The sequence below is a fragment of the Pseudomonas sp. MRSN 12121 genome (assembly GCF_000931465.1).
In the GTDB taxonomy this organism is placed as follows: domain Bacteria; phylum Pseudomonadota; class Gammaproteobacteria; order Pseudomonadales; family Pseudomonadaceae; genus Aquipseudomonas.
Map to the genome: position 1 here is coordinate 3901813 of NZ_CP010892.1, position 52300 is coordinate 3954112.

Here is a 52300-nt window from a genome sequence, read left to right on the forward strand (position 1 = left end):
GCTGAATGGCCAAAGGAGCACTTGCATAGGCCACAGGTTAGTACTGCATCAGCAGCTCATGTTCTACTTTGCAGGCGGACAGCCGGGCTGCGCCTCGACCCGGCCAGCCGCCGTGGCCCCCAGTTGCTCAATCTTCTTGGCGGTTTCCGCCACCAAGGCCGCCTCAGCCTTGTCGCGCATAGCGGCGATTCGCTCGATTGAACGGTCGCTCCCGCTCTCGGCCCATACGGTGGATGACAGCAGAGTCGCACCAACTATCAGCAGTAGTCTTAGGTATTTCATAACAGCCTCCTCTCGGGTTTTCTACCCACGAGCCGACTCTATCTCCGTAGTTAAGTACGGAATCAAGGAGAGATGGAGATGAAGGTCCTGGATTATGGCGCTGAGAGGAAATGGCAGGGCTTAAGTGCACTTTCTGTTCCGTTGCTCCCCAAACCCCAAAAACGCGACTTCCCCGAAGCCGAATTCAGCCTGTATTTCCTGGCCCTGGTCGACAAGGCGCAGATCCCGGCCGACGCCGCGGCCCGTCATGAATGGATGAAGTCGATCCCCGGCATCCTCGAACTGACCCACAACCACGGCACCGAGCACGACACGGACTTCGCCTACCACAACGGCAACAGCGATCCACGCGGCTTTGGCCACATCTGCATCTCGGTGCCGGATATCGTCGCCGCCTGCGAGCGCTTCGAAGCCCTGGGCTGCGATTTCCAGAAACGCCTGAACGACGGCCGCATGAAGAGCCTGGCCTTCATCAAGGACCCGGATGGCTACTGGGTCGAGATCATCCAGCCGACGCCGCTGTAAACCGCGATTTTCTGTAGGAGCGAGCTTGCTCGCGATGAGTGCAAGAACAACGCGTTCATTCTGCTGATACGCGTCCTCGTTGACGTTCATCGCGAGCAAGCTTCGCTCCTACGGAAGCCGCGCAAATAAAAACCCCATGGGCCCTGGCCCATGGGGTTTTGTTTTTTCAGCGCTCGGCTCAGGCCGGCGCGGAAGTGCGGATCAGGTGGTCGAAGGCACTGAGCGAAGCCTTGGCGCCCTCGCCTACCGCGATCACGATCTGCTTGTACGGCACGGTGGTCACGTCACCGGCGGCAAACACACCAGGCAGCGAGGTCTCGCCGCGGGCATCGACAATGATCTCGCCACGGGGCGACAGCTCGACGGTGCCCTTGAGCCAGTCGGTGTTCGGCAACAGGCCGATCTGCACGAAGATGCCTTCCAGGTCGACCGTGTTGAACTCACCCGAATCGCGGTCCTTGTACACCAGGCCGGTGACCTTCTGGCCGTCGCCCTTCACTTCGCTGGTCAGCGCGCTGGTGATGACGTCGACGTTCGGCAGGCTGTGCAGCTTGCGTTGCAATACCGCGTCGGCGCGCAGCTTGCTGTCGAACTCCAGCAAGGTCACGTGGCTGACGATACCCGCCAGGTCGATGGCCGCCTCGACGCCGGAGTTACCGCCGCCAATCACCGCCACGCGCTTGCCCTTGAACAGCGGGCCGTCGCAATGCGGGCAGAAGCACACGCCCTTGGCCTTGTATTCCTGCTCGCCTGGCACGCCCATCTCGCGCCAGCGGGCACCGGTAGCCAGGATCAGCGACTTGGCCTTGAGGGTCGCGCCGCTTTCGAAACGCACCTCGTGCAGGCCGCCGGCTTCCTTGGCCGGCACCAGCGCGCTGGCGCGCTGCAGGTTCATGATGTCGACGTCGTACTGACGCACGTGGGCTTCCAGGGCACCGGCCAGCTTCGGCCCTTCGGTTTCCTGGACCGAAACGAAGTTCTCGATCGCCATGGTGTCCAGCACCTGGCCGCCGAAGCGCTCGGCCGCGACACCGGTACGGATGCCCTTGCGAGCCGCGTAGATCGCTGCCGAAGCACCCGCCGGACCACCGCCGACCACCAGCACGTCGAAGGCGTCCTTGGCACTGATGGCTTGCGCCTGCTTCTCGGCTGCGCCGGTGTCGAGCTTGCCGAGAATTTCCTCCAGGCCCATGCGGCCCTGGCCAAAATTCACGCCGTTGAGGTAGATGCTCGGAACGGCCATGATCTGGCGGTCGTTGACCTCATCCTGGAACAGCGCGCCATCGATGGCGACATGCCGGATGTTCGGGTTCAGCACCGCCATCAGGTTCAGCGCCTGGACCACGTCCGGGCAGTTCTGGCAGGACAGCGAGAAGTAGGTCTCGAAGTTGAACTCGCCCTTGAGGGCGCGGATCTGTTCGATCACTTCGACACTGGCTTTCGATGGGTGGCCGCCGACTTGCAGCAGGGCCAGCACCAGCGAAGTGAATTCGTGGCCCATGGGAATGCCGGCGAAACGCAGGCTGATGTCGGCTCCCGGGCGATTGATCGAGAACGATGGCTTGCGCTCATCGTTACCGTTGTCGAGCAAGGTGATCAGGCTGGAAAGACTGGCAACGTCTTTCAACAGCGCAAGCATTTCCTGGGATTTCGCACCGTCGTCGAGAGAGGCAACGATCTCGATCGGCTGGGTGACCCGTTCCAGGTATGACTTCAACTGGGCTTTAAGATTGGCGTCCAACATACGGGCGATTTCCTTTATTCAGATCGAAAAAAAACGCCCGAGCGAATCTCGCCCGGGCGTTCTTGGGGGGCGGTGCAGCTTGCTAGGAGCGGCGGCCCGCCCAGATGTAGCGATTCACAGGACTCAGATCTTGCCGACCAGGTCCAGGGAAGGAGCCAGGGTGGCCTCGCCTTCTTTCCACTTGGCTGGGCAGACTTCGCCTGGGTGGGCAGCGACGTATTGAGCAGCCTTGATCTTGCGCAGCAGCTCGCTGGCGTCACGGCCTACACCACCGTCGTTGATTTCGACGATCTTGATCTGGCCTTCAGGGTTGATCACGAAGGTGCCGCGATCCGCCAGACCGGCTTCTTCGATCAGCACGTCGAAGTTGCGGGAGATGGCCAGGGTCGGGTCGCCGATCATGGTGTAGCGGATCTTGCCGATGGCTGGCGAAGTGTTGTGCCAGGCAGCGTGGGCGAAGTGGGTGTCGGTCGAAACGCTGTAGATTTCCACGCCCAGCTTCTGGAATTCGGCGTAGTTGTCTGCCAGGTCTTCCAGTTCGGTTGGGCAAACGAAGGTGAAGTCGGCCGGGTAGAAGAATACGACGGACCACTTGCCTTTCAGGTCGGCGTCCGATACTTCGATGAACTCGCCGTTCTTGAAAGCAGTGGCTTTGAACGGTTTGACTTGGCTGTTGATGATAGGCATCGGTGATTCTCCATCAGTGGGTAAAAACTTGGGTGGGAAACTTGATGGAGAGAATCCTAACCAATGGACTGGCAGTTGGCTCATTGGCAAAGCTGATGCTGCCGATTAGGTTTGGCTATTAGCGAGCAGTATAAATAGAAGAATTCTTTATCTACTGCGCCAGCGGTTTTTCCTGGACCAGGGCCATGCCCTGAAACGGACTGGCCTCGACGTAACGCATGGCTGACTTAAGGTCTTTCCAGCCGACATAACTCATCAGCGACTTGAGGTCCCAGCCACTGCGATGGGCCCAGGTGGCAAAACCCCGGCGCAGGGAATGGCTGGTGTAGTGATCGCCGGCGACACCCGCACGCTCCAGCGCCTGGCGCAGCAGGGGAATGACGCTGTTGGCGTGTAGCCCTTCTTCGCGCAGATGGCCCCAGCGGTCGATACCGCGAAACACCGGCCCGCGCACCAGGGCGGCAGCGCTGATCCACTCGATATATGCCTGGACCGGGCACAGGCGGCGCAACGCCGGCGTATGCCAGGTCCGGCCGAGGTTGTCGCGATCGCCCTTGCTGCGCGGCAGATACAGGCTGATGCCCGAACCCGCCACCGCCTGCACGTGTTCCACTTGAAGCCGGCACAACTCGTCGCTGCGAAAGCCACGCCAGAATCCCAGGAGAATCAGCGCGCTGTCGCGTCGCGCCCGCAGCAAGGCCGGTTGATTGCCCGCAAGGCGCGCCTGACCGGCCTCTTGCTCGAGCCAGGCAATCACCTGCTCCAGATCCCGCAACTGCAAAGGTTCGGCCTGTTTTTCCCGCGCCGGATGCAATGCCCGAATGCCCTTGAACACCTGGCGCACCACCGGGGCCTTGGTCGGATCGGCAAATCCCTGGCTGTTGTGCCACTGCGCCAGGGCCGAAAGCCGCAACTTCAGGGTGTTGATCGACAGCTCCCCGGCATAAGCCGCCAGATAACGCGCCACGCTGTCGCTGGTGGCCGGCAGGAACCCGCCCCACACCACTTCGAAATGCTCGATGGCCGCGCGATAACTGCGCCGGGTGTTGTCACGCGTCGCCGCGTGCAGGTAACGATCCAGCTCACTCATGAATGTTCGACTCGCTGCGCCAGACGGAAATACCGGCCAGACACGGGACGTTGAACGCCTGACACGGGGTAATACCAGTATATCCCAGGTCAATAATTCGAATATTTTTCTTTGTTTTTACTGTACAATTACTCTTTATACATACCACGTAAAAAAGTACGTAATCGTAGGAGATCCCATGGCTCGTGGCGGCGTAAACAAGGCGGTGGTGCAAATCGCCCGTTCGGCGATCCTCGCCCGGGGCGAACACCCCAGCATCGATGCCGTGCGTATCGAAATGGGCAATACCGGCTCGAAAACCACTATCCATCGCTACCTGAAGGAGCTGGAACAGAGCGAGGCCCGCCGCGCTGCGCCGCAAGAAGCCCTGGAAGAGGAACTGACCGAGCTGGTGCAGAGCCTGGCCAAGCGCCTGCGGGAAAACGCCCAGCTCCCCGTGGAGCAGGCGCAGGCGCTACTGGAAGAGAAACATCAGGAACTGGCGGCCCAGCAAGCCGCTGCCGAACAGGCCCAGGCCCAACTGCAACAGCAACTGCAGACCCAGATATCAGCCCTCGCCAGCGAAAGCGCCCTGCTCCAGGACACCCGCTCGATGCTGCAGAGCGAACAAACCCGCAATGCCGGGTTGAACCAGGCCCTGGCCGACTTCGAACTGCGCCTGCAAGACAAGGACGAGCAGATCCGTTCGCTGGAAGAAAAACACCTGCATGCCCGCGACGCCCTGGAGCACTACCGGAATGCGGTCAAGGAGCAGCGCGAACAGGATCAGCGACGCCATGAAGGCCAGCTGCAGCAGGTGCAGCAGGAACTGCGCCAGGCCCAGCAAAGCGCACTGGTGCGCCAGGACGAGATCACCCAGCTGCACCGCGACAACGAACGCCTGACCAGCGAACAGCGCGCCACCCAGAAGGAACTGCGCCAGGCGCAGGAACAGGCACAGAAGGCGGAAAGCAAGCTGGGGCAGTTGGCCGAGCAGTCCACACGCCTGGGCAGCGAGCACACCCTCCTCCAGGAACGCCTGCGTGTCGCCCTGCTGGAAAGCCACGCACTCAAGCAGAGCCTGGAGCAACAGCTGCAGGACAATCGCCAACTGGAATTGCGCGCCACCAAGGCCGAGGCCAGCCTTGAGGCCTTGCAGCTGGCTGCCGCCGCGAAGGCCGCGGCGGAGCCAGCATCACAGGAACAGCGGCCGGAGCCGCCAGAGAAGGCTTAACCGGCGACCGGCGTGCGCATGGTGACGAACTCTTCGGCGGCCGTCGGGTGCACGCCGATGGTTTCGTCAAAGTCACGCTTGGTAGCGCCCGCCTTCAAGGCAATCGCCAGGCCCTGGACGATCTCGCCGGCATCCGGGCCGACCATGTGGCAACCCAGCACCTTGTCGGTCTCGGCGTCCACCACCAGCTTCATCAGCGTACGTTCCTGGCACTCGGTGAGGGTCAGCTTCATCGGCCGGAAGCGGCTTTCGAAAATCTGCACCTTGTGCCCCGCCTCTCGCGCCTGTTCTTCCGACAGGCCAACGGTGCCGATGCTCGGCTGGCTGAACACCGCGGTCGGAATCAGGTTGTAGTCCACGGAACGATACTGTTCCGGCTTGAACAGGCGCCGCGCCACGGCCATGCCTTCGGCCAGCGCCACCGGGGTCAACTGCACGCGCCCGATCACGTCGCCAATCGCCAGGATGGATGGCTCGGCCGTCTGATACTGCTCGTCGACCTCGATAAAACCACGCTTGTCGAGCTTAACCCCAGTGTTTTCCAGGCCCAGGTTGTCGAGCATCGGCCGCCGCCCGGTGGCATAGAACACGCAATCGGTGACCAGCTCGCGACCGTCCTTGAGGGTCGCCTTCAGGCTGCCATCCGCCTGCTTGTCGATACGTTCGATGTCGGCGTTGAACTGCAGGTCGAGCCCACGCTTGGTCAACTCTTCCTGCAAGTGCTTGCGCACCGCGCCATCGAAACCGCGCAGGAACAGATCGCCGCGATAGAGCAATTGGGTCTGCGCGCCCAGGCCATGGAAAATCCCGGCGAATTCCACCGCGATATAGCCACCGCCCACCACCAGGATGCGCTTGGGCAGTTCCTTGAGGAAAAACGCCTCGTTGGAGCCGATGGCATGTTCGTGCCCCGGAATCTGCGGAATCTGCGGCCAACCGCCCGTGGCGATCAGGATGTGCCTGGCGCTGTAGCGCTGGCCATTGATCTCCACCTCGTGCGGACCGACGAGCTTGGCGTGACCTTCATGCAGGGTCACGCCGCTGTTGACCAGCAGGTTGCGATAGATGCCGTTCAGGCGATTGATCTCGCGATCCTTGTTGGCGATCAGCGTGGCCCAATCGAAGTTGGCCTCTTCCAGGCTCCAGCCGAAACCGGCCGCCTGCTCGAAGTCCTCGGCGAAGTGCGCGCCGTACACCAGGAGTTTTTTCGGCACGCAACCGACATTGACGCAGGTGCCTCCCAGATAACGGCTCTCGGCGACCGCGACTTTCGCGCCAAAGCCCGCGGCGAACCGCGCCGAACGCACACCGCCGGAACCGGCGCCAATTACATAAAGATCAAAATCGTAGGCCATTTCACTCTCCCAGGCAGGCAGACAGCATAACCGCAGATAGGCATCCGGTCAGCGCCAGTGGCTTTACATAAGGGCATAAAACGAAAAAGCCACCCGAAGGTGGCTTTCGCTACAAGGACGAGCTGGCTATCAGTAAGCCTTGCCGGTCTTGTAGAAGTTCTCGAAGCAGAAGTTGGTCGCGTCGATGTAGCCTTCGGCGCCACCGCAGTCGAAACGCTTGCCCTTGAACTTGTAGGCCATCACGCAGCCATTCTGGGCCTGCTTCATCAGCGCGTCGGTGATCTGGATTTCACCGCCCTTGCCTGGCTCGGTCTGCTCGATCAGGTCGAAGATGTCCGGCGTCAGGATGTAGCGACCGATGATCGCCAGGTTCGACGGCGCGTCTTCTGGTTTTGGCTTCTCGACCATGCTGTGTACGCGGTAGATGTCGTCGCGGATCATCTCGCCGGCGATCACGCCGTACTTGTTGGTTTCCTGCGGGTCGACTTCCTGGATCGCCACGATCGAGCAGCGGAACTGCTTGTACAGCTTGACCATCTGGGTCAGTACGCCGTCGCCTTCCAGGTTCACGCACAGGTCGTCCGCCAGGACCACGGCGAAGGGTTCGTCGCCGATCAGCGGGCGGCCGGTCAGGATCGCGTGGCCCAGGCCGCGCATCTCGGTCTGGCGGGTGTAGGAGAACGAGCACTCGTCCAGCAGCTTGCGGATGCCGACCAGGTATTTCTCCTTATCGGTGCCCTTGATCTGGTTTTCCAGCTCGTAGCTGATGTCGAAATGGTCTTCCAGGGCGCGCTTGCCGCGGCCGGTGACGATGGAGATTTCATTCAGGCCAGCGTCCAGTGCTTCTTCAACGCCGTACTGGATCAGTGGCTTGTTCACCACCGGCAGCATTTCTTTGGGCATGGCTTTAGTCGCTGGCAGGAAGCGAGTACCGTAACCGGCTGCTGGGAACAAGCATTTCTTGATCATATGAGTCCTTAAAAGGGCTGTACGTACGAATTTCGGCGCAGTCTAATCAGGCCGCGTGCACCTTACAATGGGCCGCGCTGGCTAACCGCTGCCATCTAAGAGAAATATTGCCGCGGATAGTTCCGCACAGGCGCCACACATCGCTCAGCAGCATCGTACAGATGGGCCGTGGCGTAAACCGCCAGCCGACCGCAGACCCCGCTTTTTTTTAATCCCGACGCCGTGTCCGGGCTCTTGCAATGGGCCGTTTACCGCTATCATGGCGCCCTTGAACCCGCCAACGAGGCAAATAGATGTCGGCAACAAAAAGCGTCAACGGTTACCAGATCAAGAAGTTGCAGGACGGCCAGTGGTGGCTGGTCAGCGCCCAGGGCGAGAGCGTCGCCGGCCCCTTCCCCAGCGAAGCGATGGCCGTCGAAGTGGCCTCGGTATTCGAGGACTCGGCCGGACACGCATCGTCCCGTCGCGGCCCCAAGTCCTGAGACCGCCCTGGCATCGACGAGCCCTGCCCTGCGCAGGGCTTTTTCATGGTGCTCTGTACCGCAATGGCCGTTAGCTATAGCATTTCGCCCCGGGCGCTCGCACAGCGCGCCCAGCCCTGCCCCAGGGCTCAACTTCTCGAGACGGCCCCGCCCATGCACAAACTTCTGGCACTGACCGCAGTACTGGCCCTGACGGGGTGCGCCACCGTCTCCGATACCTATCTGGCAAACGGCGAGCAAGGCTTGAGCATCGACTGTTCCGGCGAGGCCAGCTCGTGGGCCAGCTGTTATGAAAAGGCCGACGCCTCCTGCGCCGGCACCGGTTACCGGATCATCGGCACCGAAGGCACGCCCGCTCTCAAGGACAGCGACAAAACCCTGGGCCAGGATGTCGGCAACTACAAAAGCCGCAGCGTGGTGGTGGTCTGCAAGTGACAGGCAGACTCTGCCTGCCTACATATGGATTTCGGCGAACTTGATGCCCAGGCCGCGCAGGGTGCCAATCAGGTCGTCCAACCGTTCGAATGACTCGACCTCATCGTTGTCATCCACCAGAAAGTAACTGCGCCCGGCGCTTTTCTTGAAGAACACGATCCATTCCCCGGAGTTCGCCGGATTCTGAATCACATGGGTCGCAGAGATATGACCCTCTGCATGCCTCTCCCGGACTTGCGCGCGTTTCATGCTTTCTCCCAAAAAACGATGCCGCCGAAACCAGGGTCTCGACGGCATCTTTGACAATGGCCGACAGTTTATCGGATGCCTTGCCCGATCAGCACGCCCTCCACCGTCTGGCCGTACAGGTTGACCCCGTCATTGGCGTGGAACTTGAGCCGGGTCTTCTCGATGGAACCCTCCACCAGGCGCGGATCCTGCGGCCGCTCATGGCGGTTGACGAACGCCGCCACGTCCCAGGCCTGCTGATCGCTCAGGCTGCCGGACTTGCCCAGCGGCATGTTGTATTTGATGAAGGACGCCGCCGTATTGATCCGATGCATGCCCGCGCCCCAGTTGTACGAATCCTTGCCCCACAGCGGCGGCATGACATAGTCCGCGCCGACCTTCTGGCCCTGGCCGTTATCGCCATGACAGACCGCGCACTGCTGCCGATAGACTTGCTCGCCACGCGCCAGATCGTAGCCCTGGGCCGGCTGGGCGACGTCCGGATAGCCGCGCCCGGGCAACTCGACGCCGATCGGCGCCTTGCTCGCCAGCCAATAGGAATACACCGACAGCGCGGTGATTTCGTAGCTGTCGGCGGCCGGTGGCGTGCCGCCGTTCATGCTGAACTGGAAACAGCCCTGCAAGCGTTCGGCGTAGGTGTTCACCTTGTTGTTCTTCTTGCGGTAGGCCGGATACATCGGATAGGCGCCCCACAACGGCGACGAGTTGGCCAGGCGGCCCTGGTCCAGGTGACAGTTACTGCAGTTGAGGCCGTTACCGACGAACTTCGGCGCCAGGCGCTTGGTATCGACGAACAGCGCGTAGCCGTCGCGGACCATCTTGCCGTAGGCGTTGTCCGGCAATTCGCTCTCCGCCGGCGGCTGGAAATATGGCGGATGGACAGCCGCTACCGCCGGCACCGACACCTGCGACTGATCCTCCATGACCACGTCGGCGCCCTGCGCCTGAAGCGCCAGCAAAGCCAGGAACACACCCACTATCGGATCGGGCTTCATGGCTTGGGCTCCTGGTTGGCGGTCTTGGCGAGCGGGCTCTGCGGCTTGGCGAAGTAGTCGGCCACAGCCACGATTTCCTCGGGGGTCAAGGCCTTGGCGATGTGCCCCATCAGATCGTTCGGGTCGTTGCGGCGCGTACCGTCGCGCCAGGCATTCAGTTGCCCGGCCAGGTAAGCCGCCGGCTGGCCGGCCAACGGCGGGAAGGCGTCCCCGACACCCACCCCGCCGGGCCCGTGACAGGTCACGCATTCCGGCACCTGACGCTCCCAGGCGCCACGCAAGGCCAACCGCGCGCCCACGCCCGGGGCCTCGGCACTGCGGGTGACCGGCGCGACTGTCGGGGCGGGCATCGCGGCCAGCGTCTGGCTGACCGCACTGATTTCCTCTTCGCTCAAGGCCTTGGCCAGCGGCTGCATCACCGGATTGCTACGCGCGCCGCTGCGAAAATCCTCCAGCTGCTTGCGTAGATAGCCCGCGGACAAACCCGCCAGGCGCGGGAAACCGGCCGCCGCCAGGCCCAGCCCATCCCCGCCATGACAAGCCAGGCAGGCCGTGGCACCGGGCTGCGCCCCACCCTGGGTAAAGACTTTCTGCCCATCCGCGGCATGGGCATGGGCAACGAGAAACAGCATCAGGCTGCTGAGCAGTATTCGATCCACGGGGATCATCGTGCACTCCATTGTTCTAGTTATATTCTTAGGTCTATTTCATATAAGACCTACAAAGAGTAGGCCAATAGACCTTCGGCTACAACGCGAACCCATCCCCTTTGCCCTGCCCAGCACGGAAAAAGCCGCACCTCCAAGCCGCGCGCCGCGCATCGATCGGCCCAGCGTAAACCTCCAGGTTGCTGCGCCGTGATGCCGAACGGCTAAGCCCCCAGCGCCTGGTTCAAGCGAGCCAGTACCTGCTCGGCGCTGAACGCCCCCACCGCCAGCGGCGCACGCAGGCCGTCACGCTCGAACAGCAGCGTGGGAAAGGAGCGCACACCCCATTGTCGGCAGCGGGCAAACTCCTGCTGGACCAGTTGCCGGGCTTCGGGCGATTCGAACAAGGCGCGGAATTCGGCGAAATCCAGCGACACACCCGCGCAGATATCCGTGTAGAAATCCACCTGTTTGGGATCTTCCCCCTCGACATAAAACTTGCGCTGAACCGCACTGAAGAAGCTCAGCACCGCCAAGTCAGCCAAGCCGTGGCGGGCCAGCAGCGACTTGACGACCGCCACCGCCCGGCAAGCCGGCTCGGTGTCATAGTCGAAGTGCGCAGCGGCCAGCAAGGAGAAATCGAAGGGTTGGCCGGTGACCTGGGCAATGTGTTTCCACTCGTTGTCCAGAAAGCGCTTGAAGTGCGCGTCCCACGGATCGCCACCGCCCGCTCGCAGCCCACCCGCAGTGATCGAGAATTCGATGCCTTGCGCTTCGCAAAAAGCCGCGACCTGGTGGACGACGGGCGAAATGCCCCAACACCAGGAGCACATGGGATCACCGATGTAATGCACGGCCAGCCCTGCACGCCGGCGAGGCGCAGGGGTGTCGGCCGGCTGGTCCGGCCCGGAGAGCAGGCAGGCGCCGGAAAGGGGATCGCAGTGGTTCATGCTCGAATGACTCCTTCGGATAGAGGGCCGGCGCAACGGCCCGTGGCTTGCCGCGCGCGGGGCTAGCGAGCGGGCTGCGCAACGCCGAACGGGTTGTCGATGGCGTAGATCCAGGTGCCATCGGCTTGCCGCTTCATGACGTCGGCGCCGGTACCCGCCATATCCACCGGCTTGCCATCGGCCCCGGTGCCCCTGATCGTCCAATCCAGGACCACCAGGGCGATGTCGTCCGCCTGGTAGACCTGACGCAGGGAAAACCGGATCGGCAGCCCGGCCGCCATGAACTGCGCCAGGGCGGCACGAATCTGCGCCGGTTCCTGCAAGGGCATGCCCGGTGCGGGAACGAACAGGCTGTCCTTGCCATACAGCTTGCCCAGGCCTTCGAGGTCAGCGGCGTTGAAATGGCGTTCGAAGGCCTGGGCCAGTTCGCTGGGGGAACGCGGCGGCTCTTGGGCCTGGGCGCTGTTCAGGGCAACCAGGGACAGTACGGCAGCAGCCGTCAGGGACTTGAACATGTCTTCACCTCGGTGGGATCAAGAAAGGAGGTGAAGCTTAATTAGCGTTGAAAAGTTGATATATACGATTAAAACTTAATCTTTGTTCAACTTTACTTAACAACATCATGGACAAACTGACGGCAATGGCCACCTTTGCCAGGGTGGTAGAGACCGGCAGCTTCACTGCCGCGGCAGAGGTGCTGACGCTGCCCAAGGCCAGGGTTTCCCAACGGGTTTCCGACCTGGAGCGGCACCTCGGAGTGAGGCTGCTCAACCGCACCACCCGGACCTTGAACCTGACCGAGGATGGCCGGGCCTATTTCGCCAAGTGCCAGGTGATTCTCCAGGACATCGACGAACTGGAAGGCGCCCTCAAGGGCGGCACGCTGGAGCCACGGGGAAAACTGAGGGTCGAGGCCCTGGTATCGGTCGCCCGCTGGCTGATCGCCCCACGCCTGCATGAATTCCAGGCCCGTTACCCTGAAATCGCCATACGCCTGGGGGCCAGCGACCGCATCAGCCATCTGCTGGAGGAAGGCATCGACTGCGCCATTCGTGGTGGGCATCTGGAAGACTCCAGCCAGATTGCCCGCCACGTCTGCGACGTGCGCCTGGGCCTGTATGCCGCCCCCGCCTACCTGGACCGCGCGGGCACCCCGGACCATCCCCGCGACCTGGCGCGCCATCGGCGGATCTCCTGGTTCGCCGGGCAGCGTAACCCCCTGGTCTGGCAGCTGGAGACCGTCGACGAGGCCTTCGAGTTGCCCGGCGAAGACGGCCTGCAATTTGATGATCCCGATGTCGCCATCGCTTCCTGCATGGCCGCAAGCGGCATTTGCCCGGGGGCGCCTTTCGCGGTGCAGGGCTGGGTTCGCGCCGGAGCCCTGGTGCCGGTACTGGCGCAGTGGAGCTTCCCGGCGCGGCCGATCCACATGCTCTACCCGAGCAGCAGGCACCTGTCCGCCCGGGTCCGCTGTTTCGTGGACTGGGCGCTGGAGTTGATGCAGCACAGCCCCGACCTGCGCCTGAGCCCGCGAGAACTCGCCGAAAGCCTTTAATCCAGGGCAAAAGCAAGGCACCGCGCAATAAAAAGCCCGCCCTGCGCGGAGGTCCGGGCAAGGGCGGGCTGTTGATAAATCCTCTGGCCGTCAGCCGGAAATGCAGTCCTCCGCCGCCTTGCGGATATCGCCCGGACGCATGGGCACGTTGGACATGCTCTCGTGCAGCTTGATGCTGCTGCCGCCGGAGCGCTCCTCGATATCGAACACCGCCGTCGGCCCCGAGGAGAGTTTCTGCGGAACGATCACGCGCATGCCATCCTTGTGCGGTTCGATCTGCAACTGGCCACGGCTGTCGGCCAGCTTGTCGCTGACGCACTTGGCATAGGCTTGTGGTTTTTTCCCTGAAATCACATTCAGGGTGGGCAGCGTCTGGTTAATGTCCGAGACCGTCGCACAGCCACTGATCGCCAAGGCCAGAATCAACACACCCCACTTCATAGATTTCCTCCGATAAAAACCGTCCGACCGCAGAAATAGAATTTTTCTCCGGGACGTCCAGATTTATCTTAAATAAACGGCAAATAACTGTTTTAAATTGTCAAAGCCGCTCGCCGCGGCCTGATAAACTGCGCCATCGTTTTGATTTTGTAGCAAAAGCCCTTCTGGAGGCGCCCATGAAATTTATCCACCAGCGCGAGCACCTCAACGAAGACGACATCGTCGTCATCGAGTGCTCCCAGGTCTGCAACATCCGCCTGATGAACGACGCTAACTTCCGAAGCTTCAAGAACGGCGGACGTCACACCTATCATGGCGGCGCGTTCGACAAGTTCCCGGCGAAGATCACCGCGCCGAGCACCGGCTTCTGGAACATCACCATCGACACCGTCAACCGGCGCCCCATCAGCGTCACGCGCAAGCCGAACTTCACCCACTCGATCAAGATCATCCGTCGGTCCAGCTCGAAACTGCGCTGAATTCCATCCCAAGCTCGCGACCAACAGGTATCACCGTGGCCCAGACAACCAAGTACGTCATCAAATACAAACTCAACGGCGAACGTCGCTTCGAGTTCGCCCAACTGCAAAACGGCACCCCGGAAGAAGCCCGCGCCGCGCTGGAAGCCCTACATGGCCAGAGTGGCGATGTCATCAGCGAGGTCAGCGTGAGCAAGGCGCTGTAGAGCGCTCGAGTTCCAACGCAAGCAGCGGAGTGTGGACGGCCCGGATCTTTTCCAGACTGGCGGGCATCAGCCGCTACCCCCGGGAATCCCGCACATGTCCGCCCTCTCCCTTGAACAACGCCTCGCCACGCTGGACTGGTCCTCGATCGAGCAACAGCTCGACCAGGACGGCAGTGCGCTGATCGCCGGCCTGCTCCGCCCCGACGAATGCCAGGCCCTGGGCAGCCTGTATCCTCGCGGCGAGCTGTTCCGCTCGCGGGTGGTCATGGCCCGCCACGGTTTCGGGCGGGGCGAGTATCAGTATTTCGCCTACCCGTTGCCGACGCTGGTCGCCGAACTGCGCGAGCGGGTCTATCCGCGGCTGGTGCCACTGGCCAATCGCTGGAACCGCAGCCTGGGCATTGCCGTGGACTACCCGCCGCGGCACGCGGATTTCCTCCAGCGCTGCCACGCCGCCGGCCAGCAGCGCCCGACGCCGCTGTTGCTGCAGTACGGTGCCCAGGACTACAACTGCCTGCATCAGGACCTGTACGGCGAAAACGTCTTTCCGCTGCAGGTCGCCATTCTGTTGTCACGCCCCGGCCAGGATTTCACCGGCGGCGAATTCGTCATCACCGAGCAGCGCCCGCGCATGCAGTCGCGCCCGCAGGTCATTGGTCTGAAGCAAGGTGATGCGCTGATCTTCGCCGTGCATCATCGGCCGGTACCCGGCGTGCGCGGCCATTACCGGGTGACATTGCGCCATGGCGTCAGCCGCCTGCACAGCGGCCGCCGGCATACGCTAGGAGTGATCTTCCACGATGCCCAATAATTTCACCGCCGAGCTGTTCGCCGAAGCCGAATTGCAACAGGCGCCCCGCACCGAACAGGTCGGCCCGCAAGCCTTCGTGCTGCGCGGCTTTGCCCTGCCCTGGGTCGAGCGCCTGTTGCCGGCCCTGCGTAGCGTGCTGCGCGCCGCGCCCTTCCGGCAGATGGTCACGCCAGGGGGCTTCACCATGTCGGTGGGCCTGAGCAGCTGCGGTCAGTTGGGCTGGACCACCGACCGCAGCGGCTACCGCTATACCGGCATCGACCCACAGAGCGGCCAGCCCTGGCCGGCCATGCCCGAGGCGTTCCGCGAGCTGGCGCAAACCGCCGCGACCGAGGCCGGCTTCCCCGACTTCGCGCCGGACGCCTGCCTGATCAACCACTATGTGCCCGGGGCGCGGATGTCGCTGCACCAGGACAAGAACGAACGCGACTTCAGCGCGCCGATCGTTTCCGTCTCCCTGGGGCTGCCGGCGGTTTTCCAGCTGGGCGGCGAGCAACGTGGCGACCGCCCGCTGCGGGTGCCGCTGCAGCATGGCGACGTGCTGGTCTGGGGCGGGGTCGACCGCCTGCGTTATCACGGCGTGCTGCCGCTCAAGGACGGCACGCACCCGCTGCTCGGTCCACGGCGCATCAACCTCACCTTTCGCCACGCCGGTTGAGCCCGGAAAATTCCAGCGCAAGACACCGAGTGCCAGGCGAACCGCCCGCGGTTAACCTGAGCGGCATCCGTCACCGAGCCAAGCCCATGACCCACATTCCGTCCAAGCCCACCACCGAAAGCGACCCGCGCTGGCTCGCGGTGCTCGCCCGCGATGCCAGCGCCGATGGCCAGTTCGTCTATGCGGTGAAGACCACCGGGGTCTATTGCCGCCCCAGCAGCCTGTCGCGCCTGCCGCGCCCGGAGAACGTCGAGTTCTTCGACACCGCGCAACAGGCCGAGGCCGCCGGCTACCGGCCCAGCAAACGCAGTGCCAGCGATCAGACCCAGGTGGCCACGCAGCATGCCCGCCTGGTCGCCGCCGCCTGCCGGCAGATCGAATCGGCGCCCGAATTGCCCAGCCTGAATCAACTGGCCGAGCAGGCCGGCATGAGCAGCTTCCACTTTCACCGGGTGTTCAAGGCGGCCACCGGACTGACCCCGAAAGGCTACGCCAGCGCCCACCGCTCGCGCCGCGTGCGCCACCAGCTCGAACATGGGCAGTCGGTGACGGACGCGCTGTATGACGCCGGCTTCAACTCCAACAGCCGCTTCTACGAAACCGCCGACCAGTTGCTCGGGATGAAACCCAGCGACTACCGCGCCGGCGGCCTGAATACCGATATCCGCTTCGCTGTCGGCCAGTGCTCGCTGGGAGCCATCCTGGTGGCCCGGAGCGAACGCGGGGTCTGCGCGATCCTGCTGGGTGACGACCCCAACGCCCTGGTGCAGGAGCTGCAGGACAAATTCCCGCGGGCCAACCTGATCGGCGCCGACCGCGATTTCGAGCAGTTGGTGGCGCAGGTGGTGGGGTTCATCGAGGCGCCGGCCATTGGCCTGGACCTGCCGCTGGACCTGCAAGGCACGGCCTTCCAGGAGCGGGTCTGGCTGGCCCTCAGGGAGATTCCGCCGGGCAGCACCGCCAGCTACGCCGAGATCGCCCGGCGTATCGGCGCACCGAAATCGTTCCGCGCCGTGGCCCAGGCGTGCGGGGCCAACAGCCTGGCGGTGGCGATTCCCTGCCACCGCGTGGTACGCAGCGACGGCGAGTTGTCCGGCTACCGCTGGGGGGTGGAACGCAAGCGTCAGTTGCTCGAACGCGAAAGTTCGTCGGACGCCTGAACGCCGATGTACACCGATACCGAGTCAGCGCCGGTGTACACCTCGAAGTCGGTGGCATAGCGCCGGCGGATCGCCGGGTTGTCCTCGAAGTAGGCCCAGATCAGGCTCCAGGTCTGGATCACCACCTCGGGCATCGGCCCCTTGGCGGAGAACGCCAGGTATTCGCCGCCCTCGATCCGCACCAGCGGATAGTCGGCATGGCCCTCGCCCACCGCGACCCCGACGGTCACGTCGAAATGCCCCGAGGCATCGGATTCGTAATTGGAATACACGCCGTAGACGAACGCGTCCGACTGCCGCTGAGCGATGCTGTCGAACAGGCCCTCGACAAAAAACCGCTCCCACATCGGCCCGATCCGCGCGCTGTCGGCCTGCTGCTCGTCGGCGTTGCAGGTCCGCACCTGCAGGCCGCAAACGCTGAAAGGCTCAACCTCTCGCCATTTGACCTCCATGCTTCACCCTCCTTCTGGCGTTAGTCTGTTTGGCCGGCAGGCACGGTATCAGCGATTCACATCCACCACCACACGCCCGCGCAACTCGCCAGCCAGCAGGCACGACGCCGCGGCGATGGCCTCGCCGAGCCCGATCTCCTGGCTGATCAGCGCCAGCAGCGCCGGGTCCAGGTCGCGGGCCAGGCGCTGCCAGGCCTCGATCCGCCGCGCCTTGGGCTGGGTCACGCTATTGATGCCGGCCAGGGTCACGCCGCGCAGAATGAAGGGCGCCACCGTCGCCGGGAAGTCCATGCCCTGGGCCAGCCCGCAAGCCGCCACGGTGCCGTTGGCCCGGGTGCTGGCGCAGGCGTTGGCCAGGGTATGGCTGCCCACCGAGTCGATCACCGCCGCCCAGCGCTCCCGGGCCAGCGGCTTGCCCGGCGCGGACAGGCTGGCACGGTCGATGATTTCGTGCGCACCCAGGCGCTCAAGGTAATCCCGCTCCTCGACACGGCCAGTGGAGGCCACCACCCGGTAGCCGAGCCGGGCCAGCAGGGCGATGGCAAAGCTGCCGACCCCACCGTTGGCGCCGGTGACCAGCACCTCGCCCTGCGCCGGGGTCACGCCGTTGCGCTCCAGCGCCAGGATGCAGAGCATCGCCGTGTAGCCGGCCGTGCCGATGGCCATGGTCTGGGCCGCGCTGAACGCCTCGGGCAGGGGAATCAGCCAGTCGCCATCGAGCCGGGCTTTCTGCGCCAGCCCACCCCAGTGCCCTTCGCCCACGCCCCAGCCATTGAGCAGCACCTGATCGCCCGCGCGGTAATCCGGGTGGCTGCTGGACTCCACCGTCCCCGCCAGATCGATCCCCGGCACCATGGGGAACTGGCGCACCACCGGGCTGCTGCCGGTGATGGCCAGGCCGTCCTTGAAGTTCAGGGTGCTGTAGGCCACCCGCACCGTCACATTGCCCGCGGGCAGTTGCGTGTCGTCGAGCTGGCGCAGCGCCGCGCGATAACCGGTGTCGTCTTTGTCGATCAGGATAGCGTTGAACATGACTGCCTCCGATAGGCCCGCATGAGCGGGCGGTGAGCGTGAGCTTCAGGTTGCAAAGGTGCCCACCTTCCCAGCCCGGGCGGGAAAAATCCACGTTCTTTTCGTTGTAGCCCCCTACCCAACACGGCCTGTAGGAGCGAGGCTTGCCCGCGATAGCGCTATCGCAGGCAAAAAGGGAATGCCCACGTCACCGCCAAAGTCGACTGGCCTTGAGCGGCGCACTCCTGCTACAAACCCCGGGTTGCCATCCTTGTTCTTTTGCTGCCGGAGAATCATTCAACATGAGCCAATGGCCTGACACCCGCATTCTCGACCTGCTGGGCATTCAACTGCCGATCATTCAAGGCCCCCTGGCCGGCGCGACCACCACGGACATGGTGATTGCCGTCGCCAGGGCCGGCGGTCTAGGATCCCTGCCCTGCGCCATGCTCACGCCCGAGCAGATCCGCCAGGACGTGCAAACCATCCGCCAGGCCACTGGCGCGCCGCTGAACCTGAACTTCTTCTGCCACCAGATTCCGGCCCCCGACGCCGAACGCGCCGCGCGCTGGAAAGCCGTGCTGGAACCCTACTACCGCGAGCTGGGCGCCGACTTCGATGCGCCCACGCCGGTCAGCAGCCGGGCGCCGTTCGACCTGGTCAGTTGCGAGCTGGTGGAAGAACTGCGCCCGGAAATCGTCAGCTTCCACTTCGGCCTGCCCGAGCCGGCGCTGCTGGCGCGAGTCAAGGCCACCGGGGCGAAGATTCTGTCCTCGGCCAGTACCGTGGATGAAGCGGTGTGGCTGGAGCGACACGGCTGCGACGCGATCATCGCCATGGGCTACGAGGCCGGCGGCCATCGCCCGATCTTCCTCAGCGACGACCTGAATACCCAGGTCGGCACCCTGGCCCTGGTGCCGCAGATCGTCGATGCGGTGCAGGTGCCGGTGATCGCCGCCGGCGGCATCGGCGATGCCCGCGGCATTGTCGCCGCCTTCGCCCTCGGCGCCTCGGCGGTGCAACTGGGCACCGCCTACCTGTTCACCCCGGAAGCCAAGGTCAGCGCCGCCCACCACCGGGCCCTGCGGACCGCCAAGGACAGCCAGACCGCCGTGACCAACCTGTTCACCGGGCGTCCGGCGCGAGGCATCGTCAACCGGGTGATGCGCGAGATCGGACCGATCAGCCCGCTGGCCCCGGCCTTCCCCCTGGCGGGTGGCGCGTTGATGCCGCTGCGCGCCAAGGACGAAGCCGACTTCGCCAACCTGTGGGCCGGCCAGGCCCTGCGCCTGGGCCGCGAACTGCCGGCCTTCGAGCTGACCCGCACACTGGCCGAGCAGGCCCTGGCCAGGTTGCATAAGGCCTGACCCCCAGCGGGCCGCGACCCTGCTCGCGGCCCGCCTCCTTCTTTCGCATTCGCTCCAGTTCCGTTCGCTGGCGATTCGCTATATATTTCCGTATACAGCGCAGTGCCTACCCCCGGCACAGTCCGCTGCCGCTACCCCCCAACCGCCCGCCGCACTTTCGCCAATGGAGCTGTTCATGAGCCTTCGCCTCACAGGTTTTGCCCCGACGTGCCTTGCCGCCCTGCTTGCCGCCTGCGCCTTGGGTTCGGCCCAGGCCGATGAAGTCCAGGTGGCGGTCGCCGCCAACTTCACCGCGCCGATCCAGGCCATCGCCGCCGACTTCGAGAAAGACACCGGGCACAAACTGGTGGCCGCCTATGGCGCCACCGGGCAGTTCTATACCCAGATCAAGAACGGCGCGCCGTTCGAGGTGTTCCTCGCCGCCGACGACAGCACCCCGGAAAAACTCGAAAGCGAAGGCGCCACCGTCAAGGGCTCGCGCTTCACCTACGCCATCGGCACCCTGGCGCTGTGGTCGGCCAGGGACGGTTATGTCGACAACCAGGGCCAGGTACTCAAGGCCAACCAGTATCAACACCTGTCGATTGCCAACCCCAAAGCCGCGCCTTACGGACTGGCCGCTACGCAGGTCCTGGCCAGGCTGGGCCTGGCCGAGCAGGTCAAGGCCAAGATCGTTGAGGGCCAGAACATCACCCAGGCTTATCAATTCGTGTCCACCGGCAACGCCGAGCTGGGCTTCGTCGCCTTGTCGCAGATCTACAAAGACGGCAAAGTCAGCAGCGGCTCGGCCTGGATAGTCCCGGCCGACATGCACGATCCGATCAAGCAAGACGCGGTGATCCTCGACAAGGGCAAGGACAACCCGGCGGCCAAGGCGCTGGTTGACTACCTCAAGGGGGCGAAAGCCGCGGCCATCATCAAGTCCTACGGTTACCAGATCTAAATGCCGCTATCGAGTGCCGACTTCTCCGCCATCTGGCTGACGCTGCAACTGGCGTCGCTGACGACCCTGATCCTGTTGATCATCGGCACGCCGATCGCCTTGTGGCTGTCGCGCACTCGCTCCTGGCTACGCGGGCCGATCGGCGCCATCGTCGCCCTGCCCCTGGTCCTGCCGCCGACGGTGATCGGTTTCTACCTGCTGCTCGCCCTCGGCCCCAACGGCTCCGTCGGCCAACTCACCCAGGCCCTGGGCCTGGGTACCCTGACCTTCAGTTTCAGCGGCCTGGTGATCGGCTCGGTGATCTATTCCATGCCCTTCGTCGTGCAGCCGCTGCAAAACGCCTTTACCGCGATCGGTACGCGCCCGCTGGAAGTGGCGGCGACCCTGCGTGCCAATCCCTGGGACAGTTTCTTCAGCGTGACCCTGCCCCTGGCCCGGCCGGGCTTCATCACCGCGGCGATCCTCGGTTTCGCCCACACTGTCGGCGAGTTCGGCGTGGTACTGATGATCGGCGGCAACATTCCCGAGAAGACCCGGGTGGTCTCGGTGCAGATCTACGACCATGTCGAGGCCCTGGAATACGCCCAGGCCCACTGGCTGGCGGCCGCCATGCTGGTGTTCTCGTTCCTCGTGCTGCTGGCGCTCTACTCCAGCCGCAAGACCCACGCTGGCTGGAGCTGAGCCGTGAGTGCATCGATCCACGTGCGCCTAAAGCGCCACTACCGCGATTTCGACCTGGACCTCGACCTGGAACTGCCCGGCCGCGGCGTCACCGCGCTGTACGGCCATTCCGGCTCCGGCAAGACCACCTGCCTGCGCTGCATCGCCGGCCTCGAACAGGCCGAACAGGGGCTGGTGCGGATCAACGACGAGACCTGGCAGGACAGCCAGCGCCAGCTGTTCCTGGCCCCGCACAAGCGCTCCCTGGGCTATGTGTTCCAGGAAGCCAGCCTGTTCAGCCACCTGTCGGTGCAGGCCAACCTGGAGTTCGGCCTCAAGCGCATCCCGCGGGCGCAGCGACGGGTCGACATGGCCCAGGCCACCGAGCTGCTCGGCATCGGCCAGCTGTTGCAACGCCACCCACACAACCTGTCCGGCGGCGAACGCCAGCGCATCGGCATTGCCCGCGCGCTGCTGACCAGTCCGCGGCTGCTGCTGATGGACGAGCCCCTGGCCGCCCTGGACAGCAAGCGCAAGAACGAGATCCTGCCGTACCTGGAACGCCTGCATGACGAACTGGAAATCCCGGTGCTGTATGTCAGTCACTCGCAGGATGAAGTGGCGCGCCTGGCCGACCATATCGTCCTCCTGGAAAACGGCCGCGCCCTGGCCAGCGGGCCGATCGGCGAGACCCTGGCGCGCCTCGACCTGCCCCTGGCGCTGGGCGACGATGCCGGGGTGGTGATCGAAGGCCGGGTCAGCCATTACGACGCCGGCTACCAGTTGCTCGCCGTGCAACTGCCGGGCAGCCAACTGCGGATCCGGGTGGCCCATGCCCCGATGGCCATCGGCAAGCACCTGCGCTGCAAGGTCCAGGCGCGAGACGTCAGCCTCAGCCTGCAGGCGGGCGAGCACAGCAGCATCCTCAATCGCCTGCCGGTGACGGTCAGCGGCGAAATTCCCGCGGACAACGCCGCCCATGTGCTGGTGCGCCTGGACGCGGCCGGCAGCCCGTTGCTGGCGCGGATCACCCGCTACTCCCGCGACCAGCTGGCGCTGCACCCGGGCCAGCAACTGTGGGCGCAGATCAAGGCGGTGGCCGTGCTCGCCTGAGCCGCGGATCACGCCGTCGGCACCCTGGCGCGCCGCTGCGGTCAATCAGCAGACAGGCCGATTGCCAAGGATTCCGCCATGCCCGACAGCCCATTGCGCCCAGACCTCGAGCTGCCACCGGAGTTGCACTATGTCGACGATAGCCAGCCCGGGATCAGCCGCCGGAAACGCCGCGGCACTTTCGTCTACTTCGACCCGCAGGGCCAGCGCATCGACGACCGCGAGCAGATCCAGCGCATCAACGCCCTGGCCGTGCCCCCGGCCTATACCGACGTGTGGATCTGCGCCGACCCGCAAGGCCACCTGCAAGCCACCGGCCGCGACGCCCGCGGGCGCAAGCAGTACCGCTATCACCCACGCTGGCGCGAGGTGCGCGACGCCGACAAGTATTCGCGCCTGCTGCAGTTCGGCACCGCCCTGCCGTCCTTGCGCCGGCGCCTGGAAGCCCTGCTCGCGGCCCCCGGCTTCAGCCGCGACAAAGTCATGGCCACGGTCATCAGCCTGCTCGACGCCACGCTGATTCGCGTCGGCAACAGCCAGTACGCCCGCGACAACCGCTCCTACGGCCTGACCACCCTGCGCAACCGGCACGTGGCGATCAAAGGCAGCTCGATCCTGTTCCAGTTCCGCGGCAAGAGCGGCATCGAACACCAAATCACCGTCAAGGACCCGCGCCTGGCGCGCATCCTCAAGCGCTGCCTGGAACTGCCCGGGCAGAACCTGTTCCAGTACCTCGACGAAAACGGCGAGCGCCACAGCGTCAGCTCCTCCGACGTCAACGCCTACCTGCGCGAGCTGACCGGCGCCGACTTCACCGCCAAGGACTACCGCACCTGGGCCGGCAGTGCCCTGGCCCTGGCGGTGCTGCGCGAGCTGCACTGGGAGCCCGAGGCCGAGGCGAAAAGACAGGTGGTGGAAATGGTCAAGGTGGTCTCTCGGCAACTGGGCAATACCCCCGCCGTGTGCCGCAAGTGCTATATCCACCCGGCGGTGCTCGAAGGCTTCGTACAGGGCCGCCTGGCGACGCTGCCCAGGCCACGCAAACGCAAGCACCTGAAGGCCGAGGAAGTCGGCCTGAGGGTGTTTCTCGAACATCTGGAGCAACAAGCCTGAGAAGCACTCATGGCGGCGCTGGCGATGGCCCGGTGGCGCACCGCGCCGGCCAGGCTGCTGTTCCACGAGCCGACCGCCCCCCTGGACCTGGAATCGGCTGGCGCGCGAATTCCGGCGGTGCTTCTATAGTTGCTCTGAGCAGCCATCAGCCAGGGACGTACCATGGAAGATATTTTTGTCGTAAAGCGCTGCAACAAAATCATCATTCAAGGGCGCCGCGCCGGGGAAGCCGCGCACGGCGCACCGGTCGCCGCTCACTGGTACCGCATCGCCGACACCCGCACCGACGGTTTCATCGGCGACGGCTACGACCTGGAGGCGGACGCTATCCGTGAATGCGAGCGGCTCAACGCCGCCAGCCGCCATAGCTGAAAGCCCAGGCACGGGGCGCAGAGAACCGACCCGGCGAACATGAAATTTGTTTCACGGTAAAACCGGCCCGCTCTCGCTACAGTGGACCGTGCTTATTGAAGACTCCCGACTGGCCCACCGCTCCCCCGGTGGGTCTTTTTTATGGGTGCGAAAAAAAGCCCCGCGCATCGGCGGGGCTTTTTATTCATGGGCCTGGCTGGCCGTCGTCACTTGAGCCTGACAGCGGTGCCGGTGACAAAGACCACCACCATGCCGCCACGGCCGCTGGGCATGCTGATCTCGTAGTCCAGGCCGACCACCGCGTCGGCGCGCAGGTCGCGCGCCCGCTCCTTGATCTCGTCGGTGGCCTGGACCCGGGCTTCCTTCAGCGCTCGCTCCAGGGTCTGGGAGCGACCGCCGAAAAAGTCGCGCATGCCGGCGAAGACATCGCGTACCACGTTGATCCCCTGCACGGACTCGGCGCTGACGATATCCAGGTACTGGGCAATCTCGCGCCCCTCGATCGCCTGGGTGGTGGTGATGATCACGGCATTCTCCTTTCGACACGACGCGGCGCCACCGCCCTGAAGCCGACGGCACCGCAAAAAAACGCGATGGTAGCAGACCCTGCCGCGCCCGCCGCAAGGCCAGGCCCTGGCAGCATCGGCCTACAGCCCCCGTCGGCAGCCTGCCGGCGGGCAAAAGAAAACCCGCCAGCCTGTTCCTGATCAGGCTGGCGGGTCAGACATCGAAGGGTTATCGGCTATTGGTGCGCGCCGACCTGCTCTTGTAGCCCGGCAAGGCGGCCGCATAGGCCAGGGCTTCTTCCCGGGTACCGAAGGAACCGAGACGGTCGCCCTTGGTGCAGACCCGCCAGGGGCCGCTGTTGACGCTGACCACGTCGTAGCCGTTCATGTGCATCTTGTTCAGCATGGGAACGCTCATAGATCACCTCCCTTTCGTCAGAGGACGCCCGAGGTTGCCGAAACACCTTACACCCGGTCGGCGCAACCGGGGGCTCCATCCATCGCCCTCTGGCCGGGTGCCCAGACGACCGCCGGCTACCTGCGTTTCAGATCGCCCAGGGGGTCATACGCCCTGGACCTCGGCTCCTGCGCGGTTTTGTCCCGGGGTGCCTTCGCCGGCCCGACAGGGTCCACCTGCGGATCGGCGAGGTCCGGGGAGTCGGGGTCGAATCCGAGTTCGTCCTTGCCAGAGGCATGCTCGGATGAAGCAGGCCCCGTAGGTCTGTTCGCCTTCATGGTTACCTCCTCACAGCGATGGCGCTTCCTTATCAGAGGAGCGTTTGCCCCCAGGGTGCAACGCAACTGACGAATGGCAATCTGAGCCGCAAAGGTCCTCACCAGGCGCCGACAGCGAGTTCCATGACCCTGCTTATGGCGTTTTGAAAGGTCCGTCCGGCCTCGATCGCCGCTGCTGTTATCAACCCGGAACGCGCCCTGCGTTTCGTCGCTCCGTCGTTGCCTGGGCCCTGGCGCAAGCGCACACTGCCTGCAGCTGACGGATCAGCTCCCCCTCTGCAAAAAGCCCGCCCGTGCGGGCTTTTTGTTTGTCTGTCGCCCCCTCGTCACCTCGTTGCCCACGACTGCCCGCGACCTTCGGAACTGGCCTTTACTTCAACCGAGGCCCGCTGCAATCCGTGCGTGCCGCCGCTTCGGGAGCCAGTCATGCACACGCCCTCTGTCCTCATCATCGTCCTGCTGTCGGTGCTCGTCGGCTGTACCAGCGACTCCCACGTCTATCGCCGGCAGCCGCTGGTGGCGAAGGTCGAGACCGGCATGACCCAGGAACAGGTCCGACAGATCGGTGGCGATCCCCTGACCATCAGCCCTCGCACCGTAGAACCCGGCAGTTGCTTCGACTATGTGTTCATCCAGGGCGGTCGCCGGCAGCCGTTCAACGTCAGTTTCGATGGCGCCGGCAAGGTCGATCACACCAGTTTCATCACCTGTGCCGAATGGAGCCATGCCCAGCAGAAAGCCAGGGCACCCGGCAGTGGCTCGGGAGGAATGGGAGGAATGGGAGGTGGCTACTGAAGAGCGCCGCCAGCCGCCGATTGGCTGCGGCAGGCTCGGTCAGTGGCGCAAACGCTGGATGAAATTTCTTTCACTGTGCGGCGAATGCCGATCGGGTAGTTTTAACCCTGCTCATTCAACTATTGGCCCGCTCCCCGCGGGCTTTTTTTTGCCTGGGCGGCGGCAGTGATGAGGTTGGCAGAGGGCAGTCGCCGAGCAGCCGGGACTGGCGCAAAGGCAAATTTCAGGCAAAAAAAAGCCCAAGCAGCTGATGGACACTTGGGACTAAAAATGCATAAACCGTGGTAGGTGAACGCGGGGCTATCTTAGCGCCAACCAGAACTTGTAACAATATATTTTGAGGTTATTTTTACCATAAATTTTTTCTAACCCATTAAATAACCACATGTTTTTTCTGGGGATGGCAGAATCGTCACCTTGTTGACGTCAGTAAAAAATCGCTCTGCGTAGCCTGGGAGCCGAAACGGGCAACTGCTGCGATCAGGGACAGGCGTCAGGCATAGGTAATCACGCATTCGGCAAACGCGGAAAATTCACCCGCCGCCACCGGCCCACAGGTACTGACCAGGCGTGCCGTGAAAGACAAGCGCAGGTCCGGCTCGAACAACGGATACTCAAGACGCCCGGCGCTCCCCAGGCGCATCACTTTGCCCGCGCTGTCCAGCAATTGGACACCGACATTGCGCGCGGAACGGGCCCCTTCATGGTCGTTCATCAGGGTCACGCCATCACTGGTGATGCCATCGAAGTAGACCTGCACCCGGGAGGCGCCCTTGAGCCGGTCCGGGTCGAGTTCGACATCGAAGGACTGCGGCACGCTACCGCCCGCCTGGATCGACTCCACGCTCAGGGTGCCCATCTCGACCACCTGCTCCAGGCCACGACTGCGTCGTCGTGAGGTACTCAGGACGACAGCCTCGAGCGCCCCCTGATCGGGATCTATCGCCCAGGCGGAAGCACTGACCCGGGCGCGAAAATCGAAGAACTTACCAACATTTTGTGGAGGCATCGTTTATTCCTTTAATTGAATGCAAACCTGGGGTCAACGCAGCGATGCGGGCCGTCGCCCCTTCCCTGTCGCCCTGTCTGCTCCGAGCCGTGAACCGGTATCGGCCCGGCAAGCACCGGCAGAGAACACGGACCAGGCGAACGCAGGAACCTTAGAACGGCATGGGAACCAGTGTCCCTAAGAGACGTCCGAAACGCCCCACTGAACAATCAGATGACGCCAGGCGCGATGGCCGACGGTGAATCGGTACGAGGAATGAGGAAGGGCAGCGCGAGCGGTGCTCACGGCTTAGGAAAAAGCCCGGCCTTGCACCGGGCTTTGCTGCGCAGGCAGGATCAGTCCAGGACGTCGTGCAGGACTTCGTAGATCAGCCCGGTCGCGAGGGCCACCAGGATCAGGTCGGTACCGGCCTGCTGCCATTCGTAACCGTCGTAGTGTGGCAGCCTGCCTAGCATGCGGCTGTCCAGTTTCTTGGCGATACCCGGCGGGAGAGGCTTGCCGCGGGCGAGGTTTTTCTGGATCCCGGGCGGCAGCGCGGGCCCTGGCGACCAGTAGTCACGACTGTCGCCGATGATGACCCGGACACCGCCGACGTCGATTTGCGGGCCGTCGTAGCGCCCGCCTTGCCGGTAGTCCTGGGATTTATTGCCTTTATTGCCATGCCCGCCCTGATTGCCGTGCGGGTTGCCCTTGCCATTCCCAGGGTCCGCATGGAGCGCGGTCGAACCGAACAAAAGCGCGGCACTGGTTAGAACAGCTATCAGCGAACGAGTCGTCATCTATGCAAATCCTCTGCGGGGATCCAGGCGGGGTGCCATTCGTCATGACACTCGAACTATAGACAGCCCTTCGCGTCTTAGTTCATGCAAGACCCTCCCCCCTCATCCGTGGAAGCAATCATGCTTTTGAAGAAAACGAATCTCGTGGCTGTCGTGACCTGCGTAATGATGTTGGCCGTGGCTCCCTTGGCCGCTTATGCCAAGGACGGTGGTGGTCATGGTGGCGGCAATGGCGGTGGTGGTGGCAACGGCGGCAGTCATGGCGGCGGTGGCAACAGTGCCGGCAATGGTGGCAGTCATGGCGGCGCGGGTAGTCACTCAGGCGGCATCAGCGGCAAGGGCCACAATGGCGGCCTGAAAAACGACAACGCGGGCAAGGCCGTCCGCAACCTCGGAGAAAACGGCAACCATTACGGTAGCCTGCGTAATGACAGCAACGGCCATGGTTCGACGACCTCCGGCGTAGCCCACTCCAAGGATACCCGCGGCCTGTCCAAGGCCACCGCGATCTCGGCGACCACGCCAGGCGAGCACAACAGCAAAGGCTTGAGCAACGCGGCAGTCTCCACGACCAAGAACGATCGCTAGCCTCCTCCCCGCTGCTCGCCCGTTGACTGGTGTTTAACACCAGCAGCGGGTCAGCAAGGCGTTGGATGAAAAGCCCGGCCCAGTGCCGGGCTTTTTCGTTTGCGCCCGTACAAGCAGGATCAACCGTTCCGGCCACTGGCCTGACCGGCCCCAGGCGGCGCACTGACCGCGCTATCGCCCTGGTGCCGGGCATCGTAAAGCTCGCGGGCAGCGTCCAGTTGCGGGAAGTTGTGTTCGGCCCAGCGGTCCAGGGCGGCCAGGGTATCGACCAGCGAGCGCGCCACGGGCGTGAGTCGGTATTCGACCCGTGCCGGCTTCTCGGCGAAGTCCAGCCGCTCGATCAGTCCATGGCGTTCCAGGCGGCGCAGGGTCTGGGTCAAGACTTTCTGCGAGATGCCTTCGATGCGCCTTAGCAACTCGCCGTTACGCATGGGTTGCCGGGCGATCGCCGGCAGAATCAGCAGCACCCATTTGCCGGAGATCAGCTCCAGCGCATCGCGCGCTGAACAATTGCTGGCGTAGACATCGCCCGGAAACGCCATGGTGGTTACCTCAAGGTACGTAATTGTCAGGCGGCCAGCGCCGGTACAGCATCGCGGAACAGTTTAAGGAGGTCCCCATGCATGTACTAATCGTCCTGGCCCATCCCGAGAAAAAATCCTTCAATGCCCACCTGGCGCAACAGGCGCAAGACACCTGGCGTGCCCAGGGGCACCAGGCCACGGTGCTGGACCTGTATGCCGAGCAGTTCGAGCCACGCGAAGGCGACTGGCACTATTCCAGCCGGCTGGACGCCGGGCACTTCGACACCATGCAAGAGCAGCGGCATCACTGGCATCAGCAAGCCCTGCCCCGCGACGTCGAACGGCATATCGAGCTGCTGCTGCGCGCCGATGCCCTGATCCTGCAATTTCCCTTCTGGTGGTTTGGCGCGCCGGCCATTCTCAAGGGCTGGATGGACCGGGTATTCGTCTATGGCGGGTTGTACCAGAGCCAGCGGCGCCACGAGCGGGGCATCATGCGCGGCAAGAAAGCCCTGGTGGTCTCCACTGCCGGCGCCTCGGCGCAAGCCTGCGCGGCCAATGGCCGCGATGGCGACATGCGCCTGTTGCTCTGGCCAATCCTGCATTCGTTGCACTACATCGGCTTCGAGGTGCTCGAGCCCTATCTTTTCCACGGCGTCCGTAGTGGGCTGGCCGGCGAGGCGCAGGCGCAACAACGAAGCGCTCTCGAGCAGCGAACCCTCGATTACCGGGCCAGGCTCTTGGGCTGGGAGCAATGGCCGGCCATCCCGTTCAACCGGCAGCAGGACTTTACCGAGGAGCTGAGCCTGAAGCCCGGCGCACCGAGCTACAGCCCGTTTGTCCGCCACCTCCCCTGACGCGAACGTGAATTTCCGCCCTCGGCGGCCATGCCATTCGTCCAGCCCCGAACGCCAGGGAGCGTTCCTCATCTACACCTAGAACATGGGACCTCTGGCCCTTTGCCTGCACCGGAGAAACCTGGGATCGGGGCCGGGCATTCGATTCGATGGCACACGAAGCGCCATGCGAAACCGCAGTACCTCAAGCTTCGGGCAGCATTTCTCAAGGAACGGAAAAATGACCACTCACAGCACCCACTGGCATGCCTGGCTGGACACCATGCCCCCCAAACCCGATGAGCTGCATGTTGTAGGCGATGTAGAAGTCGCCAACCCGGGCATCACGGCCTATCTGACGATACGCGTCCCGCAAGGGATCAACCCGGCCATACTCCTGCTGGACCTGCACCTGTTCCAGAGACCGGGACAGTGGATACAACAGATCACCTGCACCCAGGCGCGCTTCAACCGCGTACTGCCGCCCGGATCGCCGCGCTATACCGCGATCGAGATCTTCCAGAACGGCGAGCGTATTGCCTTTATCGACAACATCCCGCACGTATCCTGACTGACTCGCCCTGAGTCAGCGGAGTCGCCACAACCCGGCCGCGACCACCCGCCCTGGAACCGGGTGGCCGCCTGAGCGCCATGCTCGTCGCCTCAATTCCTGTGCAGCTGTTGAATCGCCGTGCGCGAGCTTTTAGCCTGAGCGGCTTCATTCAGGACATGGACGGGACATGATCAGGACATTCGAACAGCGAGACATGGAGGCCGTACTCGACATCTGGCTACGGGCCACGCTGAAAGCCCACGACTTCATCGACGCCTCGTTCTGGCAGTCGCAAGTCGACAACATGCGGCACCTCTACCTGCCGGCCTCGCAGAGCTACGTCATCGAGCAGGACGCGCAAGTGCAGGGCTTCTACTCGCTGCATGAGGACCGGCTGGCTGCGCTGTTCGTCGCCCCCGAATGCCAGGGCCAGGGACTGGGCAAGCGATTGCTGGCCCATGCCAGGACCTTGCGCAGCGTATTGAACCTGGGGGTGTACAAGAACAACACCGCCAGTTGCGCGTTTTATCGGGCGCAGGGGTTCGTGGTGATCCGCGAGCAGACGGACGAACAGACCGGGCAACGGGAATACCTCATGCGCAGCGTTGCGCCGTGAGGCCCCGCCAGGAGCATCAGCGATAAAAAGCCCAGCAACCAGGCTGGGCTCGATCGCGAACGGTGGCTCAGTGCTGCTGCCGCTGCCTTTGCAGCTCGGCCTTCAGCCAGTCGCCGGCCGGTTGCGCGCCCGCCGGGCAACGCACCTCATAGGCCTCGCCACTCATGCTGCTCCGGGTGGCGGCGAGCTCGATAAAGTCCTCCGCACTACTGACCTTATCCTTGCCCTCGAGGTAGTTCAGCTTCTTCTCCAGGTGCGCCCGGGCCTGCAAGGCCGGGTACTCGGTGCCATTGCGCACGAACCGGCAGTCGCTGTGCGAGACGAAATCCAGCAGGCCCTTTATTTCCTTGGCAGCCTGGGGACTGGTTTGCGCGTGCGCCCCACTCGTCGCGGCGGCCAGGCCCAGCGCCGCGATACTCAGCCAGCGGCGCCATTTGTTCGTAGACATCTGCATGATGCTTCCTTGTTTCACGTCGATCAGACTTCGATAGGGAAAGTTGGCTGAACGCCTTGCGTCACTTCAGCGCTGCTTGCCAGTGCAGCCTCCATTCGGGCCAGGAAACCCGGGTTCAACTGGGCTTCGAGCAAATTGACCTGCTCCACCGCCCTCTTCTGCTCGACGATCTTGGCAAGCTCCGCATAAGACAGCCTGGGTGGCGCACTTTGAATAATCACTAAGAGACTTCCTTGGTTGATCCCCACTCCACTGGCTGGGGCTGGCGACAAGTGTATCGCTGTTTTCCGAGTCGACGCGTCCCTGAACGTTTCAATGTCGATACACGCATTCACATGCGCGGTCCCCAGGGAGCGCGTAGGATGATTCGACCTCGACGTTCCTGCGTTGGCCCAAGGAATACCCGACATGAAAACAAGCCGGATAAAAGTTGCATTGATCGCCGCGACCCTGGCCCTGAGCGCCTGCTCTGGCACCCCGACAAGCCACGCCTGCTACTCGGACGCCTGCAAGCTGGGCGGCCACTATACGCAACTGGACAGTGGCAGCCGTGCCTCCGCCCTGGGCAACAGTTACAACGAATACGGTTCGAGCCTTCTGCACGACTGACCCGGCGGCCTGGAGCAGAGCCAGGCTGATTCACTCTCGTGCCCCTCCCTTCGTGCTCGCGGAATAACCTGTCGCTACTCTCCCCATGGCAAGCGCCGCATGGGTGAACTAGCGTTAGGACTTGCAATGCCCTGGTCAGCCGTTCGCCAGAAACCTCGGTTAACATTCCGCCATTGGGAGGGACTCCAATGCATCCGCTAAAGACTCAACTATCCGCAATAGCTTCCACGCTGTGCCTGACGGCCTTTTCCACCAGCCTGTTCGCACAAGTCTTCGTCTGCACGAACTCGAACACCGATCCGAACTGCAATAACTACACCGCCATAACCGCCACTCAACAAGCGCTGAAGCCCAGGACGCCCGACGAACCTACCGTCGACCAGGCCCTGAAGGATGCGGGCCATGACTCGGTTAGAAATGGCTATAACTCTGTCGGCAATACCAATCTCTATCTGAAAAGTGACCTGTGGCACCTGGGTGGAGACAACCAGATGTCAGCCGAACACCTGACGGCTTATGTCTATAAGAACGATCAGAAAGTAAGAACCTGCCATGTCTTCTCGACGTACCTGCCCACACAAAAAGTCTATCGAACGACCTGCGACAAATGACACCACCGCTCCTGCAAAACGCCCGGTCTGGTACCGGGCGTTTTTGTGTGTGCTTGGTCACTGCGGCGGGAAAGTTTGCGCGATATCACGGGTTCCTCTTGCCTCGAACCCTGTGTCCATCAAAAGCCCGGCCCTCCCGCCGTAGCACACTTCAAGCTTCCAATGATGAATATATGTTCATCAAGAACATGCTCCGATGCGTCTAGTCTGCGGGTTCCGACATAGTGACTACAGGAGTTGCCCACCATGTTCTCGCACGCAAGCGTCCCGCTGACCCTCCTCCTCATCATCATGCTGCTAGGCGTGATCGCCGCCTTCCTCCATCCGGTACATGCGTTGACTTCCTGGCTTCGAAAGCGGCGTAAAGGATCTTCCTCCCAGGCAGCCAGAAAAGTCAGTTCACGCTGAGTTTTTCCCTCAACGGGCCCGGCCAAGCCCGGGCTTGTTGCACCGGTACGAAGCCTCCTCAGCCTCCTTTGGCGCCAATCACAACGTGCTGGTTACTCCAAAGTGGGGAGAAACAAAAAAACCAGCGCGGGCGGGGCTTTTGCCACCGCGCAGATCCCCCGCTGTGGACGTCTCCCCGTAGGTCAAAGATTGCAGCTGTATTGATATTCGAAGGGGAAAAAGACGGTATCGACCACCAAAGAAAACGGCGCGTCGATCAGTAAAAAGGGAATCAGTTTTCCTTTGGAAGTGCCCACCAGCCACCAGTCAAACCGAAGACCAATGTATGGGCAGCGGTGCTTGTCATAGTCCATGCGCATGGCGGTTGCCATACACCCACTCAGACTGGCAATCAGCACCAGCAAAATCGCGTTTCGCAGCACGTAACGTCCTTATTACTTCTTTGTGCAGAGCGGCATAGGTCACACCCCCGCGGTGATGACCGAAGATGACATCCGCAAGCGAATAGATAAAAAGCTCATGCCTACCCGGTAATGGCGGAAAGACTTTTTAGATTGCGGGAAAAACACAAAGGGCTTGCATCCGCTTTCGCTAGCAAGCCCTTGTAATAGATGGTGCCCGAAGCCGGAATCGAACCGGCACGCCCTTACGAGCGGGGGATTTTAAGTCCCATGCGTCTACCAGTTTCGCCATTCGGGCGGTAGCGCGGTGTTGCCACCTGAAAGGCTTGAAATGCCTGAGTCCTTTCAGTGCCTTGCGGCAAGGGGGTGAAATATATACATCCCCTCCCCTCGAAGCAAGTTCGCTGGCGTCAAATTCAAGACCGCGTCTTGAGTCAGGCCAAACATAAAAAGGCTCTGCAAATCATCGATCTACAGAACGCCTTCGAGACATCGCGGCCATGATCGGCGCGGGTGGATCTGCACTCCACCGACACAACCAGGAAGCGCGGCAGATTAGCACATCGAACAGGACGTAACCATATGATTTTAAAAGGCTTACACGGATAAAAAGCGCATCACGACCCTCTAGGTGCCGCTGCCAACGCCCTCCACGGCCCGTGCATAGGCGACCGTCGCCACTTCGATCATGGCCTTGCGCTCGTCCAGGTCGATGATGCCTTTCTCCCGAAAGTGATCGACCATTCGCAGCAATTCGTCGTACTGCTCGCGCGCGTCCATGCGGATTTCGGGGGAAGTCAGCAAGTCATGAAAGGCGGAAAACGCCTGCACCTTCGTGTCGTCGTACATGGCCAATACTCCAGGAGTGTGTTCGGTAGAGGCCGCCATGTTTCAGGGGGTTCGCCGTGTACGACGTACGGTAGGCAGCGCGGACTACGACATCGTTGCGCCGCGCTTTCGGGCATCAATCGTCCGGGTTGTGCTCGGAGAAGGCTTGGTTCAACAGCGCCTGGACGACGTTGTCCGGGTTGCCCAGCAACTGTTTATCGAAAGCCTTGCCGTCAGCCGAACGGCTGGCCAGCAACCCCCAGGACTGCTGGCCATCGGCACTGAAAACCACGATCAATTGGTGGTCCGCACAGTCGTGCGGCTTGCACATATGACCGACCGTGAAGCTTTTCCCGCCCGCCGAAACTTTCTCCACCGGCGTCGCGGTGCCCTCGGCCTTGCTGACCCAACTCGGGAAGGCAAGCATCTGCGCATAGGCTTGCTTGTAGGGAGCCTTGCTCACCAGCTCAGGCAGATACTGCTCGGCCGACGCGGCTGCGGCCATCAGCGAAAGGGACAATCCACCAGCCAGGAGGACAAAACCGTTTGCTCTCATCGTCAATAACCTCTGTTGAAGAAGCGATGACTGTCGGACGGGAGAGCGCTACAAAAGTTTCCTGCGTCTTGAAGCCTGTGGCAGCGCCTGGCAACAGGCCCTACCTGCGAATAGACGCCCACCCTGACCAGTTGTTGGCCGTTCAGCAATCCCTCGTAAACACACCTGGCCGGGCGAGCGGGGAGCACTCTATCCGCAGCGCTCGCGCCTGTCCCGTAGAGGATTCTGAAAGCTGAACAGATTCAGCTGGACATCTCCAGGCATCGTCTGGACAACCGCAGTTATATCCAAGCGAAATAAACAATCGACCCGCTAACGAACATCGAGCGCTCTACAGGAAGCCCTACACCAAAGTTCGAAACAGCAGAATATAAATATATCGAAACACAATTTGCCACTCGTCGGAACAGTCAAGATTTAACCCCAAGAGCAACTTGCGTTTACCCGCTCAAGAGCTTGACTCTTCTCTTGTCTACGATTGCAAGGAGGCAACCGGACCCCGCCAATTCGGCACATCCTGCTGCCTCACCCCTTACTCGCCCGCGTATCAGAAGGGCTTCTCCAGTGAGTTAACCTAACTACGAAGTTCTCGTAGCAGTGGCAAGTCTGCACGTGGTTTATCAATAGGGAGCCAACTCATGGAATGCACTAATCAAAAAGGAATATGAACATGAGCATCACAGTCACTAATGGTTCAAGCGGCATCGTTAAAGTTGCAATCAGTACATGGAGTAAAGATGGCAACGATGATTTCTGGCCACTGGATCCAGGCAAGGGCGATACATGGGGCCGCAACGACCCCAGGGGCTACTTGATGTCCGTGCAAAACAGGGCCAACACCAGCGAGTACTACGTCACCTTCAACAGCCTGATTGTGGTCGAGGACAACCTCGTAAAAGATCGCGGCCAAACGCTGAGCCCACTGGCGTCGGTCGGGCAAAGAAACGTAGCAAACGCGTGATCGACGCAGCACCGGAAGACAAGCCGTGGAATCGTCGGCTTTCTTCCACGCAATAAAAAACCCCGTAGATCATTGATCTACGGGGTTTTCAGTTTGGAGGCCGAGGTCGGAATCGAACCGGCGTAGGTGGATTTGCAATCCACAAACAAAACGTTATTTTTCAGTATGTTATGAACATTTCAGTTCCGCAACGTTAATAATTCACCACACTCACAGGCCTTTGAATTCAAGCACCTGATGATAGGTTGCGGAACTGATTTTACCCTCCTCCGGCGTCCTGCCGACCGCCCCCCTCCCCCTCACTCAGCACGACACCACCACGACTGCGCATAGAGCACTTCGCCGATCTGCTCGATGCCATTCAAGTTCATCCCGCCATGGGACATACTGGTGATTTTCACGTCATGAAGCCGCGGGAGAATGTCAGGCCCAGTGCCCGAGACAAAAACCCATGCACTGAAGGTAGCCCGGCCAAGCTGCTCGTTCCGACACTCGTAGATGTGAATATCGCCCTTAACCGGCGGCGTTCGCCTGAGCTCTTCTTTCGACAGCGCGACCCCATTGCGACGGCGAGGGGTAATCAGGAAGTACATGGCAAGCTCTACACTGTATAAAAATACAGCATGCTACTCACAAGGCGCCGACCATCAATCGGGCACTGACGAATGGAATGTCCATCGGTCTACCGTGAGCGAAGCTCCCCAATTTATCGAGAGGATCAGCGGCCCAGCGCCCTGACGTAATCCTGGCACGCCTGCAGGGCGATCAGTCCCCGGTCGCCGTCGTCGGTGATGCCGACAATTCGTTGAGCATGCGCCGGGTCAAGTCGGGCGCGTGGGGCTCCATGAACCATGCCGCCGGGGGTGGCGGTGGCAGACACGTTGCAGCCACTGGCTGAATCCGCGGTGTCGAGAAGGACTGACAGGCGCAGATCAGCAGTGGCAAGGCGGTCGCGCAGGCGACCTTGATCACGTTGTGCATCGCTCAGTGCTCGGTAATGGGTTTGGTCGTTGGCCTGCAGCTGTTGCTCCAGGGCCAGACGCTTGTCCTGTTCGGCCTGCTGCTGGGCGGTGGCGGCGCTGGCGATCGCAGCAAGATCATCCTGGTGACGTTGCGCCTGCTCGGCGAGCTGCTTCCCGTAGCGCCAGGCCTGAGCCTTCCAGGCCGCTGTCGCGCCGGCGGAAATCAACAGGAACGCCAGCACCAGCACGCCCAGTAGTTTCTGCACCGGCGCCATCACGGCACATCCTTGAAGAAGACGTGCTGCCCGATACGCGCCGTTTGCCTGGCCTTCGCCGCCCAGGCCGGGGCCCTGGCCATGGTTGTCGCGTAGTAATGCGTAGCGCCACCGGTTGGGTCAGGCACCGCGTCGCCCATAACCTGATCAGCTGCACGCTGAGCCTGCGCGAGCTGCCCGGCGGGGATCGGCTTAGCGCCGGTCAGGAACGGATAGTTCGGGTCGTTCTTGTTCCAGGAGCTGAATTGGTAAGGCGCCTGGCACACGCCGGCATAGCCCTCGCCCCACCAGGACTTGGGCCGGCCATCGTTCACGCGGTTGCGGATCGTCCAGGCCACGGCGATCTGCCCTGCCAGCCCTTCCCCGCGGGCTTCGCCCCACAGTGTGCGCGCGAGGATGTCGCGGTCTTTCTCGGTTGCAGTCATCACTTTTCTCCAGGCAAGAAAAAGCCCGCTCAGTGGCGGGCTGTTATTCGGTTTCAAGGGCGGCGGGCGGTGGCGACGGTTCCGGCTTCGGCATTTCAAGCCGGACGTCGATCCAGCTGTTGAGCGGAACGTCAAGCGGAGCGCCGCGACCTGGGATCATTTCGCCGTCTTCAGAGAGCGTCCAGCGCTGCTTGAACAGACGGATAATCACAGTGCCGTCTTCCGCCTGTTCACTCTCGGTGATGCCGAGCGTGCCGCCGCCGTCCGGCGAACAAGGATCCTGCGTGCGCCAGCCTTCAAGGGCCAGGCCCAGGCTGCCGGTCACGCGGTACTCGCCAATGCCCAGACGTTCAACATTCACACCGCGCGCCTCATCGTTCGCCACGCCCCACTCGCCGGCCGGCTCGAACGTCTGCTCGTCGAGGTCGCGGCGCACGCTGTCTGCGACGTTCGCAATGCGCACGATCGGCGAAGCAGCGGACAGCGCGCCGCCGGAACCGCGGGTTGTGTTGCCCGTGTGGTAGACCTCCATCGCAAGCCCGAAATTGCCGCCATTGACACCTGTCGAGACCCGGAAATACATCTTGTTGACGGAGAGGCCCATGGGGAAAAAGATCTGGGCTTCATAGTTGTTGTTATATGGAACTCGAACCAGCGATGCATAAGAAATGCCGGAGGACGAAGGACCGGCGGCAACTTTGTACATTCCGCCACCCTGCGGGCTTCCCACTTGCGCGTTCCCAGGCGAGTCATAGCCTGTCGCGTCGGGTGCAGCGACCATGCCAATACCCGACGCTGACTTCGTTGGCCAGGGTGCTCCTGCCGCGGTATCCGCGCCCGTGCCGCCCCGCGCGATCGGCAGCACCGTCGGCAGCGCTGACGGAGATCCTGTTGCGCCGAGGGCCGCATAAAGCTCGTCGAAGTTGCCGTTGATCTTGATGTTGGCGCTGCGCGGTGTGTCCCCGCCGACGCCCGTCGGGGCGGTCCCCAGGGTTACCGTTTGCTTTGACATTTGAATGCTCCAATTACTGGTAGGGAAACGGAAGGCCGGCAGTTCTGATCACAAGTGCCGTTGGATACCTATCCGTCGGGATGTTCCGGAAGCTGTTTCCCGACGGCGTTCCGGGGCCTGACGGGGTATTTCCTTTCGTTGTGGCTCCGGCTGCGCCGAACATAAAACTGATGCCGCCAACCCTTCCGTATGCACCCTCAGAAACGGTTACGGTCAGCCCTGTATCGGCGCTGCCATTCAAGCAAACCGCAGAGCGGGCCCACGGGAGATAGGCGGCGTACTCCTCGCCCGCCAGCCCGATGTCTACTCGACTATCAAGCGCTGGGGAGTAATTTGGCGCTACAAGACCTCGCCGCTGAACGTTGTATCCGCCGCTGTAGGTTGTCCCCCACCAGTCAGGCCATGCTGGCGGGTGTGCAGGTGGCGGCGGCGCCTGGACTGCTGCCAGCACGTTCAAGGGTGGCTGTAGCGAGTTGAACGAGATCCTGCCGTCCTCGAGACGCGTCTTCAGGTAGGGGCTGCCCGGGATGTTGTCGGCCATGAGATCAAAGCAGTAGAACCGCGTATTGGCATCGGCGTTGATGTAGATGAACGTCATGCTGCTGCCCGACCGGGAAACCCCGTTCAGGCAGCCAGGGCCAGTGATAAACACGATTGGCGATAGCGCATTCGTCACCGTGAAACCGTAGGCGGGATCTCCGCGCTGCGGGTCAGACTCAGGCGCCCAACTCGCGCCGTCGCTCGGGTCAAGCTGCGCGGACCTCAGGTAGTACCTGGCCCAGTTCTCGATAAAGGCAAGGTTTCCGCTTTTCACAAGCCCGTAGCAGATCTTGCTGGTATCGAACAGAAGCTCCTCGGTGTCTTTGGTAACAACCAGTCTCGCGACCATCAGTAGTACCCGTAGTAAATCTGGCAGTTGGCCGAGAAGTAGCCCCAGCCGTTTGTGTTGTATGAGTAGCTCCAGGAAAGGGTCGTGCCGGACAGTGTCACCCCCGGCCGCTTCCCCTTCTCCCGCTGCAGGTCCACCAGCGGCACGACGATGAAGAACATGGTCTTGCCCGCCGGCGGCAGCGGGATCGAGGCAGAGCCATTGGCCCCGCCGGTCACCACGCTGCCAACCATCTGGCTGATCTTCATCGTCATATCCACCAACACGACATCGCCGGCGGTTTTCAGGGTCATGCCGGTCATAGGCTCATCTCGATGCCTACCACGCCGTTCGGGTGATAGAACTTGATGGATGTGTTGTTGATCTGCAGACGCCCGGCACCGTTGCTGCCGTTCATTTCCCAGGCGCCGGTTCGTGGCAGCATCCAGCCTGTCGTGTTCGGCACGTAGTCGAGGGAGTACAGCGCCCCGCCGATCTTCCCGTTGGTGATCGATGCATCGAGGACGAACAGCGAGTTGATGAACGTCTGGCCGTTCTGCACCACAAACGGCGCGGAGGGCGAGCCGCCCAAGCCGTTCACTACTGCGAAGCGGTCAGCACTCACAAGGAACTGGCTCTGGAACACACCACCCTGGTTTTCAATGCCCAGACCGATGCCCGCGGCGATGTAGCGACCGTTTGAATCAACCTGCATCTTCACCGACCACATCGTCGAGGCCTTGCCGTCGAGCGCCACCTGGGCCTGGCTGACCGTCTGAATCGCGGCGCTGTTCTGCCCCATCTGCACATTGACTTCGTCAACGCGCTTACCGGTGGCCACGTCGCCCTCGATCAAAGCGGACTGCACCGACCAAACGCCGACATACCCTTGCTCTGAGCCGGCGTAGCTGGTTTCCTCGCCGGCCATTGCCGGGTTGACCTGGACATAGATTCCGTCCACTCGCTCCGCGGTGGTGGTGACCTTGCCGTCCAGCGCTGTGACCGTCGACTTGAGAGTGCTCAGGCCAGTCGCCGTAGCATTCACGCCAGTGACAGGATCGTTCACCGTGGCTTTCACTGCATTTAGCTGGGACGCCTGCGCAGTGATCTCGTTGCCGTGCTGCGCGATGGTTGTGCTGTTCTGCTGAACCTGAGTTGCGAGCGCGTTCACCGTCTGAGCGACAGTACCGATATCGATCCAGTAGGCAGCGTTGGGCGGTGCCGCGCCTGCTGGCACAGCCGTAATGGCTTGATACAGGTGCTGCCCTTGGCGGACGATCTCGTTTACCGCGTAAGTCTTTGACGGGTCGTACTCGAGTGCATCCACGATCTGTTCAATGAGCCCTTCAAGCTCTTCCTTGGTTGCCTTGATGCGTGAGTTGACAGAACCAGGGCCATCTCCGTCGACCAGATCAATACGGTTGCTCAGGTGCTGCCCAAGGGCCGACTCCGTGATCTGGCCAAGGAAGTGCTTCTCGTATTCGGTCGGGTCTGAACTGGCCTGGCCGTTGACGCCAATCCCCGTCGGATACCAGGGGCCGACGTTGCCGGTGCGGTCGACAAGGCGCGCCCAGAAGAAGAACGACGCCCCGGCCAGGATGTTTTGCATTTCGTGCCGAGCCTGCGGGTAGGCGAAGTCACCCAGCTTGATCGCGTCAGCCTGCGACGTGGTCTTGCTGTACCAGATCTCCGTCCGTTGCGTGTCCTCGGCGCCCGCGGGGAAGCCCCAGTCAAGGCGAATGCCGTAGACCAGGCTCGTCGGGGTCAGGAACGACACCGCCGGCGGCAAGCCCTCCTTGCCCTTGAGCTGGGTCAGGTTCGAGTTCTTCCAGATCGACGTGATGTCGAAGGCGCTTACCGCGCGCACCCGGGCCACATATGCACCGGCATAGATGCCAACAACATCGACCGACGCGGTGCCGGTGCGCTGCAGGCGGATCCAGTTGCCGCTGTCTTTACGCCATTCGACGTCATATGCGACCGCACCTTCCACCGCTGGCCAGGAGATATTCATGGTGGCCACGGCCAGGCCCTGCGACACGACCGAGGTCGAGGCGACGGTGACGCTCGCCGGCGGCGGCACGGTGGTCACAGGGATGACGCTGACAGGCCGTTCCTCGAGCTTGGCGCCGGTATCAATCGCCGCAAACTTGCTCGGGTTGAACTCCAGCGCTGTGATCTCGTATTCACCCTCGGTCGTGCGCACACGCTTGAGGACGCGGAACAGTTGGACGGCCAGGTCGTCGTAGTCGATCGCCCACTGCAGCTCAGGCTCTGGTTGCAGCGCGAAGGCAGTAGTCACGGTCACGGCGCGGCCGCTTACAGATTGCACGGTCCTGCCCTGGGCGGTGCCGTTGGGCAGGTTGACGATCAGGCGGTCGCCCGCCTTGATCGGCGTGTCCCGGTCCAGGGTAACCACACGGCCAGCAGCGGCCGAGATTCGCCCGCCGTTCGGACGGCCGGCCACCAGCTCATCGGCAACCGGAATCACGAAGCCGGGAAGCACATTCGCGCCTTCAATGCCCGTCTTGAACGTGACGGTGCGGTCCTGGCTGTTGCTCAGCAGAGCCCACTTGCCGCGGCGCTGGGCCTCGCTGGCTCGCGTGCAGCCGATCGCCGAGATCTCGATGGGCCGATCCCGAAACCGGCGCTGCAGAGCAATGTCGGTGACAGGAATCACGTCCGTGTCGTAGTTGTTGGCCGGGTTGTCGTAGCTCACCAGTGCGCGGCTGTAGTGCGTGTCGCGCCCGGCGCCGCCATAGACAAAGTCGCCGTCGATGACGTTCGACCTTGTGAAGACGTAGTCGATATCCTGCGCGCGCGGCATGTCGGCCTGCATGTACAGCGAGCCCTGGGCCCAGTAAACCATGCCCCGGTATATCGCCGAGAGGTCGCGCAGCAGCGTCCAGGCCTCGGCTTTGCCTTGCAGGTTCAGGTCGCACAGATACCGCGGCTCCTGGCCACCCACGCCGTCCGGCACAAGCTGGTCGCAGTACTGCGAGATGCGGTACATCTCCCACTTGTCGACCATCCATGGCTGGATTCGCTTGCCCAGGCCGAACAGATCGTTGACGCACAGACCGTAGGTGGCCCAAACAGGGTTGTTGGTCCAGGCCTGCTTAAAAGTGCCATCCCACACGCCGGTGTAAGTACGGGCCACCGGGTCATAGTTGCTCGGCACGGGCCAGCGCTTCGCATTGCAGTCAACAGTTACCGCCGGGATGTTCTGGAACTGCTCGGCATTGAACTCGATGTACAGCAGCGCAGTATTCGGGTAGCGCAGTTTCTGATCGATGATCTCGGTATAACCCGCGATCAGCATCTGATCCGCAATCGTTCCGCTGTTGGCGTTTGGCGTGATGCGGCGAACCCGAAAAGTCCAGCCGGAGGTGGCCGGCGGGAGGTTTACGGGTTCAGAGCGCTGGTAGCCGTTGGTGGTCTTGCCGTCCACGGCGCCCAGGAGTGACTCAACGAACGCCCCACCATCGGTAGAAACGTCGATGGCGTATTCGATTCGATAGCCGTTGGTGTTGCCGCTGCTGTCCTGGCTCACCAAGCGCGGCCAGGAAAAGCGCACACGGAATCTGGAAAGCTGGGTGTTGCTCAAGGTCCGAGTGAATGGCGCGTCACTGCGCAGCTCCACGTTTACGGTCGTCTCGTTCTCGATCGCCGAGATACCCTGAATGTAATCCTGCTCCACCGAGCCCGAACGCCACTCCCACTTAACGCCCGGGAAGTTCACGTTGCCGCTGGCATCGCGGATCGGCGTGTTGTCGAGATAGATGTCACGATCCGTCGGCGTGTCGTCGAACTCGCCTTCTCCCACCGCCAGCAGGATCTTGGCGACGTTCGTCGATTGCAGGCTGTCCGGGGCTTCAACCGGGTTCTTCGGCTTCTTCTCGCCGCCCTTGGCGCCGGTGACTTCTGTTAGGAGTGCTGCGCCCATGCTTTCCTCCGGGCAATAAAAAACCGCCCTGAGGCGGCTGGTGGTGTTTCGTCGCGGCTGCTATGCCTTGTCCTCGGCAAGGATCGAGGCGGAGATAATCGCCCCGCCCCAGCGGCGCTTGCCGATGCAGATAGGGACGGGGTTGCCGCTGGCTGTGGTGTTCTTGGCGCTGCCAAAAGCGTATGAGGGTAGGTTCTCCGCCGCTCCGCTCATGGACAGACCTTTTGCCTGGGGGCTGAGCATCTGGATAACGCCGCCAGCTGTTAATGCGATGCCAGCTGGAGCCAATGCTGGAAACCAAATGCTTGCGACGAGCAGAGCCGCACCTACAATCGTCTGCAGCAGTCCGCCGCGCTTACTCCCCCCAACCACCGGCACTATCCGTATCTCTCTAGAACCGCCACGCATTAACTCGGCAGCGCCAACATTCTTTCGATTACGGAAAATCGCGAACTTCATCCCGAGGCTATCAAGTCGCCTTACCTCCTCTGCAAACCCTGGAATAGTTGCATCTAATGCTCTTGTTGCTTCTGCGACGCTTCCGGTATCCAAAAACCTCCGGTGGGTTCGCCCAAAGCTGCGGGCAAGCGAGCCAGACAGTTTTATAACTGCCATAGGATTGTAGTGCGCAACGGTAGCCGCCATGGTTTTCTCCGGGCATAAAAAATTGGCGGCGTCAAGTCATTTTTGAAAATGGCTTGATGGCCGTAAGTCTATATGGGGTGCGGGTTTAGCTCTACTTCGGGCCGCTTTGCGGAGCTGCGGCGTTGCGGGCTGGGAGCCACATAAGAGCATCGCGGTAGAAAGCCGGAGCGTGCTGCATCGGGGACGATTGCCAGCAGACGGCGGACGCATTTGATCATGATAGCCCAATCGGCCATCGTCCTCCAGAACGAAGAACGCGCAGCCTTGGGCTGCGCGTTCGAGGGATGGCCGCCAGTGGAAACCGGCATCATCAGCTTGGCTTGGGTGGCGCGGCTCTGGTCGCGCCACCCTTCCTGAATCCCCGATCCCCGGCCATGAATGCCTCCAGCATGTGCGGGATCAGCGTGGCCGCATCGACCGCCTCGCCATATGCCTGCGCGTGCAGCGCGGCGTAGCGGTCGAGGTCGGCTTTCAGGCTGGCCGGGCAAGCGAAGGTCAGCTTCGTGGATTCCGTTTTCGGCAGCGGCCCGAGCCGCAGCTTCTTGGTCGTGCTCATCGAGAAGTCCCCCGGTTGAAGAACAAGGGCTAGTACGGCCGCAGTACCAGATCGCGGTTGACGATGATGCGAACCGGCAAGCCCGGCCGCTCGGTCAGCGTCGGCTGGATGTTCATGTTGCGCCGGGTCATCTCCTGACCGACCTGATTGATGCTGTCCTGCGCGCTGTCGCGCCCGGCGATGATGATGCGATCACCGTCCTGCCGGTTCTCCGGCGCGGCCAGCTCGGCACCGACACCCAGCAGCGTGGTCAGCGCCGCGCCGGCGAAGATGCGATCCCAATGCCAGTCCACATCGTCCTCCAGTCCGGCATAGCCGGCTGGGTCGGTGCCGGCCAGGTTGTCGAGCGTCAGCGATGACGTGTCGGGCAGGATGATCCGGTTCCACACCACTTGCACCCGACTCTGCCCGTAGCTGACCTGGCTGTTGTAGCGGCCTAGGATGCGCGATCCCTGCGGGATCAGCAGGAACTTGCCCGTGGCCGTGTCATAGACCGGCTCCGTCACCGTGGCGATCACGTCGCCGGGCAAGTCCGACTTGATGCCCGTCACCAGCGCCCCGGCAACCACCGTTCCGGCCATGACCTGATACGGCGAAGCCGGCAGGGTCAGATTGCCGGAATTGCGGGTTTCCGTGGTTCCGGCTTTCTGGAACGCCTCTTTCTGGTCTTGCCGGTTCTGCACGGCGGTCGGGTCGGCAGGCTGGGCCGCCGTTGAGGCCGGCCCGGCGGCCAGCGGGTCGAACGCCGCATTGGCGGCGAAGCCCGGCGTGGCGGCAGCCTGCGTCTGCGCCACCGGCGCGGCCTTCTGCGAACCGGAGCGGAAGAACACCGAGGAACCCGCCGCGGCTTCGGCCTCCTTGCGCCGCGCGTCGCGCTCGGCCGCCGCCGGGTCTTGGCCGGGCGGCGTGTAGCTGGCCACCGCCGGCTGCTGCTGCGCATTGACGATGGCTGGGCCGAGGTCGCCCGGCAGCGGTGGTCCCAGCTCCGGCACGTCGGGCGGCAGCTTCGAGTAGTCGGCCGGAAGCTGGTCGAGTCCTTCGGAGCGCGAGACGCGATCCACGTTGTAAAGCTCGGCCTGCTCGTTGGCCCCGCGCCGCTGCGGTTGCAGCGACCACATGAGCGCACCGAGCACGGCGACCGACAGGCCGCCGGCGAGGATGGCTAGGGTGCGCCGGTTCAGGCGCGTGACCGGCTGCGGCTGCGCCCGCAGCGTCACCGCTTCCGGGGCGACCTTGCCCGCCTGCGGCGTGGCGAGGTCGGGAGTGTCGTCCTGGCTCATGGTCAGTTCCCCCGCGCGATGCCGTCGGTGCGCTCGATGCGTACCACGTCGCCCTTGTCGCCACCGAGGCGCAGTTCGGCCGCGCCGAACAGCCTATCCACGATGTAGTAAGGCGGACGGAAACGGTAGTTCACCAGTTGCCCGTCACCCTGCGCGCCGATGACGAACAGCGGCGGCAGTTCGCCTTGCGCGATGCCCGGCGGGAACTGGATATAGACCTTCTCGCCGTCATCGAAGGCGCGTAGCGGCTTCCACGGCGGATTGCTGCCGCTGACCGCGTAGCGGAAGCGGATCTTCTCCAGCGACAAGCCGGTATCGACCGGCGCGGCGGCGCTGGCCGCCTGCGCCTGGCGCTGCAAGGCCAGCATCCGGTCTTTCGGGTAGTCCCAGGACACCGAAGCCATCCATGCACGCTCGGTCGAGGTCAGCTCCAGCAGGTATGTCCTGCGGCTGGTGGTGATGACCAGATTGGTTTTCAGGCCCGAGCGGATGGGCTTCACCAGCACGTTCACGCGCAGCGCATCGCCGCTGCCGCTGGACGTGTCGCCCACGATCCAGCGCACGGTATCGCCGGCGGCGACCGTCACCAGTTCCTCGCCGGGCTGGAGCGAAACCACGGTCACGCGCCCCGGCGCGGCATAGACCTGATAGAGCGCGCCATCGGTGAAGGGCCACACCTGAATCGCGTTGACGTAGCCCTCGCGCGTGGGCGCGATGCGCGCCTCGGCGTTGGCCTTGGACACGCGCACCGTTTCGTCGGCCGGCTCCGGCGCCGGCTTGGCCTCGTCCACCTCCGGCAGCGGCTTCATCTGCGCCGGCATCGGCAGCACCTTCGGCACCTCCACAACTTCGATCGGCTTGGGTGGTTCGGGAAACGGCTGCGCCTGCACTGGCTCATCGAGCGAGATGGGCGGTGGCGGCTTGCCCTGCGTGGCGCAGCCCGACAGGGCCAGCAGCATCAACGGCAAAATGTAAAAGCGGAAAGGCAGGTTCATGGCTTGGCTCCTTCGGACGAATCCAGCTCGCGGCTCCACGACAGGCCATTGACGTAGATGCCGAGCGGGTTGCGGCGCAGGCGCTGTTCGGTGCGTGGGGTTTGCAGGACGATGGACACCACGGCCGTCCATCGCTCCAGCCCCGCAGCGGCGCCATTGACGTAGCGGCGTTCCGTCCAGCGCACGTTGAAAGACGTGTCGCTGGCGCGCACGACACTGGTGATCTGCACCGTCACCGATTCGCGGCCGATGCGGGCGAACGGGTCATTGGTGCGGGCGTAGTCGTTGAGCACGGCCGCGCCCTTGTCGGTCGTGTAGTCGTAGGCATCGAGCCAGTTCTGGCGCACCACGATGGGGTCGATGGACAGCGAGCGAACCAGCGTGACGAAGTGCGCCAGATGGAAAGCGATCTGTGCATCGGCGGGTCGGTACGGCGTGGCGGCTTCGCCGACCGTCCGCACCTGGCCGGCCTGATCGACCTCGATGACGTAGGGCGTGACGATGGACTGCGCCGAGCGCCACACCAGGCCGCCCGCCATCAGCAGCGCGAGCACCAGGCAGCCGAAGGCCATCAATCGCCAGTTCTTCGCCTGCACGCGGGCCGAGCCGATACGGTCGTCCCATACCTGCGCGGCGGATTGATACGGGGTGGCCGGCTGCGGCGTGTCGGCATAGCGCACCTGCGGTCGCTTGAATCGCATGGTCGTTTCTCCTTATGAATCGGAATCGCGCAGGCTCGGGCCTTGCCCGGAGCCGCCACCGTCGCCACCGCGCAGCGTGTGGGCGGCGGTCGTGGCTGCATGGGTGATCTGCTGGCGGCGGTGCATCCGCTTGGCCCAGGCGGGTTGTTCCTGCTTCTGCGGGTTGGCCGCGCCGTCGGCGGCTTGGCCGGATGCAGCCCCGCCATCCGCCGCCGAGCCGTTCCACCCGGCGCGGAAAGAGCGGGTCATCTTCTGTGCGGCACCGGACGCGCCGGATGCGGCGCTGCGCCCGGCGGCCTGTGCGCCGGTCTTGGCGACGTTGCCGAGGCCGGCCATCGCGCCCTTCGCGCCGCCGCCCGCAGCGGCGGAACCGGCCTGGAATGCCGACCGGGCGCTGCCGGCCGCCGAGGTGGCGGCACGCGCTCCCGCGCCGGCCAGCTTCGCGGCGGCGGGTGCCATTCGCGCCCCGGCGGCCACTGCACCGCCTACGCCGGTCGCGGCGGCACCGATGGCGACGGCCGTGCCGGCGGCACCGATCGCCGCGCCGGCCATTGCGCCGGCGCCGAGTTGCGGCGCACCAGACACCAGGCCCGTGGCGATGCCCGGCCCGTAGATGCCTAGCGCCAGCAGCGCGAGCGAGGCCAGCATGATGACGAGCGCATGGTCGATGGATGGCTCATCGGGATGAACCTGGAACTCCGCGAACAAGCCCGAGCCGATGCCGACGATGACGGCCAGCACCAAGACTTTGATGCCCGCCGAAACCACGTTGCCAAGCACCTTTTCCGCGAGGAACGAGGTCTTGTTCCAGAGGGCGAACGGCACCAGCACGAAGCCGGCGAGCGTGGTCAGCTTGAACTCGATCAGCGTGATGAAAAGCTGGATCGCCAGCACGAAGAAGCAAAGCACCACGACCAGCCAGGCAATGAACATCACCACGATGGGATCGAGGTTCACGAACACCTCGGGGAAGCCGGCCATTTCGCCGATCTGGTCGAGGATCGGCGCGGCGGCGTCGATGCCGGTTTTCGCCAGCCGCCCCGGCTGGAGAAAGTTCTCCATCGTGATGGCCGAGCCGGTGGCCGTGATTCCCAGGCCGGCAAACGAACGGAACACGATGCCGGCCAGCAGGTTGAAGTTGTTGATGATGTAGGCGAAGGCACCGACGTAGAGCACCTTGCGCAGCAGCTTGGCGATCACGTCCTCGCCCTGGCCGGTCGCGTGGCTCATCGCCCAATACAAGCCGGCGATGGTCATGTCGATGACGATCAGCGTGGCGGTCAGAAACGCCACTTCGCCTTGCAGCAGCCCGAAACCGGAGTCGATGTAGCGCGAGAACGTGTCGAGGAAGCGGTCGATGATGGTCACGTCATTCATGGCGTGTCCTCCCCGGCAGGTTCATCGAAGCTCGGCGGGATCGGCGGCAGTTCGGCCAGCGAGCCGTATTCGTCCGGCCCGGTGTGGCCGGCGAAGAAGCGCCGCCGGAACGCTTCGGCGGCGGCGCGGCAAGCGTCCTCGCCTGCGGCCTGCATGACCTGTTGTGGATGGGCCGCGCATTGCGCACGCAATGCCTTGAGCCGCACCGGATCGGCGGCCAGGGTATCGGCCAGGTCGCCGGCCTGCTGCTGGCCGCACGCGGTCAGCAGCAGGGCCAGCAGCGAAGCCGGCAGGACAAGGACGCATCGCATGGCCGTGTCTCCCGTCAGTTGGAATAGAAATCCACGCGCTGCGGCGTGTACGGCGTGCCGGCGCCGAGGAAGCGCCGCCGCACTTCGCGGGCGCGCTCGGTGGCCGCCGCTTGCCGCGCCAGTTCCAGCGAGGCCGCCCGGTCTTGCGTGATCTGGAGCTGCTGCGCCTGGATGGACTGCTTGGCCTGCAAGGCAAGAAGCTGGTTCGTCGCCTGCATCGCTTGCAGCGCGCCGGTGGCGGACTGGCTCTGGCTCACGAGGTCGGCCAGCGCGCTTTCGTCTTGGGTCAGGTTCTGCGACACCTGGGCTTGCATCCGCATCGCGGTGTGCAGGCCGTTCAAGCTGTTCTGCCAGCGTTCGCGGGCGTCCTGCGCCATGCGGTCGCCGCTGACGGTGGCGGCGTACTGCTCGGGATACAGGCGCGCGAACTCCCGATCCATGCTCGTCACGTCGTAGGCCAGCCCCCGCGCCTCGGCGATCAGGCGCTCGGTGGTGGCGAGCGTCGAGCGCAGGCGGTTGAGGATGTTGAAGTCCAGATTCGCCAGATTGCGCGCCTGGTTCATCAGCATCTGTGCCTCGTTCTGGAGCTGGTTGATCTGGTTGTTGATCTGTTCCAGGGTGCGCACGGCCGTCAGCGTGTTCTGCACGAAGTTCGACGGATCGAACACGGTGATGGCCGCCGCCGGCTGTGCGAGCATCAGCGAGACGGACAGTGCGGCGGCGAGCGAGGCGGACAGCAAACGGGGCTTGGTCTTCATGGTGAAACCTCCAGTGGTTGGGCGTTGAGGAACGAAGTGGCCGCCGGTGCAGACGGCAGCAGGTCGGCGGCCCAATCAAGGCCGCGATGGCGCAGCCACGCGCCGGCGAAGCCGGGTACGCCGGCCTGCGTCAGCACGCGGTCGATGTCGCGTTGGTCTTGCGGTGTGGATGCGCCCACGAAGGCGAGCGCGGCCGGCCCCAGGTCGAGGTCGAACAGGCGATTGCCGAGGCGCGATTGGTAGTAGTAGTTGCGCTTGGGCTGCGCGGTGGCGACGATTTCGATTTGCCGGCTGTTGAGGCCGAAGCCCTCGTAGATCGTGCGAATTTGCGGCTCGGTGGCCTGCGGATTAGGTAAGAAAATCCTGCTCGCGCAGCTTTCGATGATCGCGGGCGCGATGGTCGAATCCTTGATGTCCGCCAGCGACTGCGTGGCGAAAATGACGCTGACGTTCTTTTTCCTGAGCGTCTTGAGCCATTGCCGGATGCGCGCAGCAAAGGACGGCTCATCGAGGAACAGCCACGCCTCATCGAGAATCAGCAGCGTGGGCGCACCGTCGAAACGCTCATCGAAGCGGGCGAACAGGTAGCGCAACACCGCTTGCACGGCGGCCGGGCTGTGCATCAGTTCTTCCATCTCGAAGCCCTGCACGTCGCCGAAACCAAGGCGGTCGGCGTCCGCATCCAGCAGCTTGCCGTGGGCACCGCCTAGGACATACGGCGACAGCGCCTGCCGCAGCGCGTTCGATTGCAGTAGCACGGAAAGCCCGGTCATCGTGCGCTGTTCCGGCGGCGCACCGGCGAGGCTTCCGAGCGCCGACCAGATAGCCGCCTTCTCGTCCGGGCCGACGGTCACGCCTTCATGCAGCAGGCGACCTTCCACCCATTCGGCGGCCCAGGTGCGGTAGCCCTCGCCGTCGATGCGGGCGAGCGGCTGGAACGCGATGCCGCCATCCGCGCCCAGGTCGTAGTGCTCGCCGCCCAAGCCGAGGATGGTGGCGCGCATCGAGCGCCCCATGTCGAAGGCGAAAATGCGCGAGCCGAAGTAGCGCCGGAACTGCATCGCCAGGATGGCGAGCAGCACCGACTTACCCATGCCGGTCGGCCCGGCGACCAGCGTGTGGCCTACGTCACCGATGTGCGTCACCAGCCGGAACGGCGTCGCGCCATCGGTGCGGGTGACGATCAGCGGCGGGCCGTCGAGGTGGTCGTTCTTCTCCGGCCCGGCCCACACCGCCGACAGCGGCATCATGTGCGCCAGGTTCAGCGTCGAGACGATGGGCTGGCGCACGTTCGCGTAGGCGTTGCCGGGGATAGACGACAGCCAGGCATCGACGGCATTGAGAGTTTCGGGGATGGTCACGAAGCCCCGGCCCTGGATGACGCGCTCCACCATGCGCAGCTTTTCGTCGGCAGCGGCGGCATCCGTATCCATCACGGTGACGGTGGCCGTCAGGTAGCCGAAGGCGACTTGATCGCTGCCAAGCTCCTGCAAGGCCGCGTCGGCATCGGCGGCCTTGTTGCTGGCGTCGGTATCGACCAGCGGCGATTCCTGCTGGAAGATCGTTTCGCGTAGCAGCGCGACGACGTTCTTCCGTTTCGCAAACCACTGGCGACGCAGGCGACCGAGTTCCTTTTCCGCCTCGGCTTTGTCCATGCAGACAAAGCGCGTGCTCCAGCGGTAGCCAAAGCCCAGGCGGTTGAGGTCGTCCAGCAGGCCCGGCCAGGTCGAAGTCGGAAAGCCGCGCACCGATGCCACGCGCAGGTGCAGATCGCCCAGCGTGGGCGCGAGGCCGCCGACCAGCGCGGAGTCGGCCAGCAGCGCGTCCAGATGGAAAGGCACCTCGGGAACGCCGATGCGGTAGCGCCGCGTCGAGACGGTCGCGTGCAGGTAGGTCAGCGTCTCGGCATCATCGAGCCAGGCGATTTCCGGCATCACGCCATCGAGCAGGTCGAATACGCGATCGGTTTCCGCTACAAACGCATCGAGCCGGCCACGCCAGTCCACGCCGTCGCCAGGTGCGTTCTCGTACAGCATCTTGGCGGCGCGGGCGCGGGATTCCTCGGGCGGCAGGAACGCCACCGTCAGGTGATAGCCGCTCTCGAAGTGGTTGCCGGATTCCTCGAAGGCGGCGCGGCGTTCCTCGTCCACCAGCCAGGACAGCGGCTCGGGAAAGTCGGAGTGTGGGTAGTCCGCCGCCGGCCGGCGCTCGGCCTCGATGAACAGCGCCCAGCCCGAACCCAGCCGGCGCAGCGCGTTGTTGAGCCGAGCCGATGCGGCGATCAGCTCGCCTTGCGTGGCGCTGTCCAAGTCGGGGCCGCGAAAGCGGGCCGTGCGCAGGAAACTGCCGTCCTTGTTCAAGACGACACCCGGCGCGATCAGTCCGGCCCAGGGCAACCAGTCGGCGAGCAAGGCCGGGCGCTGGCGGTATTCGGCAAGGTTCAGCATGGCGGCGTC

General features: G+C 63.3%; 63 protein-coding genes, 1 tRNA gene and 2 pseudogenes. 24 read left to right on the forward strand and 42 right to left on the reverse strand.

What is annotated here, in order from left to right:
* Positions 1 to 63: 63 nt before the first annotated feature.
* Positions 64 to 282 carry a co-regulatory protein PtrA N-terminal domain-containing protein gene (locus TO66_RS33400; protein ID WP_004574529.1) on the reverse strand — a complete coding sequence of 73 codons (219 nt, stop codon included), beginning with the start codon at positions 280 to 282 and terminating at the stop codon, positions 64 to 66.
* Between the two features lie 156 nt (positions 283 to 438).
* Between TO66_RS33400 and gloA the strand changes: the two are divergent.
* Positions 439 to 807 (forward strand): annotated as a pseudogene (gene gloA, locus TO66_RS17580) (lactoylglutathione lyase); the annotation flags it as partial.
* A 178-nt stretch (positions 808 to 985) separates the two neighbouring features.
* Here gloA and ahpF read toward each other — a convergent pair.
* The 3 genes from ahpF to TO66_RS17595 all read right to left on the reverse strand — a co-directional run bounded on the left by ahpF (position 986) and on the right by TO66_RS17595 (position 4328).
* Positions 986 to 2551, reverse strand: coding sequence for an alkyl hydroperoxide reductase subunit F (gene ahpF, locus TO66_RS17585; protein WP_044463482.1), 1566 nt, complete (start codon positions 2549 to 2551; stop codon positions 986 to 988).
* 123 nt (positions 2552 to 2674) lie between these two features.
* The gene (gene ahpC / locus TO66_RS17590) at positions 2675 to 3238 is read right to left on the reverse strand and encodes an alkyl hydroperoxide reductase subunit C (RefSeq protein WP_044463483.1); all 564 of its coding nucleotides are present in this window, start codon (positions 3236 to 3238) and stop codon (positions 2675 to 2677) included.
* A 151-nt stretch (positions 3239 to 3389) separates the two neighbouring features.
* On the reverse strand, positions 3390 to 4328 hold the full coding sequence (locus TO66_RS17595; protein WP_044463484.1) for a site-specific integrase: 939 nt from the start codon (positions 4326 to 4328) through the stop codon (positions 3390 to 3392).
* A 178-nt stretch (positions 4329 to 4506) separates the two neighbouring features.
* Here TO66_RS17595 and TO66_RS17600 point away from each other — a divergent pair, with 178 nt between their 5' ends.
* Positions 4507 to 5541: a DNA-binding protein gene (locus TO66_RS17600; RefSeq protein ID WP_044463485.1), complete on the forward strand. Its 1035-nt coding sequence runs from the start codon at positions 4507 to 4509 to the stop codon at positions 5539 to 5541.
* Here the strand turns inward: TO66_RS17600 and gorA are convergent.
* Positions 5538 to 6896 carry a glutathione-disulfide reductase gene (gorA, locus tag TO66_RS17605; protein WP_044463486.1) on the reverse strand — a complete coding sequence of 453 codons (1359 nt, stop codon included), beginning with the start codon at positions 6894 to 6896 and terminating at the stop codon, positions 5538 to 5540. The genes TO66_RS17600 and gorA overlap by 4 nt on opposite strands.
* Positions 6897 to 7025: 129 nt before the next feature.
* The gene (galU, locus tag TO66_RS17610) at positions 7026 to 7865 is read right to left on the reverse strand and encodes a UTP--glucose-1-phosphate uridylyltransferase GalU (protein WP_044463487.1); all 840 of its coding nucleotides are present in this window, start codon (positions 7863 to 7865) and stop codon (positions 7026 to 7028) included.
* 293 nt (positions 7866 to 8158) lie between these two features.
* On the opposite strand from galU, the gene TO66_RS17615 reads away from it, so the two are divergent.
* A complete protein-coding gene (locus TO66_RS17615) occupies positions 8159 to 8347 on the forward strand; it encodes a hypothetical protein (protein WP_044463488.1) in 189 nt (62 codons plus the stop codon).
* A gap of 153 nt (positions 8348 to 8500) precedes the next feature.
* A complete protein-coding gene (locus TO66_RS17620) occupies positions 8501 to 8782 on the forward strand; it encodes a hypothetical protein (RefSeq protein WP_044463489.1) in 282 nt (93 codons plus the stop codon).
* An 18-nt stretch (positions 8783 to 8800) separates the two neighbouring features.
* Here TO66_RS17620 and TO66_RS17625 read toward each other — a convergent pair whose 3' ends face one another.
* The 5 genes from TO66_RS17625 to TO66_RS17645 all read right to left on the reverse strand — a co-directional run bounded on the left by TO66_RS17625 (position 8801) and on the right by TO66_RS17645 (position 12138).
* Positions 8801 to 9031, reverse strand: a complete 231-nt coding sequence (locus TO66_RS17625) for a hypothetical protein (RefSeq protein WP_044463490.1) — start codon at positions 9029 to 9031, stop codon at positions 8801 to 8803.
* A gap of 68 nt (positions 9032 to 9099) precedes the next feature.
* On the reverse strand, positions 9100 to 9954 hold the full coding sequence (locus TO66_RS17630) for a c-type cytochrome (protein ID WP_409077196.1): 855 nt from the start codon (positions 9952 to 9954) through the stop codon (positions 9100 to 9102).
* Between the two features lie 68 nt (positions 9955 to 10022).
* Positions 10023 to 10694 (reverse strand): cytochrome c, encoded by a 672-nt coding sequence (locus TO66_RS17635; RefSeq protein ID WP_044463492.1) that lies wholly within the window; start codon positions 10692 to 10694, stop codon positions 10023 to 10025.
* Between the two features lie 203 nt (positions 10695 to 10897).
* Positions 10898 to 11623 (reverse strand): DsbA family protein, encoded by a 726-nt coding sequence (locus TO66_RS17640; RefSeq protein WP_044463493.1) that lies wholly within the window; start codon positions 11621 to 11623, stop codon positions 10898 to 10900.
* Positions 11624 to 11685: 62 nt separating this feature from the next.
* Positions 11686 to 12138 carry a nuclear transport factor 2 family protein gene (locus tag TO66_RS17645; RefSeq protein WP_082061106.1) on the reverse strand — a complete coding sequence of 151 codons (453 nt, stop codon included), beginning with the start codon at positions 12136 to 12138 and terminating at the stop codon, positions 11686 to 11688.
* Positions 12139 to 12245: 107 nt separating this feature from the next.
* Between TO66_RS17645 and TO66_RS17650 the strand changes: the two genes are divergently transcribed.
* Entirely contained in the window at positions 12246 to 13178 is a 933-nt protein-coding gene (locus tag TO66_RS17650) for a LysR family transcriptional regulator (protein ID WP_044463494.1), read from the forward strand.
* Between the two features lie 90 nt (positions 13179 to 13268).
* Here TO66_RS17650 and TO66_RS17655 read toward each other — a convergent pair whose 3' ends face one another.
* The gene (locus tag TO66_RS17655) at positions 13269 to 13619 is read right to left on the reverse strand and encodes a hypothetical protein (protein ID WP_044463495.1); all 351 of its coding nucleotides are present in this window, start codon (positions 13617 to 13619) and stop codon (positions 13269 to 13271) included.
* 176 nt (positions 13620 to 13795) lie between these two features.
* Between TO66_RS17655 and TO66_RS17660 the strand changes: the two genes are divergently transcribed.
* From TO66_RS17660 to ada, 5 genes are all read left to right on the forward strand, one after another.
* Positions 13796 to 14098, forward strand: coding sequence for a DUF1883 domain-containing protein (locus tag TO66_RS17660; RefSeq protein WP_044463496.1), 303 nt, complete (start codon positions 13796 to 13798; stop codon positions 14096 to 14098).
* Between the two features lie 35 nt (positions 14099 to 14133).
* Positions 14134 to 14304 carry a hypothetical protein gene (locus tag TO66_RS33680; protein ID WP_171820049.1) on the forward strand — a complete coding sequence of 57 codons (171 nt, stop codon included), beginning with the start codon at positions 14134 to 14136 and terminating at the stop codon, positions 14302 to 14304.
* Positions 14305 to 14398: 94 nt separating this feature from the next.
* Complete coding sequence (locus TO66_RS17665; protein ID WP_044463497.1) at positions 14399 to 15115, forward strand: 2OG-Fe(II) oxygenase; 717 nt, start codon at positions 14399 to 14401, stop codon at positions 15113 to 15115.
* The gene (gene alkB / locus TO66_RS17670; RefSeq protein ID WP_044463498.1) at positions 15105 to 15773 is read left to right on the forward strand and encodes a DNA oxidative demethylase AlkB; all 669 of its coding nucleotides are present in this window, start codon (positions 15105 to 15107) and stop codon (positions 15771 to 15773) included. The genes TO66_RS17665 and alkB overlap by 11 nt, the downstream gene beginning before the upstream one ends.
* 86 nt (positions 15774 to 15859) lie before the next feature.
* Positions 15860 to 16933, forward strand: coding sequence for a bifunctional DNA-binding transcriptional regulator/O6-methylguanine-DNA methyltransferase Ada (gene ada, locus TO66_RS17675; RefSeq protein ID WP_044463499.1), 1074 nt, complete (start codon positions 15860 to 15862; stop codon positions 16931 to 16933).
* On the opposite strand, the gene TO66_RS17680 is transcribed toward ada, so the two are convergent.
* Both TO66_RS17680 and TO66_RS17685 read right to left on the reverse strand, forming a co-directional pair.
* Positions 16897 to 17385: a GyrI-like domain-containing protein gene (locus TO66_RS17680; protein WP_044463500.1), complete on the reverse strand. Its 489-nt coding sequence runs from the start codon at positions 17383 to 17385 to the stop codon at positions 16897 to 16899. The genes ada and TO66_RS17680 overlap by 37 nt on opposite strands.
* A gap of 48 nt (positions 17386 to 17433) precedes the next feature.
* Entirely contained in the window at positions 17434 to 18417 is a 984-nt protein-coding gene (locus tag TO66_RS17685) for an MDR family oxidoreductase (protein WP_044463501.1), read from the reverse strand.
* A 281-nt stretch (positions 18418 to 18698) separates the two neighbouring features.
* Between TO66_RS17685 and TO66_RS17690 the strand changes: the two genes are divergently transcribed.
* The 6 genes from TO66_RS17690 (at position 18699) to TO66_RS17715 (ending at position 23964) form a co-directional block, all read left to right on the forward strand.
* On the forward strand, positions 18699 to 19763 hold the full coding sequence (locus tag TO66_RS17690; protein WP_044463502.1) for a nitronate monooxygenase family protein: 1065 nt from the start codon (positions 18699 to 18701) through the stop codon (positions 19761 to 19763).
* A gap of 175 nt (positions 19764 to 19938) precedes the next feature.
* Positions 19939 to 20706, forward strand: a complete 768-nt coding sequence (gene modA / locus TO66_RS17695; protein ID WP_044463503.1) for a molybdate ABC transporter substrate-binding protein — start codon at positions 19939 to 19941, stop codon at positions 20704 to 20706.
* Positions 20707 to 21387 carry a molybdate ABC transporter permease subunit gene (modB, locus tag TO66_RS17700; protein ID WP_044463504.1) on the forward strand — a complete coding sequence of 227 codons (681 nt, stop codon included), beginning with the start codon at positions 20707 to 20709 and terminating at the stop codon, positions 21385 to 21387.
* A 3-nt stretch (positions 21388 to 21390) separates the two neighbouring features.
* Positions 21391 to 22479, forward strand: a complete 1089-nt coding sequence (modC, locus tag TO66_RS17705; RefSeq protein WP_044463505.1) for a molybdenum ABC transporter ATP-binding protein — start codon at positions 21391 to 21393, stop codon at positions 22477 to 22479.
* Positions 22480 to 22557: 78 nt separating this feature from the next.
* Positions 22558 to 23592, forward strand: coding sequence for a DNA topoisomerase IB (locus TO66_RS17710; protein ID WP_044463506.1), 1035 nt, complete (start codon positions 22558 to 22560; stop codon positions 23590 to 23592).
* Positions 23593 to 23754: 162 nt separating this feature from the next.
* On the forward strand, positions 23755 to 23964 hold the full coding sequence (locus tag TO66_RS17715) for a hypothetical protein (protein ID WP_044463507.1): 210 nt from the start codon (positions 23755 to 23757) through the stop codon (positions 23962 to 23964).
* 206 nt (positions 23965 to 24170) lie between these two features.
* Here the strand turns inward: TO66_RS17715 and TO66_RS17720 are convergent, their stop codons facing one another.
* From TO66_RS17720 to TO66_RS33995, 3 genes are all read right to left on the reverse strand, one after another.
* Positions 24171 to 24491, reverse strand: coding sequence for a YbjQ family protein (locus tag TO66_RS17720; protein WP_044463508.1), 321 nt, complete (start codon positions 24489 to 24491; stop codon positions 24171 to 24173).
* Positions 24492 to 24699: 208 nt separating this feature from the next.
* Entirely contained in the window at positions 24700 to 24888 is a 189-nt protein-coding gene (locus TO66_RS17725) for a hypothetical protein (RefSeq protein WP_044463509.1), read from the reverse strand.
* Between the two features lie 116 nt (positions 24889 to 25004).
* Complete coding sequence (locus TO66_RS33995) at positions 25005 to 25205, reverse strand: DUF6021 family protein (protein ID WP_044463510.1); 201 nt, start codon at positions 25203 to 25205, stop codon at positions 25005 to 25007.
* A 426-nt stretch (positions 25206 to 25631) separates the two neighbouring features.
* On the opposite strand from TO66_RS33995, the gene osmE reads away from it, so the two are divergent.
* Positions 25632 to 26000, forward strand: a complete 369-nt coding sequence (osmE, locus tag TO66_RS17735; protein ID WP_044463511.1) for an osmotically-inducible lipoprotein OsmE — start codon at positions 25632 to 25634, stop codon at positions 25998 to 26000.
* A gap of 493 nt (positions 26001 to 26493) precedes the next feature.
* Here osmE and TO66_RS17740 read toward each other — a convergent pair whose 3' ends face one another.
* Positions 26494 to 27009: a fimbrial protein gene (locus TO66_RS17740; RefSeq protein WP_044463512.1), complete on the reverse strand. Its 516-nt coding sequence runs from the start codon at positions 27007 to 27009 to the stop codon at positions 26494 to 26496.
* A gap of 335 nt (positions 27010 to 27344) precedes the next feature.
* Positions 27345 to 27788 carry an anti-virulence regulator CigR family protein gene (locus TO66_RS17745; protein ID WP_044463513.1) on the reverse strand — a complete coding sequence of 148 codons (444 nt, stop codon included), beginning with the start codon at positions 27786 to 27788 and terminating at the stop codon, positions 27345 to 27347.
* Positions 27789 to 28220: 432 nt separating this feature from the next.
* Between TO66_RS17745 and TO66_RS34315 the strand changes: the two are divergent.
* Positions 28221 to 28376, forward strand: a pseudogene (locus tag TO66_RS34315) (hypothetical protein); the annotation flags it as partial.
* Between the two features lie 119 nt (positions 28377 to 28495).
* Here the strand turns inward: TO66_RS34315 and TO66_RS17755 are convergent.
* Positions 28496 to 28918, reverse strand: a complete 423-nt coding sequence (locus tag TO66_RS17755; RefSeq protein WP_044463515.1) for a helix-turn-helix domain-containing protein — start codon at positions 28916 to 28918, stop codon at positions 28496 to 28498.
* A 77-nt stretch (positions 28919 to 28995) separates the two neighbouring features.
* On the opposite strand from TO66_RS17755, the gene TO66_RS17760 reads away from it, so the two are divergent.
* From TO66_RS17760 to TO66_RS17770, 3 genes are all read left to right on the forward strand, one after another.
* A complete protein-coding gene (locus TO66_RS17760) occupies positions 28996 to 29757 on the forward strand; it encodes an NAD(P)H-dependent oxidoreductase (protein WP_044463516.1) in 762 nt (253 codons plus the stop codon).
* 220 nt (positions 29758 to 29977) lie between these two features.
* Positions 29978 to 30307, forward strand: a complete 330-nt coding sequence (locus TO66_RS17765; RefSeq protein ID WP_044463517.1) for a hypothetical protein — start codon at positions 29978 to 29980, stop codon at positions 30305 to 30307.
* Between the two features lie 169 nt (positions 30308 to 30476).
* Entirely contained in the window at positions 30477 to 30905 is a 429-nt protein-coding gene (locus tag TO66_RS17770; RefSeq protein WP_080925944.1) for an N-acetyltransferase, read from the forward strand.
* Positions 30906 to 30972: 67 nt separating this feature from the next.
* On the opposite strand, the gene TO66_RS17775 is transcribed toward TO66_RS17770, so the two are convergent.
* Together TO66_RS17775 and TO66_RS32055 are read right to left on the reverse strand one after the other, a co-directional pair.
* Positions 30973 to 31359, reverse strand: a complete 387-nt coding sequence (locus TO66_RS17775; protein WP_044463519.1) for a DUF5329 domain-containing protein — start codon at positions 31357 to 31359, stop codon at positions 30973 to 30975.
* Between the two features lie 23 nt (positions 31360 to 31382).
* Positions 31383 to 31580, reverse strand: a complete 198-nt coding sequence (locus tag TO66_RS32055; RefSeq protein WP_052506135.1) for a hypothetical protein — start codon at positions 31578 to 31580, stop codon at positions 31383 to 31385.
* Between the two features lie 187 nt (positions 31581 to 31767).
* Here TO66_RS32055 and TO66_RS17785 point away from each other — a divergent pair, with 187 nt between their 5' ends.
* Positions 31768 to 31968, forward strand: a complete 201-nt coding sequence (locus TO66_RS17785; protein WP_044463521.1) for a hypothetical protein — start codon at positions 31768 to 31770, stop codon at positions 31966 to 31968.
* A gap of 188 nt (positions 31969 to 32156) precedes the next feature.
* Positions 32157 to 32579 (forward strand): hypothetical protein, encoded by a 423-nt coding sequence (locus TO66_RS17790; RefSeq protein WP_044463522.1) that lies wholly within the window; start codon positions 32157 to 32159, stop codon positions 32577 to 32579.
* Between the two features lie 590 nt (positions 32580 to 33169).
* Here TO66_RS17790 and TO66_RS17795 read toward each other — a convergent pair.
* The 4 genes from TO66_RS17795 to TO66_RS17810 form a co-directional block, all read right to left on the reverse strand.
* Complete coding sequence (locus TO66_RS17795) at positions 33170 to 33409, reverse strand: YceK/YidQ family lipoprotein (protein WP_044463523.1); 240 nt, start codon at positions 33407 to 33409, stop codon at positions 33170 to 33172.
* A 190-nt stretch (positions 33410 to 33599) separates the two neighbouring features.
* Positions 33600 to 33686: transfer RNA gene (locus tag TO66_RS17800), tRNA-Leu, on the reverse strand.
* Positions 33687 to 34015: 329 nt separating this feature from the next.
* On the reverse strand, positions 34016 to 34237 hold the full coding sequence (locus TO66_RS17805) for a hypothetical protein (RefSeq protein WP_044463524.1): 222 nt from the start codon (positions 34235 to 34237) through the stop codon (positions 34016 to 34018).
* Between the two features lie 115 nt (positions 34238 to 34352).
* On the reverse strand, positions 34353 to 34721 hold the full coding sequence (locus tag TO66_RS17810; RefSeq protein WP_227698282.1) for an Ivy family c-type lysozyme inhibitor: 369 nt from the start codon (positions 34719 to 34721) through the stop codon (positions 34353 to 34355).
* Between the two features lie 721 nt (positions 34722 to 35442).
* On the opposite strand from TO66_RS17810, the gene TO66_RS17815 reads away from it, so the two are divergent.
* Positions 35443 to 35733 (forward strand): hypothetical protein, encoded by a 291-nt coding sequence (locus tag TO66_RS17815; protein ID WP_044463526.1) that lies wholly within the window; start codon positions 35443 to 35445, stop codon positions 35731 to 35733.
* Positions 35734 to 36032: 299 nt separating this feature from the next.
* On the opposite strand, the gene TO66_RS17820 is transcribed toward TO66_RS17815, so the two are convergent.
* The 16 genes from TO66_RS17820 to trbE all read right to left on the reverse strand — a co-directional run bounded on the left by TO66_RS17820 (position 36033) and on the right by trbE (position 52291).
* Positions 36033 to 36326: a hypothetical protein gene (locus TO66_RS17820; RefSeq protein ID WP_044463527.1), complete on the reverse strand. Its 294-nt coding sequence runs from the start codon at positions 36324 to 36326 to the stop codon at positions 36033 to 36035.
* A 125-nt stretch (positions 36327 to 36451) separates the two neighbouring features.
* Entirely contained in the window at positions 36452 to 36970 is a 519-nt protein-coding gene (locus tag TO66_RS17825) for a lysis system i-spanin subunit Rz (protein ID WP_044463528.1), read from the reverse strand.
* Entirely contained in the window at positions 36970 to 37395 is a 426-nt protein-coding gene (locus tag TO66_RS17830; RefSeq protein ID WP_044463529.1) for a cell wall hydrolase, read from the reverse strand. The genes TO66_RS17825 and TO66_RS17830 overlap by 1 nt, the downstream gene beginning before the upstream one ends.
* Before the next feature lie 43 nt (positions 37396 to 37438).
* Positions 37439 to 38407 carry a hypothetical protein gene (locus tag TO66_RS17835; RefSeq protein WP_052506136.1) on the reverse strand — a complete coding sequence of 323 codons (969 nt, stop codon included), beginning with the start codon at positions 38405 to 38407 and terminating at the stop codon, positions 37439 to 37441.
* A gap of 13 nt (positions 38408 to 38420) precedes the next feature.
* On the reverse strand, positions 38421 to 39296 hold the full coding sequence (locus tag TO66_RS17840) for a hypothetical protein (protein WP_044461124.1): 876 nt from the start codon (positions 39294 to 39296) through the stop codon (positions 38421 to 38423).
* Positions 39296 to 39598 (reverse strand): hypothetical protein, encoded by a 303-nt coding sequence (locus tag TO66_RS17845; RefSeq protein WP_044461123.1) that lies wholly within the window; start codon positions 39596 to 39598, stop codon positions 39296 to 39298. The genes TO66_RS17840 and TO66_RS17845 overlap by 1 nt, the downstream gene beginning before the upstream one ends.
* Entirely contained in the window at positions 39595 to 43221 is a 3627-nt protein-coding gene (locus TO66_RS17850) for a phage tail protein (RefSeq protein WP_044463530.1), read from the reverse strand. The genes TO66_RS17845 and TO66_RS17850 overlap by 4 nt, the downstream gene beginning before the upstream one ends.
* Before the next feature lie 60 nt (positions 43222 to 43281).
* Complete coding sequence (locus tag TO66_RS17855; protein WP_044463531.1) at positions 43282 to 43866, reverse strand: tail assembly protein; 585 nt, start codon at positions 43864 to 43866, stop codon at positions 43282 to 43284.
* Between the two features lie 310 nt (positions 43867 to 44176).
* On the reverse strand, positions 44177 to 44422 hold the full coding sequence (locus tag TO66_RS17860; protein WP_044463532.1) for a DUF2274 domain-containing protein: 246 nt from the start codon (positions 44420 to 44422) through the stop codon (positions 44177 to 44179).
* Positions 44423 to 44451: 29 nt separating this feature from the next.
* Positions 44452 to 45702, reverse strand: a complete 1251-nt coding sequence (locus TO66_RS17865; protein WP_044463533.1) for a TrbI/VirB10 family protein — start codon at positions 45700 to 45702, stop codon at positions 44452 to 44454.
* A gap of 2 nt (positions 45703 to 45704) precedes the next feature.
* Positions 45705 to 46697 (reverse strand): P-type conjugative transfer protein TrbG, encoded by a 993-nt coding sequence (gene trbG / locus TO66_RS17870; RefSeq protein WP_023104054.1) that lies wholly within the window; start codon positions 46695 to 46697, stop codon positions 45705 to 45707.
* Positions 46694 to 47398 (reverse strand): conjugal transfer protein TrbF, encoded by a 705-nt coding sequence (trbF, locus tag TO66_RS17875; protein WP_023104055.1) that lies wholly within the window; start codon positions 47396 to 47398, stop codon positions 46694 to 46696. Before trbF ends, trbG begins: the two co-directional genes overlap by 4 nt.
* Positions 47399 to 47410: 12 nt before the next feature.
* A complete protein-coding gene (gene trbL / locus TO66_RS17880; protein ID WP_042933693.1) occupies positions 47411 to 48775 on the reverse strand; it encodes a P-type conjugative transfer protein TrbL in 1365 nt (454 codons plus the stop codon).
* Positions 48772 to 49086: a hypothetical protein gene (locus tag TO66_RS17885; RefSeq protein WP_042933694.1), complete on the reverse strand. Its 315-nt coding sequence runs from the start codon at positions 49084 to 49086 to the stop codon at positions 48772 to 48774. The genes trbL and TO66_RS17885 overlap by 4 nt, the downstream gene beginning before the upstream one ends.
* Before the next feature lie 14 nt (positions 49087 to 49100).
* Positions 49101 to 49844 carry a P-type conjugative transfer protein TrbJ gene (gene trbJ, locus TO66_RS17890; RefSeq protein ID WP_042933695.1) on the reverse strand — a complete coding sequence of 248 codons (744 nt, stop codon included), beginning with the start codon at positions 49842 to 49844 and terminating at the stop codon, positions 49101 to 49103.
* Positions 49841 to 52291, reverse strand: coding sequence for a conjugal transfer protein TrbE (trbE, locus tag TO66_RS17895; RefSeq protein WP_042933696.1), 2451 nt, complete (start codon positions 52289 to 52291; stop codon positions 49841 to 49843). The genes trbJ and trbE overlap by 4 nt, the downstream gene beginning before the upstream one ends.
* Between the last annotated feature and the right edge of the window lie 9 nt (positions 52292 to 52300).

What these genes read in the sequence shown, in the direction of transcription:
- TO66_RS33400 (WP_004574529.1), bottom strand. Translation starts at nt 282, where the DNA reads ATGAAATACCTAAGACTACTGCTGATAGTTGGTGCGACTCTGCTGTCA.
- ahpF (WP_044463482.1), bottom strand. Translation starts at nt 2,551, where the DNA reads ATGTTGGACGCCAATCTTAAAGCCCAGTTGAAGTCATACCTGGAACGG.
- ahpC (WP_044463483.1), bottom strand. Translation starts at nt 3,238, where the DNA reads ATGCCTATCATCAACAGCCAAGTCAAACCGTTCAAAGCCACTGCTTTC.
- TO66_RS17595 (WP_044463484.1), bottom strand. Translation starts at nt 4,328, where the DNA reads ATGAGTGAGCTGGATCGTTACCTGCACGCGGCGACGCGTGACAACACC.
- TO66_RS17600 (WP_044463485.1), top strand. Translation starts at nt 4,507, where the DNA reads ATGGCTCGTGGCGGCGTAAACAAGGCGGTGGTGCAAATCGCCCGTTCG.
- gorA (WP_044463486.1), bottom strand. Translation starts at nt 6,896, where the DNA reads ATGGCCTACGATTTTGATCTTTATGTAATTGGCGCCGGTTCCGGCGGT.
- galU (WP_044463487.1), bottom strand. Translation starts at nt 7,865, where the DNA reads ATGATCAAGAAATGCTTGTTCCCAGCAGCCGGTTACGGTACTCGCTTC.
- TO66_RS17615 (WP_044463488.1), top strand. Translation starts at nt 8,159, where the DNA reads ATGTCGGCAACAAAAAGCGTCAACGGTTACCAGATCAAGAAGTTGCAG.
- TO66_RS17620 (WP_044463489.1), top strand. Translation starts at nt 8,501, where the DNA reads ATGCACAAACTTCTGGCACTGACCGCAGTACTGGCCCTGACGGGGTGC.
- TO66_RS17625 (WP_044463490.1), bottom strand. Translation starts at nt 9,031, where the DNA reads ATGAAACGCGCGCAAGTCCGGGAGAGGCATGCAGAGGGTCATATCTCT.
- TO66_RS17630 (WP_409077196.1), bottom strand. Translation starts at nt 9,954, where the DNA reads ATGGAGGATCAGTCGCAGGTGTCGGTGCCGGCGGTAGCGGCTGTCCAT.
- TO66_RS17635 (WP_044463492.1), bottom strand. Translation starts at nt 10,694, where the DNA reads ATGATCCCCGTGGATCGAATACTGCTCAGCAGCCTGATGCTGTTTCTC.
- TO66_RS17640 (WP_044463493.1), bottom strand. Translation starts at nt 11,623, where the DNA reads ATGAACCACTGCGATCCCCTTTCCGGCGCCTGCCTGCTCTCCGGGCCG.
- TO66_RS17645 (WP_082061106.1), bottom strand. Translation starts at nt 12,138, where the DNA reads ATGTTCAAGTCCCTGACGGCTGCTGCCGTACTGTCCCTGGTTGCCCTG.
- TO66_RS17650 (WP_044463494.1), top strand. Translation starts at nt 12,246, where the DNA reads ATGGACAAACTGACGGCAATGGCCACCTTTGCCAGGGTGGTAGAGACC.
- TO66_RS17655 (WP_044463495.1), bottom strand. Translation starts at nt 13,619, where the DNA reads ATGAAGTGGGGTGTGTTGATTCTGGCCTTGGCGATCAGTGGCTGTGCG.
- TO66_RS17660 (WP_044463496.1), top strand. Translation starts at nt 13,796, where the DNA reads ATGAAATTTATCCACCAGCGCGAGCACCTCAACGAAGACGACATCGTC.
- TO66_RS17665 (WP_044463497.1), top strand. Translation starts at nt 14,399, where the DNA reads ATGTCCGCCCTCTCCCTTGAACAACGCCTCGCCACGCTGGACTGGTCC.
- alkB (WP_044463498.1), top strand. Translation starts at nt 15,105, where the DNA reads ATGCCCAATAATTTCACCGCCGAGCTGTTCGCCGAAGCCGAATTGCAA.
- ada (WP_044463499.1), top strand. Translation starts at nt 15,860, where the DNA reads ATGACCCACATTCCGTCCAAGCCCACCACCGAAAGCGACCCGCGCTGG.
- TO66_RS17680 (WP_044463500.1), bottom strand. Translation starts at nt 17,385, where the DNA reads ATGGAGGTCAAATGGCGAGAGGTTGAGCCTTTCAGCGTTTGCGGCCTG.
- TO66_RS17685 (WP_044463501.1), bottom strand. Translation starts at nt 18,417, where the DNA reads ATGTTCAACGCTATCCTGATCGACAAAGACGACACCGGTTATCGCGCG.
- TO66_RS17690 (WP_044463502.1), top strand. Translation starts at nt 18,699, where the DNA reads ATGAGCCAATGGCCTGACACCCGCATTCTCGACCTGCTGGGCATTCAA.
- modA (WP_044463503.1), top strand. Translation starts at nt 19,939, where the DNA reads ATGAGCCTTCGCCTCACAGGTTTTGCCCCGACGTGCCTTGCCGCCCTG.
- modB (WP_044463504.1), top strand. Translation starts at nt 20,707, where the DNA reads ATGCCGCTATCGAGTGCCGACTTCTCCGCCATCTGGCTGACGCTGCAA.
- TO66_RS17710 (WP_044463506.1), top strand. Translation starts at nt 22,558, where the DNA reads ATGCCCGACAGCCCATTGCGCCCAGACCTCGAGCTGCCACCGGAGTTG.
- TO66_RS17715 (WP_044463507.1), top strand. Translation starts at nt 23,755, where the DNA reads ATGGAAGATATTTTTGTCGTAAAGCGCTGCAACAAAATCATCATTCAA.
- TO66_RS17725 (WP_044463509.1), bottom strand. Translation starts at nt 24,888, where the DNA reads ATGAGCGTTCCCATGCTGAACAAGATGCACATGAACGGCTACGACGTG.
- TO66_RS33995 (WP_044463510.1), bottom strand. Translation starts at nt 25,205, where the DNA reads ATGAAGGCGAACAGACCTACGGGGCCTGCTTCATCCGAGCATGCCTCT.
- osmE (WP_044463511.1), top strand. Translation starts at nt 25,632, where the DNA reads ATGCACACGCCCTCTGTCCTCATCATCGTCCTGCTGTCGGTGCTCGTC.
- TO66_RS17740 (WP_044463512.1), bottom strand. Translation starts at nt 27,009, where the DNA reads ATGCCTCCACAAAATGTTGGTAAGTTCTTCGATTTTCGCGCCCGGGTC.
- TO66_RS17745 (WP_044463513.1), bottom strand. Translation starts at nt 27,788, where the DNA reads ATGACGACTCGTTCGCTGATAGCTGTTCTAACCAGTGCCGCGCTTTTG.
- TO66_RS17755 (WP_044463515.1), bottom strand. Translation starts at nt 28,918, where the DNA reads ATGGCGTTTCCGGGCGATGTCTACGCCAGCAATTGTTCAGCGCGCGAT.
- TO66_RS17760 (WP_044463516.1), top strand. Translation starts at nt 28,996, where the DNA reads ATGCATGTACTAATCGTCCTGGCCCATCCCGAGAAAAAATCCTTCAAT.
- TO66_RS17765 (WP_044463517.1), top strand. Translation starts at nt 29,978, where the DNA reads ATGACCACTCACAGCACCCACTGGCATGCCTGGCTGGACACCATGCCC.
- TO66_RS17770 (WP_080925944.1), top strand. Translation starts at nt 30,477, where the DNA reads ATGATCAGGACATTCGAACAGCGAGACATGGAGGCCGTACTCGACATC.
- TO66_RS17775 (WP_044463519.1), bottom strand. Translation starts at nt 31,359, where the DNA reads ATGCAGATGTCTACGAACAAATGGCGCCGCTGGCTGAGTATCGCGGCG.
- TO66_RS17785 (WP_044463521.1), top strand. Translation starts at nt 31,768, where the DNA reads ATGAAAACAAGCCGGATAAAAGTTGCATTGATCGCCGCGACCCTGGCC.
- TO66_RS17790 (WP_044463522.1), top strand. Translation starts at nt 32,157, where the DNA reads ATGCATCCGCTAAAGACTCAACTATCCGCAATAGCTTCCACGCTGTGC.
- TO66_RS17805 (WP_044463524.1), bottom strand. Translation starts at nt 34,237, where the DNA reads ATGTACGACGACACGAAGGTGCAGGCGTTTTCCGCCTTTCATGACTTG.
- TO66_RS17810 (WP_227698282.1), bottom strand. Translation starts at nt 34,721, where the DNA reads ATGGCCGCAGCCGCGTCGGCCGAGCAGTATCTGCCTGAGCTGGTGAGC.
- TO66_RS17815 (WP_044463526.1), top strand. Translation starts at nt 35,443, where the DNA reads ATGAGCATCACAGTCACTAATGGTTCAAGCGGCATCGTTAAAGTTGCA.
- TO66_RS17820 (WP_044463527.1), bottom strand. Translation starts at nt 36,326, where the DNA reads ATGTACTTCCTGATTACCCCTCGCCGTCGCAATGGGGTCGCGCTGTCG.
- TO66_RS17825 (WP_044463528.1), bottom strand. Translation starts at nt 36,970, where the DNA reads ATGGCGCCGGTGCAGAAACTACTGGGCGTGCTGGTGCTGGCGTTCCTG.
- TO66_RS17830 (WP_044463529.1), bottom strand. Translation starts at nt 37,395, where the DNA reads ATGACTGCAACCGAGAAAGACCGCGACATCCTCGCGCGCACACTGTGG.
- TO66_RS17835 (WP_052506136.1), bottom strand. Translation starts at nt 38,407, where the DNA reads ATGTCAAAGCAAACGGTAACCCTGGGGACCGCCCCGACGGGCGTCGGC.
- TO66_RS17840 (WP_044461124.1), bottom strand. Translation starts at nt 39,296, where the DNA reads ATGGTCGCGAGACTGGTTGTTACCAAAGACACCGAGGAGCTTCTGTTC.
- TO66_RS17845 (WP_044461123.1), bottom strand. Translation starts at nt 39,598, where the DNA reads ATGACCGGCATGACCCTGAAAACCGCCGGCGATGTCGTGTTGGTGGAT.
- TO66_RS17850 (WP_044463530.1), bottom strand. Translation starts at nt 43,221, where the DNA reads ATGGGCGCAGCACTCCTAACAGAAGTCACCGGCGCCAAGGGCGGCGAG.
- TO66_RS17855 (WP_044463531.1), bottom strand. Translation starts at nt 43,866, where the DNA reads ATGGCGGCTACCGTTGCGCACTACAATCCTATGGCAGTTATAAAACTG.
- TO66_RS17860 (WP_044463532.1), bottom strand. Translation starts at nt 44,422, where the DNA reads ATGAGCACGACCAAGAAGCTGCGGCTCGGGCCGCTGCCGAAAACGGAA.
- TO66_RS17865 (WP_044463533.1), bottom strand. Translation starts at nt 45,702, where the DNA reads ATGAGCCAGGACGACACTCCCGACCTCGCCACGCCGCAGGCGGGCAAG.
- trbG (WP_023104054.1), bottom strand. Translation starts at nt 46,697, where the DNA reads ATGAACCTGCCTTTCCGCTTTTACATTTTGCCGTTGATGCTGCTGGCC.
- trbF (WP_023104055.1), bottom strand. Translation starts at nt 47,398, where the DNA reads ATGCGATTCAAGCGACCGCAGGTGCGCTATGCCGACACGCCGCAGCCG.
- trbL (WP_042933693.1), bottom strand. Translation starts at nt 48,775, where the DNA reads ATGAATGACGTGACCATCATCGACCGCTTCCTCGACACGTTCTCGCGC.
- TO66_RS17885 (WP_042933694.1), bottom strand. Translation starts at nt 49,086, where the DNA reads ATGCGATGCGTCCTTGTCCTGCCGGCTTCGCTGCTGGCCCTGCTGCTG.
- trbJ (WP_042933695.1), bottom strand. Translation starts at nt 49,844, where the DNA reads ATGAAGACCAAGCCCCGTTTGCTGTCCGCCTCGCTCGCCGCCGCACTG.
- trbE (WP_042933696.1), bottom strand. Translation starts at nt 52,291, where the DNA reads ATGCTGAACCTTGCCGAATACCGCCAGCGCCCGGCCTTGCTCGCCGAC.